Genomic DNA, 56,174 nt, shown 5'->3' with positions numbered 1-56,174 from the left:
GATCACAGTGGCGAGGGCCGCACCGGCATCACACCGATTTCCCGAGCACCAAGGCGTGGCGACAGTAGTGCGCGTACAGGGGTGGTGACAAGCGGCCCTCGGGGAGCGCGGGGTGGCACAGGAGATGCTGTGGGCGCGTCGATTCGGCACGGCACCCGTCGAACCAGGGGTGGAGGAGCCGTCCTTGAGTGCGACAGCGTCGAGGAAGCCGTCGAGGCGGCCGTCGGTGCCGTGGAGGTGCGCGCGTTCCGGGAGGACGAGGACGCCGAGGGGGAGATCCGCCGTCTCGACGCGGAGCTGACCTGGAACACCTCGACGTCCGGCGCGTAGCGGGCCATCGCGCGGTCGAAGTCCCGCTCGCCCCGCGGCGCGGATGCGTGCCACGCCGGTCAGCGGTGACGCGCTGGACACCACGGCGCGGGTGGGGTCACTGCTCCTTGTCGGCCGGAGTGGTCCTGGACGTCGTGTAGAAGACGGACGAGCCCTGCTTGGTGCGCTGGACCTGCCCCTTGGCGACGAGCCCTTCCACCGTGGTGCGTACGACCTTGGGCTTGATCTCGCGCTCCGGGTGGGCCTCGGCCAGCGCGGTGGCGACCTCGGCGGACGAGCGCGGCTCGGACTGCCGGCCGAGGTGTTCGCGGATGAGCTCGACCAGCGTGGGCTTGGCGGCGGCCGACTTGGCGGCATCGGGCTTGTCCGCGGTCGAGTCGGCGGCAGCCTTCGGGGCGCCGGAACCGGCGGCCTTCGTGGCCGCGGGCTTGGCCGCCGACTTCGTGGTGGCGGCCTTCTTCCGCTTGGCCGCCGTGGCCTGCCGCGGTACCGAAGGCGCGGGCGCGGAGCCGTCGCCACCCAGTGCCCGCTGCAGTTCCGCCAACAAGGTCTGGTCGTGGCGCAGCGCACGCAACTGCTCCTCAAGGGCGGCCACTTCGGCGCCGATACGTTCCTGCTCCTTGGTGTTGCGATCGAGGTCCGCGGACACCTGGGCGGCGTACTGGCTCTTGAGCTCGGTGGCGGCCGATTCGACTTCGGACATGGCGGTTACCTCTCCTCGTCATCGTGTGGTGCTGGGCCCGGATGCTACTCGCATCATCAGGCCATGATCCCGAAGTAGTCAGGACCGTTCCCACTGTTCGATGACCCGCAACGCGCCGCCGTGGACAGCAAAGGCGCAGGCAGGAGCGTACGCGGGAGACACCTGGCCACCCGCGCGAAGCCATGTCTCGAATTCAACCTTCAAGGTGACTGTACGAAGACATGGGGCGCGCCTGTCTCACGCGGCGAGGAGTCCCGTGCGCAGGCGGGTGAGGGTGCGGGTGAGCAGGCGGGAGATGTGCATCTGGGAGAGGTTCAGTTCGCGGCCGATCTCGGCCTGGGTCATCTCCTGGCCGAAGCGCATCTCGATGATGGTCCGTTCGCGTTCGTCGAGTTCCCGCAGGAGGGGGGCGAGTGTGTGCAGGTCCTCGAAGAGGTCCATCGCCGGGTCCTCCTCGCCCAGGGTGTCGGCGTACCTGGGTCCGCCGTCGGTCGAGTCGTCGTCGCCCCCGGGGGTGTCGATGGAGCCGGCGGCGTAACCGTTGGCGGCCACCAGTCCTTCGATGATCTCCTCCTCGGACAGGTCCAGGTGCGTGGCGAGTTCCCTGACCGTGGGCGGGCGGTTCAGCGCTGCGGCGAGGGTCTCCTTGCTCTTGGCGAGGGCCACGCGCAGTTCCTGGAGGCGCCGCGGGACGTGCACGGCCCAGGTGGTGTCCCGGAAGAAGCGCTTGATCTCGCCGACGATGTAGGGGATCGCGAAGGAGGTGAACTCGACCTCGCGCGTCAGGTCGAAGCGGTCGATGGCCTTGATCAGGCCGATGGTGCCGACCTGGATGACATCCTCCATGTCGCCGCCGCCCCGGCTGCGGAACCGGCGGGCCGCGAAGTGCACCAGGGACAGGTTCATCTCGATCAGCGTGTTGCGGGCGTACTGGTATTCATGGGTGCCCTCTTCCAGCTCCCGCAGCCGGTCCAGGAACAGCCGGGACAGTACCCGCGCGTCCTGGGGAGCGACCTTGCCCCCGTCCTCGATCCACGGCAGATCACCGACAACCTCGGTCACTCCCACGCCGGAAGCGACTGCCTCGGGAGCGTTCACGGAGAAAACCACAGGTGCCGCCTCAGATAGAAAGCAAGTTGGTCGTCTAGTGCCCGGCATACCCACAAGCATGTCCGCAAAGACCCGAGCGATCGCGAAGGCGCGCATTCGGCGCCGGCCGGAGAGACTCGGATCGGCCCGGTTCGGCCCGGCCTGGCCCGTCACCCTGTCGGCCACCACCGTGGCGGCGGCGCCGTGTTGACGACGGTCCGCTCGGTCAGGAGGGGTTCTCGCCGGTCCGGCAGACCTGGCGGGCGATCTCACGCAGTTTGACGTTGCGGTCCTGTGACGTCTTCTTGAGCACCTTGAAAGCGGCGTCCTCGGCCAGTCCGTAGCGCTCCATGAGGATGCCCATGGCCTCGCCGATCTCGTGCCGGGTCTCCAGGGCATGGCTGAGCTGCTGATGCGTACGGGCCGCGGAGAAGGCCACGGCCGCATGGGAGGCGAGGACCCAGCCGGCGCGCCGGGCGGTCTCGTCGAAGGTGCCCGGGGTGTGCGAGTACACGTTCAGGGCGCCGAGGTTGTCGTCCTCGGTGAAGAGGAGGAAACCCATCATGCTCCCCATGCCCAGCTTCCTCAGCTCGGGGGCGAAGAGGGGCCACTGCTTGCTCGGCTGCCGCAGATCCTCGATGGTGTAGATCTGCTGACGGTCCGTCACGGCGTCGAAGCAGGGGCCTTCTTGCAGGTCCTGCTGGATGCGGTCCGCGAGACGCACCCGGTCACCCGTCGCCGCAAGAGCATGCACTTCGCCCTGGCGTACGGTGAGGATGCCGGCTTCGTCGCACCCGTTGATCAGGACCGTCGCGTGCTCCACGATGCGGTCCAAGGTGCCCTGGGCGGAGTCCTGCGCCAGCAGATCCCGCGCCATTTCCGCCACGGCGATCGCGAACTGCTCCCAGACCTCGACCGGCTCCTGCGACATATGTCTCCTGTCCATTCCCCGAAGTGTTCCGTCCGTGAAGCCTTGTGTCCGTGAAGCGTCCCGTCGGTGAAGGTCCCGGACGCCGCTCCGGGGAGGCCCATCTTGTCACCCGTGCGCCTGTTTCACCGGTGCGGTCGGGGGTGACCCGAAGGGAACCGAGCCCCAGGAACCACACCCCTGCGACCGAAGGAGGCCCCATGGAGGGCTGGCGCGAGTACGCGGAATGCCGCACGGTCGATCCCGACCTCTTCTTCCCCATCGGCGGCACGGGCCCCTCGCTCGTGCAGATCGAGAACGCCAAGTCCGTCTGCCGACGCTGTCCCGTACGCGAGGACTGCCTGAACTGGGCGCTCGAAACGGGCCAGGGCATCGGCGTGTGGGGCGGCAGGACCGAGGGCGAACGGCGAGCCCTGAGGCGACGCCCCCGCAGCCGCACCTCCCGGGACAACAATGCGTAGTCTGGGCAGGTATGCAGGTTGATGCCCGCGGTGCGAAGCGCGGTGCTCACGCCGGCGGCAGACGAAGACGCTGAACGAAGCATGCTGAACGAAGCATGCAGCGCGGTACCGAACGAGGTGGAGCAGTGAGCGTGGAGCAGGACGGAGCGCCCGGCCGCATCGACGACACGAGCGACGAGGCGGCAAGATCGCCCGAGGACGCGGCGGAGCCGTCCGAGGGCGAGCGCGAAGCCTGGGCACGGGTACGGCGCTCGGCCACGGGAATGCGGCACCACGAGGCGAAGGACGCGCTGGACGAGGCCCGCAAGGCGGCCAGGACCAAGTCGCTCACCGCACACGAGGCGTTGATCGCGCAGGCGGAGGTCGAGGAGTGGGAGCGCATCGCCGACGCGCTCTTCGATCACGCGGGGGTGTACGACGCCGCCGACGACCCCTTCGTCCAAGGCGAAGCGGAAGGCCGCGCCCACCACACGCCGCCACCGCCCGACCGCCGTTGAGGGGCGGTACCGGGGAGCGGCCCGGTGCGGCTCCGGCCGCGTTGTCAGTGCCCTCCGCAAGAATGCTGAGCAGCGAGAATGCAGAACAGCGACAACGTCATCGCTCCTGGCGATACGCGATCGAACCCGTCCGTCGAAAGGCCGCCCGCACATGACGCCCACTCTCCACCGCCGTGCCGTGCCGCGAGCCACGAACGGAGAGCGCTGACCATGCTGCGAGCTCTCCCGGGTACGCCCGCGCCACTCGGCCCCGGCGGTGCCGAGGTGCTGCGTCTGATCACCGTGCAGCGCGTCCCCGTGTGCCTGACCGTGCACGCCAACGGCCGCCGCAGATACGGCTATTGGCAGGCCGCCACGGCCGGCTCCGGGTACGGGGGCTGCTACGTGGCCCTGCCCACCGACGAGTGCGACGCACTGCACGCGGCGGGCCGCATCGTGCTGGGGGACCCGGTGATCGACCCGGCGAAGACCACGTACCCGGTGCGCCCTGTGGTGCGTCCCGTGGCGCGCCCCACCGAGCGGGGCACGGACCGGGGCACCGAACGAGGGCCCGATCGAAACACGGAGCGAGGCCCGGATCGAGGCACGGACCGGGGCACGTCGTCGCCGGCGGGCACGCCCCGGCGGGCCCTCACGGCGTAGCGGGTCGTCCGCGGCCTTCCCTCGATCCTCCCTTGTCCGGAGTACTGACAGCGCGAACCTGGCTCTGTAGATTTCAGCCGTCACGAAAATGCACAACGTGCATCGAGCTGAAGCGCCGACCCGTCAAGTCGCCTTCCGCTCAGCCGTGTTGGTCTGTCCCCCCTGCTGCCAGGAGGAGCCCATGCGAAGGCGTATTCCGGGGCTTGTCGCAGTACTGTCCGTGATCGTCGCCGCGGCCGGATGCGGGTCGTCGGACTCGGGGGACGGCGGTTCGTCGTCCTCGGGCGGGGACGGGACGACACGGGTCAAGGTCGGCATCATCCCGATCGTCGACGTGGCCCCGCTCTATCTGGGGCAGAAGAAGGGCTTCTTCGGCAGCCGCGGCATCGAGCTCGAAATGGTGAGCGCCCAGGGTGGCGCGGCGATCATTCCCGGTGTGGTGAGCGGCCAGTTCCAGTTCGGCTTCAGCAACACGACGTCGCTGATGGTCGCCCAGGTCAAGGGAGTTCCGGTCAAGTCCGTGGTCAACGGCGCGGCGTCCAACGGCAAGGTCGGCGGTGACGTCACCGGCGTGGGCGTCAGGAAGGACAGCTCGATCAAGTCGGCCGAGGACCTCGCCGGGCACACGGTGGCGGTGAACACGCTGCGCAACATCGGGGACACCACCGTGCGCGAGTCGGTCCGGGTGGCCGGCGGCGACCCGTCCGAGGTCGAGTTCGTGGAGATACCGTTCGACCAGATGCCTGCCGCTGTGGACGACGGACGCGTGGACGCCGCGTGGATGGGTGAGCCCGCGATGACCGTCGCCAAGGCGCAGGGGGTACGCGTCGTGGCGTCGCCGTTCGCCGAGACGGACCCGAAACTCACCGTGGCGACGTACTTCACCTCGGCCGAGCTGGCGAAGAAGGACCCCGGCCTGGTGAAGAAGTTCACCGAGGCGATGACCGAGTCGCTGCGGTACGCCACCGACCATCCCGACGAGGCACGCCAGATCCTCACCACGTACACCAAGATCAGTGGCGATGTCCTGACGAAGCTCACACTGCCCAGCTGGCCCCCGGACATCGACACCGCCTCCCTGGAGAAGCTGGCGTCCCTCGGTGAACGGGACGGCCTCTTCGACGACAAGAAGCCCGACCTGGACGCCCTCTTCTCCTGACCTCTTCTCCTGACCACCGCCCGTGCGCACCCCGTGCCGCCGATCCGGTGCAGGCAGCCGGGTCGACGGGCCCGCCGGATCGCACCGATACGTCGTATCGTACGCTGACACGCATGCCCCGGAGCTCCCCGTCCCTGGACCGCGCGACCCCCGACCGCATCGCCGAGAGCGCCCTGTCGCTGGTCGACGAGGCCGGTCCCGAGGCGCTGACCTTCCGCGCGCTGGCCGCTCGACTGGGCATTTCCCTCGCGTCCCTCCAGCGTCGTTGCACCGACCTGGCGGGGCTGCTGGACCTGTGCACCGACCACCTGGCCGCCCGGCTGCCCGACGTCGAGCCGGGCACGGCCTGGGCCACGGCCACCGAGGCACGGTTCACCGCTCTGTACCGACTGCTGTCGGCGCATCCGGGCCTCGTCGCGCTCCGGGGCGCCCGCCCCTGGCTCGGCCCGCACCTGCTGGCCCGCCTCGTCGAGCCGCAGCTCGCCGACAGCCTGACGGCCGGGATGACCCCCGAGGAGGCGATCACCGCCTACCGGCGGATGTACCTGCTCACCCTCGGCAGCGCGAGTTTCGTCGACCACCGCGATCCCGAGGCCACCCGGACGGTGACCCGCACCGCCCTCGCCTCGCTCGACCCGGCGGGCTACCCGGCGCTGACCGGCAACGTGGCGGCGATCCTGCCCGCCCTGACCGACCACGAGGTCTACCACGGGGCACTGCGCCAGCTCATCCACGCCGCCGACCCGGCGCGGGAGGCCACCGGCAAGGACCCCTTGTGACCGCATCCGAGGCCGGGCCGCCGCCCCCCGCATCCACCGTCGTACCTCCCGCCGTCAACGGAAAGTCAGGACCCTCGGCATGAGCAACAGCACCACCACCGCCACCACGACCGCCACCCGGATGTTCAGCAGTGACAACGCCGCCGGCGCGTCCCCGGAGATAGTCGACGCGGTGGTCCGGGCCGCCGCGGGACAGGCGTCGCCGTACGGGTCCGACACCGTCACGGCCGAGGTCCGCCGCCGGCTGTGCGAGATCTTCGAACGTGACGTCGACGTCCTGATCGTCTCCACGGGCACCGCCGCGAACGCCCTGAGCCTGGCCGCACTGACCCCGCCCTGGGGCAGCGTCCTGTGCCACCGCGACAGCCACATCAACAACGACGAGTGCGGGGCCCCGGAGTTCTACACCGCCGGCGCGAAACTCGTCCCGCTCGGCGGCGACGACGCCAAGATCGACGCGGCCGAACTCCGGGCGGCCGTACGGAACAAGGCCGGGGACGTGCACAGCGTGGAGCCCTCCGTGGTGAGCGTCACCCAGGCCACCGAGACCGGCGCCGTCTACACCCTCGACGAGCTCCGCACGCTGGGCTCCGTCGTCAAGGAGCCGGGCCTGCGGTTCCACATGGACGGCGCCCGCTTCGCCGGAGCCGTCGCGGCCCTCGGCGCCACCCCCGCCGAACTGACCTGGCGGGCCGGTGTCGACCTGTTGTCGTTCGGAGCCACGAAGAACGGCACCATGACCGCCGAAGCGATCGTCGTCTTCGACCGTTCCCTCACCACGGAACTCTCCTTCCGGGCCAAGAGGTCCGGCCAGCTCGCCTCCAAGGCGCGCTTCCACGCCGCCCAGCTCGACGCCTACCTGACCGACGACCTGTGGCTGCGCAACGCGACCCACGCCAACGCCATGGCCGCCCGTCTCCAGGACGGCCTCAAGGCGATACCGGAGGTCGACCTCCTCGGTGCCGCGGAGGCGAACATCCTCTTCTGCCGACTGCCCCAACAGGTCATCGACAGCCTGCTGTCCGAGGGCTACGTCTTCTACCACGACCGCTGGGAGCCCGGGGTCGTCCGCCTCGTCGCCTCCTTCGCGACGAGCCCGCAGGACATCGACGACCTGCTTGACGCCGTCCGCCGCCACACCGCCTGACCGACCCCGGACCGACGTGAGGCAGGCGGAGCCGTTGGAAAAGAACACCGCAGAACCCTAGGGACCGACTGGACGGTATGTCATTCTACGGGGCAGGACGAGACGGGTGCCGACGATCACAGGGAGCCCGCGGCCGACAGCAGGCCGCGGACCGACCGCTGTGAGCGCGCCGCCACCGAGCCGACGCCCCGGGAGAACGCGATGCATCACGCCGTACGGTCCCGAGTCGAGCTGGGCCACGGACCGCCGACCGCCGCACGGTCGCATGCCCCCAAGGCCCGTTCGCTGATCGACGCCGACGCGCTTCGCGTGCTGCACCGGTCGGCCCGGGTGCTGCAGAACAACCTCCCGGAGCTGACCGACCGGCTCGTGGCGGCGCTGCGGGAACGGGAACCCGCCTACCGGAGCACCCTGGAGAGCGACGCCGCGGGCACGTGGCAGGAGGTGCACCGATCGCTCCTGCACAGTGTCAATTCCCTGCTGGACCCGCGCAGCGCCCGGGACGCCGCGCTGCGCTGCTCGTGGCGGATCGGCGCCGCTCGCGCCGAACAGGGACTGCCGCTCGACGCGCTCCTGCACGCCTTCCGGCTCGGCGGCTCCCTGATCTGGCAGGTACTGGTCGAGGAGACCTCCCGGACCGCTCCCGAGGACGTCCGCCTCCTCGTCCATGTGGCGGCCGACGTATGGAACTTCGTCGACGAGCACTGCACCCTCGTCGCGGACGTCTACCGCAAGGTGGAACGGCAGCACGCCTGGCGTCAGGAGCACCGGGTACGTCTGCTGACCGCGGCCCTGCTCGACGGCACGAGCCGTATCGCCGACGTCGCCGAGACGGCCGAGATCCTGGACCTGCCGGAACAGGGCAGGTACGCCGTGGTCGCCGTCGCGGGCGGCCGCCCGGCCGGTCGTGCCTCCGTGCCCGGCGACCGCGGCGTACCGGCCGGTGCGCGCGTGCACTGGCACACGGGCGTGGACGTCGACCACGGCATCGTCCTGGTCGGCGACGGCGACGGCAACGGCGACGGTGATGGTGAAGGCGGAGGCGACCTGTCCGTGCCGACGGTGGGGCCCACCGCCCCCACAGGTACGAGAGTCGGTGTCGGTCCTGTCGTGTCGGGGCTGGCCGCCGTGGGCGACGCCCGCAGGCTGGCGGACTTGGCCCTGAGCATGTGCGCGGACGACGGCGGCACCGTACGGCTGACCGAGCAGTTGCCCGCGGCCCTCGTGATGTCGTGCCCCGAACTCGGCGGCGCGCTGGCCGAAGAGGTCCTCGGGCCGCTGCTGCGCCTGGAGCAGTCCGACCGGGACATCCTGCTGGACACGCTGGCGGCGTGGCTCGCGTGCGACGGCTCGGCGCAGCGGGCGAGCGCCCGGCTGTACTGCCATCGCAACACCGTCCTCAACCGGCTGAAGCGGTGCGAACAGCTGACCGGGCGCTCGCTCGCCCGCCCGGCCGACATGGTGGAGTTCAGCCTCGCGCTGACCGCCCGACGGCTCCTGCGCGACTGAGAGGACCTCGCGGTGTACGCGATGCCCAGTATGTGATCGTTGGAAAGTTACCTCAGGGTATGGCGTGACTTCTCACGGGGGTGCCAGTAGAACCCGTTTCACTCTATGGAGAGTGAGGAGCCGCGCATGAACGACGATTCCCCACATGGGACGCGCATGAGGGGCGTGTCCCGTCGAAGGTTCATCGCTGGAACAGGTTCTCTTCTCGGGTCGGCCGCACTCGCCGGGCAGGTGGTCCCGGCCCACGCCGCCACCGCCACGGCGGCGGCGGTGATCGAACCCGGGGCACACGTACCCGCCCTCGTGATCGGCACCGGATACGGCGGCTCCGTGGCCGCTCTGCGCCTGGCCCAGGCGGGTGTCGACGTACACATGGTCGAGATGGGCATGGCCTGGGACACCCCCGGGCCGGACGGCAAGATCTTCGCCAACACGACGAGCCCCGACCACCGGTCCTACTGGCTGCGCACCAGGACGAAGCAGCCGCTCAGCAACTTCCTCGGCTTCCCCCTGGACAAGGACGTCCCGCGCCACACCGGGATCCTGGACGCCGAGGAGATGGGCGGCATCATCGTCTACCAGGGCCGCGGCGTCGGCGGCGGTTCGCTGGTCAACGGAGGCATGGCGGTCACTCCCAAGCGCGAGAACTTCGGCGCCGTCCTGCCGTCGGTCGACGCCGACGAGATGTACTCCGTCCACTACCCGCGCGCCAACGCGGGTCTCGGGGTCGGCACGGTCGACCCGACGTGGTTCGAGACCGCCGACTGCTACCAGTACGCCAGGGTCGGCCGTAAGCACGCCCAGCGTTCGGGCTTCCCGTTCGTCTTCGTGCCCGACGTGTACGACTGGGACTACATGGAGCAGGAGGCCGCCGGGACCGTACCGAAGTCCGCGCTCGCGGGCGAGATCCTCTATGGCAACAACTACGGCAAGAAGTCCCTGCAGAAGACCTATCTCGCCAAGGCGAGGGCGACCGGACGGGTCTCCATCTCACCGTTGCACAAGGTCACTTCGGTCGCCCCGGCCACCGGAGGCGGCTTCACGGTCGCCATCAGTCAGCTCGACACCACCGGCACCACCACGGCCACCAAGACCGTCACCGCGGACCGGGTGTTCTTCGCGGCCGGCAGCGTCGGCACCAGCAAGCTCCTGGTCGGGCTCAAGGCCACCGGCGCGCTGCCGGGCCTCAACAGCGAGGTCGGCAAGGGCTGGGGCGACAACGGCAACGTGATGTGCGGCCGCGCCAACCACCTGTGGGACCCCACCGGCGCCCTGCAGTCGGCCATCCCGTGCTCCGGCATCGACAACTGGGCCGCGGGCGGCGCGTTCGCCGAGGTGGCCCCCCTGCCCACCGGCATCGAGACCTACGCCTCCTTCTATCTGTCGATCACCAAGAACCCCCACCGCGCCCGGTTCACCTGGAACGCCGCGGCGGGCAGGGCCGAGCTCGACTGGCAGACCGCCTGGAAGCAACCGTCCATCGACATGGCCAAGACGATCTTCGACAAGATCAACGCCAAGGAGGGGACCATCTACCGGACCGATCTCTTCGGCGTCTACAAGATCTGGGGCGACCATCTCACGTACCACCCCCTCGGTGGCGCGGTGCTCAACAAGGCGACCGACAACTACGGCCGCCTGCACGGACATCCGGGGCTCTACGTCATCGACGGCGCGCTCATTCCGGGCAACACCAGCGTCAACCCGTTCGTCACCATCACGGCGCTCGCCGAACGGAACATCGAAGCGATCATCGCCGCGGATCTGTAGCGGCGTGCGGGCGAGTGGCGCCCGCGAGGAGACCGAGACGGAGACCGAGGCCGGGGCCGGGGTCGCCCGGATTCGCCGGGTGGCCCCGGGCCGGTTCAGTGCCCCGGCAGCACACACATGGCGTCGAGTCCCAGCACGCGGTTGAGCCGTCCGAAGGCCAGCCACGAGCCGAGGCTCATGGTCAGCTCCACGATCTCGGCCTGGCTGTAGTGCGCGGTCATCCGGTCCCAGAACTCCTCGTCGAGGCCGTGGTGGTCGAGCGTGTACCGCTCCGCGTACTCGGCGGCCAGGCGGGTGCGTTCGTCGAAGGCGTCGGTCGTGCGCCACTTCGCCACCGCGTCGGCGAACTCCTCCTCGACCTTCAGCCCGTCCCGCTCGGTCCGCCAGTCGAGGCAGAAGAGGCACCCGTTGAGCTGGGCGATCCGCAGCCGCGCGGCCTCGAACTCGCGGAGCCCCAGGGTCGTACGGGCGTAGACGGCCAGCGAGAAGTCGGCGGCTGCGGGCCCGATGCCGGGGACCATCTCACCCCACACGTACTCGATGGGGTTCCTGCCTTCGGGGATGTCGACCTTCATCCGGGGCTCCTTCGGGTACGCGGTGTCACTTCCTGCCGAGCCTTCCGACCGCCGGTCGCAGCGGGACGTCCAGCGCGTCGTACAGACCGGGCTCCGCGTCCACGAGCCATTCGATGGCGCCGACCAGCCGGCCGACCGCCGTGGCGTTCCCGCCCGCGGACCGGTTCTCGCCCTCGTCGGTCGCCTCGACGGTGATCTCGATGCGCGGGCGGCCCTCGATGATCACGCGATGCGCCCCGTCGCCGCCCGGCGGCGCCGGCCAGTCCGGTGCGCAGGACGGATGGATCCGGGTGACGTGCTCGATGACGATGCGGGGTTCGCCCTCGACGACACCCTGCACCTCGAAGCGCACCGCACCCTGCGTGCCGGCCTCGAACTCGCCCATCGTCCGGGTGCTCACCGTGGCGTCCAGCGCGCGGCGCTGCAAGGTCTCGCGGATCTCGTCGAGTTCGACGCCGAGGGCCCTGGCCATCAGCCGTATCTGCCCGCCCCACACCATCGTCGGGATCGACGGGGCGAGCATCAGCGGCTCGTACTCCATCGGCTGGCCCATCCCGACCAGATACCGCACCGACTCCTCCTGCTCGTACGTGGAGTAGTCGAAGATCTCCTGGCAGCGGATCGCGTCGACGACCGTGCCGAGACCGCTCATCAGCAGCGGCAGTACGTCGTTGCCCCAGCCGGGGTCGACACCGGAGACGAACAGCGACCCCCCGCCGTCCGCGACGGCGGCCAGTACGGGCTCGCGGAACTCGGGCGGGGCGTTGCGCTGGTCGTAGAGCGGGTACAGGGCCGGAGTGACGACCACGGCACCGCTCCGGACCGCCCTGGCGATGTCGGCCAGCGCCTCGTCGGGACGGAGGTCGCCCGACGCCGCGTACACGACCGCGCGGGGTCCTTCGGCCAGTACGGCGTCGATGTCGTCGGTCGCCGCGACGCCCAGGCCCCGGCCGAGGCCACCGAGTTCGCCCGCGTCGCGCCCGACCTTGGCGGGGTCGTGGACGAGCACGGCCGTGAGATCGAGCGCCGGGTGTGCCTCGACGGCACGGATCGCCGCGCGGCCGACGTTGCCGGTACCCCAGACCACCGTGGGAAGCATGCGCGGAGCGTAACCTGACGAGGCGTCAGATTCCATAGTCCTGCGTAGGTGGTCCTGCATCGGTGGACCTGCATCGACAGTCCTGCGGCGACGGATGGGCGATGGGCGCTGGGCGGGTGCGGGGGCCGGGCCGGCGGTCCGTAGGTAACGGTTCTCCGGCTGTGCGGCCGTGCCGTTGCCTCACGGGCCCTGCGTGATAGTCTTGATCCAGTTGCAGTTGTAGTTCCCGCACACTTCAAGTGCCGCAGGCGAATTCGTATTCGTCGGGCACTTTTGTATTTCCGGCATTTCATTCCGGACGGGGTCAATTGCGGCGTCACAGGGGTCCACACAGTGCGGGCCCCCGGGTACTGCCCCGAAAGGGATATGACATGGCTACTGGAACCGTGAAGTGGTTCAACTCGGAAAAGGGCTTCGGCTTTATCGAGCAGGACGGCGGCGGCCCCGACGTCTTCGCCCACTACTCGAACATCGCCACCCAGGGCTTCCGTGAGCTTCAGGAGGGCCAGAAGGTGACCTTCGACGTCACGCAGGGTCAGAAGGGCCCGCAGGCGGAGAACATCACTCCTGCCTGATGCTGTAGCGCACAAGGCAGCTGGGGTCCCACCTCACGGTGGGGCCCCAGCTTGTTGCGTTTTCAAGGGCTTCGGAGGGATCGTGGCGGGATTCCCGCCGTCCGGCGCCGCTCTTCCGCACTGCGCCGCGTCGGCGCAGCGGGCTTCACAGTGGGCTTCATTTCGTTTTACATTCGGCTCGTTCTTGCAATTCATTCGGCTTGTGCATGCCGAGGATTCCTCGATACGTGCCATATCGAGGAAGGTTCTTCATGAACCGATCAGCACGTACGAACGATCGTTTCTCCAGTAATCGCAGGGACGGTTTCGGGGGTGCCGGCCGCGGTGGCCGGTCCGGCTCGCAGGGCCAGGGGCGCCCCGCCACCCGTTCGGGCGGCAACGGACGTCGCCCCTCCGCCGTGCAGGGCGAGTTCGCGCCGCCGGCCACCCTCACTCCCGCCCTCCCCGCCGTGGCGGCCTTCGGGGAACTGGACCTGCCCGCCGAACTGCTGGAGACGCTCACCGGCCTCGGCATGGTGGAGCCCTTCCCGATCCAGGCCGCCACGCTGCCGAACTCCCTCGCGGGCCGCGACGTGCTGGGCCGTGGGCGCACCGGGTCGGGCAAGACGCTCGCGTTCGGCCTGGCGCTCCTCGCCCGCACCGCCGGACGGCGGGCCGAGCCGCGGAAGCCGCTGGCCCTGGTCCTCGTCCCCACGCGTGAGCTGGCCCAGCAGGTCACCGACGCGCTCACGCCGTACGCCCGGTCGCTGAAGCTGCGGCTGGCCACCGTGGTCGGCGGGATGTCGATCGGTCGGCAGGCCGGCGCGCTGCGGTCCGGAGCCGAGGTCGTCGTCGCGACCCCGGGCCGGCTCATGGACCTCGTCGAGCGCAAGGACTGCCGTCTTGACCGGGTCGACATCACGGTTCTGGACGAGGCGGACCAGATGGCCGACATGGGATTCATGCCCCAGGTCACCGCGCTCCTCGACCTGGTGCGGCCCGACGGCCAGCGCATGCTGTTCTCGGCCACGCTGGACCGCAACATCGACCTCCTGGTCCGCCGCTACCTCCACGACCCGGTCGTCCACTCGGTCGACCCGTCGGCCGGCGCCGTCACCACGATGGAGCACCACGTGCTGTACGTGCACGGCACCGACAAGTACGCCACCGCCACGGAGATCGCCGCCCGCGACGGACGTGTGCTCATGTTCCTCGACACCAAGCACTCCGTCGACCAGTTCACCAAGCACCTGCTCGGCAGCGGTGTGCCGGCCGGGGCCCTGCACGGCGGCAAGTCACAGCCCCAGCGCAACCGCACCCTGGCACAGTTCAAGAGCGGCCAGGTCACCGTCCTGGTGGCGACCAACGTGGCGGCCCGTGGCATCCACGTCGACGATCTCGACCTCGTCGTCAACGTCGACCCGCCCGCCGACCACAAGGACTACCTGCACCGCGGGGGCCGTACGGCACGGGCCGGCGAGTCCGGCAGCGTCGTCACGCTGGTCCTGCCCAACCAGCGCCGCGACATGACCCGTCTGATGTCCGACGCGCGCATCAGGCCGCAGGTCACCCAGGTCCGCTCCGGCGAGGCCGAGCTGAGCCGCATCACCGGCGCCCGGACGCCCTCCGGTGTCCCCGTCGCCGGAAGCGCTCCGGTCGCGGAGCGCCCCCAGCGCGGCGGTGCTCCCTTCCGGGGCATGGGCACCCGCCCGGGCCGGGCCGGGGGCGAGTCCCGGCGGTCGGCCGAGGCCCGTCAGACGGCCGAGGCCCGGAAGGCCGCCCGGATCCGGCGCGGCGCGTAGGCCGGGAGCACACGGGAGGCGCTACGGGAGCGCATACGGGAGGCGGGGACGGGAAAGCCTTCCGACGGCCGGTGAACGGTGTCGAGCGGCGGTGCAGGCCGGGATCCACCATTCTGGAGTCAGATGCGATCACATTGCCCACATTGGGGAAGTCGAGTCCCATGACTGAATCAGAGTTTCCGTCGCAAGGCCGGCCCGTGGACCTCTACCTCGATCTGTTGCGTGTCCGCATGACCCCGTCGGACTACGCGCTGCTGCTTCGCATGGTCGAACCCGTACTCGAAGCGATGCAGGAGCAACGTGCTGGACCGATCGAGCTGAGCCTGGAGGGCGAGGAAGGCGCCAGCGTCTCCCAGGAGGTCCGTGACGAGGCATCCCTCGTGGTGGCGGTCGCCGTCACGGGGCGCATGGACAACCAGATCGTCGAGATCGAGACCGAGGAGGGCGGATCCGTCAGGGTCGTGACGGACTCGGGCACCGCGGCCGATCCCGCCCGGTGCCAGGAGATCGCCGACTTCATCGGTGAGCGCCACCGCCAGGACGAGGAGCTGCGAGGTATCGCCGAGGTGAGCGGCCTGCCCACCGACGTCTGACCGCCGTGTCCGCCAGGTCCGGCGTGTGCCAGACGCGTCACACGGCACGGGTTCTCGTCCGGCCCGGGGCGCGGCCCTGCGATGCTGGCGCCCGTGTCGATCACCTCGTCCGTGCCGGAACCGATCACGCCCGACGCCCCCGTCGTGCTGCACAGCCCGCTGCTCACGCAGGAGTGGCTGGACCTCACCTTCGTGCACTGGGCCGTGGATCCGGCGGTCGTGGCGGGGCTGCTGCCGGCCGGCACCGTCCCCGACACCCTGGACGGCGTCACCTTCGTCGGTCTGGTCGCCTTCCGCATGCACCGGGTGGGCTGGATGCGGCTGCCGGGTGTGCCCTACTTCGGCTCGTTCCCGGAGACCAATGTGCGGCTGTACTCGGTGGACGAGTACGGGCGGCGCGGCGTGGTCTTCCGTTCCATGGACGCGTCCCGGCTCGTACCGGTGGTCATGGGGCGCCTCGGTTTCCGGCTGCCGTACGTGTGGTCCCGTATGTCGGTGCGGACCGGCGGGCAGGGAGGGGACGGCGGGAACAGGGTCGCCTACACCAGCGCGCGGCGCCTGCCGGGCCCGCGGGGTGCGTACAGCCGCCTCGTCGTCAGGCCCGGGGAGCGGATAGCGGAGCCGACCGCCCTCGAACACTTTCTGACCGCCCGATGGGGCATGCACAAGCCGTTCCTCGGTGGCGCCGGTGACGCCGCCGGCTTCCTGCCCAACGACCATCCACGCTGGCCGCTGCACCGCGCGACGCTGGTCACGTGCGAGGAGAACCTCGTCCGGTCGGCCGGTCTGCCGGCACCGGCGGGGGACCCGGTGAGCGTGCTGTACTCGCCGGGAGTCCGCGTACGCCTGGGCCGTGCGACGGCCGGGCCTCCGCGCGGGTGAGGCCCGGAGCGGTGCCGTCGCCTCAGTGGTGGGGGCCGGGCGGGCCGGGCTCCGGGCGACGTGTGGCGAGCAGGAGCGCTATGTCGTCGGGGCGGTCGGCCACATGCCTGGCCTTCGCGGTGAGCCGGTCGGCGACCCCCGCGAGCGACCGGCTCCCGGGGCGGCCGGCGGGGGAACCGGCCCGGGCCAGGGCGACGCGCAGTGCGGTGATGCCCACGTCGATGTCGATGCCCGGCCGCTCGACCAGGCCGTCCGTGTAGAGGGCGAGGATCGCGCCGGGGTCCAGCTGCAGCTCCGTCACCGGGTAGTGGGCCCCCGGATCCACCCCGAGTACGACACCGCCCGGGATGTCCAGGACGTGCGTACGGCCGTCCGGGCGGCGCAGGATCGGCGGCGGATGACCGGCCCGCGCCACCCGGGCCAGACCGGTCAGCGGATCCAGCCGGATGTAGCAGCAACTGGCGAACAGACCGGGGTCGAGGTCGATCAGGAGATGGTTGGTGCCGCTCATGACCTCGTCGGGCGGCCGGTCACCGAGTGCGAAGGCCCGTACCGCACTGCGCAGTTGCCCCATCGTCGCGGCTGCCTGGACACCGTGCCCCTGGACGTCCCCGATGACCAGCGCGAGACCGTCCCCCGCCTCGACGACGTCGTACCAGTCGCCTCCCACGTCCATGCCCTGGGTGCCCGGCAGATAGCGTCCGACGGTCTCCATCCGCGGATGGGCGGACAGGCGCCGGGGAAGCAGTGCCTGCTGCAGGCCTCGGGCGAGCGCGGCCTCGGTGTCGTAGCGGCGTGCCTTCTCCATGGCGTGGGCGATCAGCCCGGCGAGGGCGGTGAGCACCGTACGTTCCTCGGTGCTGAAGTCGCGGGGACGGTCGAAGCCCAGGATGCAGGAGCCGACCGGACGCCCGGAGGCGATCAGCGGCAGGAAGACCCGGGAGCCCTCCGTGGCGTCGAGGGGGATGCCCGGATAGGTGGCCGCGAGCTGCTGCATCGACTCGAAGAAGATCGGGTGGCCGTTGGTGAGGGTCTCGACGCCGGGCAGCCGCGCGTCGAGGCCGACCCCTTCGAACGGCGCGAGGAACCCCTGGGGAAAGCCCGTCTCCCAGGCCAGGTAGAGGTGCCGGTCCTGCAGCAGGTAGATGGCGAGCCGGCCCCCGCCGAAGGCCGGCAGCAGCTCCTGCATCACCACCGCGGACACCTGGCGCGCGGTGACCGCCTCGGTCAGCGCGATCGCGAGGACGATCGGCCGGTACAGCGGAGCCATGGAGGTGACTTCGGCAGCCGATCCGGCCGATCCGGCCGATCCGTCGGGCAGGGGCATACCGGCCACCGGCGCCCCCTCGGGCGGGGGCGCGAGGTCGGCGGCCGGGCCGGCCATCCGGTTCGCGGGCACGACGGTGCAGGTCAGGATGTCGGGTCCGGGATAGACGGAGAGGGCCAGCCAGTCACCGCTCCCGCACGGCTCGGGGGGAGGCTCCGCACCGTGGCGAAGAGGCCGTACGACGTGGAAGTGCACCGGTTCCGCGGACAGCAGGGCCTCGCGCAGATGGTCCTCGTAGGCGGATCGTTCCAGCCAGGGCACCTCCTCGCCCAGGGGGCGGCCCAGCAGCCGTGTCCGCGGTCGTCCCAGGAGCCTGGCGGCCTGTTCGTTCGCGTAGACGATCAGGCCCAGCCGGTCGAGGCAGAACACGCCCTCGGGAAGCAGGTCGGCCGCTCCGTCGGCCGCCGAACCGATGCCCGGATCGAGCACGATGCCCCGGACGGCACGCGGTCCCGTCGCGGGGGCCGTGTCGTCCTGCGGGTTCCAGAGCTCCAGCAGCCGCAGGCCGCCGTCGGCCGTGTGCACCGGCAGGGGAAGGGACGGCGGCCGTCCCGCGGCCGTCTCCCGTAGGGCGGCCAGGATCTGCTGGGCGTCGGCGGCGGCCACGGTGTCCGCGAGCGCCTGCGGGGTGTCCGCGGTGCTGCCCGGCGCCACGCCGAGCAGGGCACGCAGATGGTTGTCCGCGGTCACGACGTCGGACGCCGGGTCCCAGGTGAAGCGGCCGATGAGACCGGCGGGAGGCTGGGCCGCCGGTGGCCGTACGCAGAGCGGTTCGCCGTCCCAGGCGATGTCCGGACCGCCGTCCTCCGCCAGGTCCCACAGGGACTGTCCCAGGTCCTCGGCCAGCTGCGCCATGCGGTCACGGTCGGGCAGGACCTCGGCGGTGTCGGACGCCGCGGGACGCAGAATGGTCAGTACGCCGTACGTCGTCGACCTGCCCACGACGGGCACGTACAGGGAGCCGAACTGGAAGGGCAGGCCCGCCGCGAACTGGGGATAGCGGCGCATCGTCTCCGTGGCGTCCGGGAGGACCACCTGGACGCCCAGCCGGTAGGCGTCGGCCACCGGGAACCTGCGGTCCACGTGCAGGCGCCACCAGGGGCGGAACAAGGGTCCGGGCAGTCCCGAGAGCACGGCGAGCCGTAACAGCCCCGGCGTGCCGGAGCGCAGGTACACGCCTGCCGCGAAGCCGCCGGCCGCGCTGATCGCCTCCGTCGTGGTCTCGGTGAGCAGCGCGTCCAGGCGTCCGGGGGCCCGGGTCTCGTGCTCGGCTCTGCCAGTCATCGGCCCTACCTCGTCCGTGCGCCGCCCGGGTGGCTGACACAGCAAGAATGCGCCACGAGGCCCTCTGCCTGCACCCGGGAGAAGCATTGCGCGCATGAATTCGACGAGGCTACCGGGGGCTGGGCAAAGTGTGCTCGTCCGGTGACGACCTCTGTTTTCCCGGTACGTCCGCCCAAGGCGGCGTGGTCCCCGTGTCGCGGTGGAAGAGACGGTGGAAGAGGCGGCGGAAGAAGCTGGTCAAGGGGCCCGACCGGCTGCCGCACCGGTCGATCCGCATGTCCCGCCGCAGGAGGGGAACGTGGAACTGGGTCGCCCGTGAGCCGGGAAGCGGAGCACGGCCGGGAGGAGCCGAACACGGAGCGGATCACTGAATGGACCACTGAGCGGGTCACCGAACGGGGCGCTGCCGAGGGAAGCGGACCACATGGGATCAGGACACCGTTCCGACTTCGCCACGACCGGCTCGTACGGCCCTCGGCGCCTCGGCACGTTCTCGTAGGGAGTCCACATGACCACGTACGTCATCACCGTCCCCGGCACCTTCGTCAACGGCGTCCCGGACGCCGCGCGCTCCGACATCGAGCGCAGGCTCCGCTCCCGGGACCCGAAGAACACGGACCTGGGCGAGAGCGAGGAGCTGAGCCTGCTGTCGGTCGAGGAGGGCGGCATGTTCTCCGCCAGGGTCGAGGTCGAGGCGGCGGACCGGGCCGGCGCCGAGAACGAGGCGGTCCAACTGGTCTCCCGCGCCCTGCGCGACAGCGGCTTCCCCGAGAGGGACGCCCCACTGGGCCCGCCCTTCGTGACCGGCATCGACCGCGAGTTCTGAGCGGGATTTCTTTCAGAGCTGGGCGCCGTTCTTCTCCGCCTGCTCGACCATCCGGGACAGCTCGACGCGCGAGCGCACCCCGAGCACGGCGAAGACCTTCCGCAGGTGGTAGTCGACCGTGCGGGGGCTGACGGACAGGTGCAGGGCCACCTCCCGGTTCGTGGCGCCCTCGGCCACACACCGCGCGATCCGCAGCTGCTGCGGGGTGAGGCCGGCCAGCGCCGCGGAGCTCGCCACGGCCGGAGCCGCGCCGTTCGCCCGCAGTTCGGCCCGCGCCTGGTCCGCCCAGATGCGGGCGCCGCAGCGCTCGAAGGCGACCAGCGCGTCCCGCAGACAGCCGCGCGCCTCGCGGAGTCTGCGGCGCCTGCGCAGCCACTTGCCGTACAGCAGCCGGGTACGCGCCTGCTCGAAGTCACCGCCCACGCGCGCGTGCAGAAGAAGAGCGTCCTCGTACAACGTGTCGGCGTGGTCCGCGTCGGCCACCAGCGCCCGGCACCGGGCGAGCTGGGCGGGTGCCTGCACGTCGGCGCCGAAGCGTGCCCACAGGGCGAACTCCTCGACGACGGCGCGCGCGTCGTCCCGCTGCCCGGCGAGCACCGCGGCCTCCACATAGCAGGGCACGGCCAGCATGCGTACGGCGAAGTGGCCGCCGTCCGGGCCCGGACGGACCAGCGGGCCGAGCCGCGCGGCTGCCTCGAAGGGGCGTCCTCGCCCCAGTTCGGCGCGACCGGCAGCCCATTCGGCGAGCGCCGCGGCCTGCCGGAGTCCGTGGCGCCGCGCGGTCGTCAGCGCGGCGTCCGCATGGTGTGCGACCAGGGTCGGCTCGTCCGCGATCGACGCCGCCAGGGCCAGCACCGCGTGGTGGCGGGCCGCCACGTTGCTCTGCCCGTACCGGTGCGCGGCGCGCAGCCCCTCTTCGGCGTGCGCCCGGGCCCGCGCGTGCTGCCCCGTCCGCAACTCCGCGTAGGCCAGCAGCTCCAGGGCCCGCGGCACGGCTGCCTCCGGTCCCCGGGACCGGGCCGCCGCCAGCGTCCGTGCGCCGATCCGGCAGGCGGCGTGCACGTCTCCCAGGAGGAGGGCCGCCGCGCCGGACCACAGCAGCCGCTCCGGCCCGTCCTCCTGCCAGGCGTGCTCGACCACGCGGCGCAGCGACGGGATCGCCCGGCCGAAGTCCCGCTCCAGCATCGCCCGCATGCCCCGCAAGTAGTCCCGCGGCAGCTCCGGCGCCGGGGCCGCAAGGGCGGGCGCCCGCTCCGTGACCGCGCGGACGGGCACGACCGTACGGTCCGCCGCGTTCAGGGCCCGCAGACAGGCGACGGCATCGCCGGTGGCCCAGGCGGCCTCCGCGGCGGCGAGGCCCGCGAGCAGGGCGCGGTCCGGATCGTGGGCCGCGAGCAGGGACCGGGCCAGCAGCAGGGCCTCGCAGGCGTCGGCGGCGGGTCCGTCGCGCAGGGCCAGGACGCCCCGCACCCAAGCGGAACGGCCTTCCACCGCGGCGGGCAGGGCGCTGTCGTGGGCCCCGCCGATCAGCCGGCGGGCCGTCCGTGCGTGGCCCGCGAGCAGCGCCTGCTCGGCCGCCGCGGTCCGGTGCTCCGCCCGCTCGCGGGCGTCCGCCGTCAGCTCCGCGGCCCGCGCGTACGCCGCCGACCGCTGCCCGTGGGAGGCGGTGACGCACGGGTCGGCCGCCGCGGCGGCCAGCTGATCCGCCGTCGGCGGGGCGTACCCGGCGATCGACCAGGCCCGGTGGAGCAGCGCGACGAGCCCGTGACCCTCGTCCGCCAGTACGGAGGCGAGCGCCCGGTGGGCGGCGCGTCTTCGGCCGGGGCCGGCGCATTCGTGCACGGCTCTGCGGAGCACGGGGCTGGTGAAGCGGTACCGGCCGTCGGACAGCACGAGGGCGTCCGGGACGCGGTCCAGGGCGAGTACGGCCCGCGCGCCTTCGAGCCGTGCGACCGCTGCGTGGACCAGTTCGGCGTCGGCTCCCGGACCCTCGGGGTCGGGTACGTGTGCGGCCGCCACCAGTAGGAGGAGTTCGCCCGCGCCGGCGGACAGCCCCGCCACGTGCGCGCCGGCCACACTCCGCAGGGTCTCGGCATCGGCCAACGGCCAGGGCAGCGGCTGCTCACCGGCCAGCTCGGCGGGCGACAGCCGGGCCACCAGGGCGCGCAAGAGGGCCGGGTTGCCCTCGGCCTCCTCCAGCAGGTCTCTGCGGACGGCCGGGGCGACGGGCCCGCGCACAGTGTCGTCGAGGAGCACGTCAGCGGCGTACGGGGGCAGTGGCGCGAGCGTGCGGACGGGCAGCGCGGCGAAGTCCGGGTCGGCCGTGTGCCGCCCGGCGACCGTGAGGAGCAGTCGCACCGGCCCGGCCGGGTGCAGGCGCCGGGCGGCGAAGCCCAGGGCGGCCCGCGAGGGAGCGTCCCACAGGTGCGCGTCGTCGACACACACCAGCAGGGGCGAGCCCGCGGCGGTCGCGGTCAGCAGCCGGAGCAGCCACTCGGGTGTCGTCCCGGAGTCCGGGACACCGACGGCTCCTCCGCCAGGCAGAGCGTCCGCGGCGCACCGCAACGCGTGCATCCCGCCGCCGGGGAGCCGGGACTCCGCGCGGTCGGCCCGCACGTGCAGCACGGGTCCGGCATCGAACGAGCGGACCGCCCATTCGGTCAGCGCGGTACGGCCGAGGCCCGGATCGCCCGCGAGCACGAGCACCGGGGCGTTCGCACCGGGCCGGTCCGACAGGGCCGTCAGCGCCGCGAGTTCCACGAGTTCCGCGCTTCGGCCGTGCAGCGGGGGAGTGCTGTCGCCGTGCGGTGGGGGAGAGGCTTGTGCCGTGTGGTGGGGCAAGCCTCGGGCGTGCAGTGGGGGAGACTGGGGAGCGTTCGTCCGTCCGGTCATCCCGGGGACGTTACCTGCGGGCGACGAGAAGCGGAAGCAGTTCGTCCGGCGCCTCCCGCCGCGCGGTCTCCCACTTTCACCTGCGCCGATACGGCTTCGCCCGGGCACTCCCTTGCCTGTAGCCGTGTACCCCTGCCCAGCGACGTCGCCGCGGTTCTGTGCGTCCGCACAGCGCCGGTGGGCGGCCGCGTTCCCCACGCGCCCGCCCACCGGCTGCTCCTGGGGTGCCGGCCTCACGAAGACCTCACACAGACCTCACGAGGTGTGGGGGCAGTTGCCCCGGTACTCCTCGATGGTCAGGCTCGGCCGCGGCAGCGGGCAGAGGAACTGCTCGTAGCGGGTGTCGTTGTCCACGAACCGCTTGAGCCACGAAATGCTGTACTTCGCGATCGTCGTGTCGGACGAGTTCGGCGTGAAGTGCGTCGCGTTGTTGAGTTCCAGGTAGGCCTTGTCGGTGGACGACGGCAGGCTTCCGTAGAACGGCTCGGCGTGCGAGGCGACGGGCGCGATCGTGTCGCCGTCCGCTCCGACGATCAGGGTGGGTGTGCTGACCTCGGGCCAGGACTTGTCGGTGTTCCAGGGAGTCAGCGGAATCGCCGCCTGGAGGGACGGGCGGCTCTTCGCGGCCTCCAGACTGCCGCCGCCGCCCATCGAGTGCCCCATCACCGCGAGCCGGCTGCCGTCGACCCGGGTGCGTACGCTGCTGCGCTCGGTGAGGTAGTCCAGCGCCGCCAGCAGTTGCCGGCCGCGCGAGTCGGGCTGGTCCAGGGTCGTCAGGGTGTCGATGGTGAAGACGGCGAATCCCTGGGACGCCAGCCGTGCGCCCAGCCACGAGATGGAGGACTGGGTGCCGGTGTACCCGGGCGAGATCACCACGGCGCCGAACGTCCCGTCGGCGGTGCTCGTCGGGTAGTAGACGGTGCCGCCGCCGAAACCGGTGACCGCCAGCGACGAGACGGTCGTCTGGGACACGCTGTAGGAACCGCGGGCCGCCTCGATGCTGGACGTGGTGGGGGCGGGGCCGCGCTCGTAGGGGTTGTCCGCGGCATGTGCCCCGGGACTCGCCAGCGAGCTGAGGCCCACGACGGTGGTGAGCGCCGCGAGGGCGCCGGTGATCCGCTTCGCGGCCCACCCACCGCGCCCATCGCGGCGGCGCGGGCGATGGCCGGCGGACTCGGGTGGGACCGTCCCGGCGATGAGCGAGCTGTTCTGCGAGTGCTGCTGCACGACGAAGTCGTCCTCTCGGTCATGACGTACCGCCGGACCGGACGCGGCATACGGAGGATCCGAGTGCCACGTCCGGAAGCTCTGCCGACGGCGCCGACCGGTGGCCGGCCATGCCACTGTCGGCCCATGGACGGGGTGCGGCCATCGGCGATATCACCGGTCGTCCGCGAGCACCGCCGGGCGTTCGTCAACCGCATGGAGCGGATGCCCTGAAGAGGTGAACGCGGGACACCTGCGCGCGCATCACCTCTACGCTCGGAGCCGCAAACCCGCCAAGGGCGTTGGCCCCGGAGGGAATCGAGGCGCCGGGTGTGCGGGGCGGGTCGACGCGACGGGATGCCCGGTCGGGCAGGCCGGCGGTTCGCCCCCGCCGGCCATACACGTGCAGGAGCGGCGAATGGACCACGCGGACTACTACGACCTCGGCACGCACGGTCGCACCGTGACGACGTCGTCCCCCCGGGCCCAGCTCTGGTTCGACCGCGGCCTGGTCTGGTCGTACGCCTTCCATCACGAGGAGGCCGTCGCCTGCTTCGAGGCCGCCGCGGCGGCGGACCCCGACTGCGCCATGGCCCACTGGGGTATCGCCTACGCCCTCGGCCCGAACTACAACAAACCCTGGGAGTTCTTCGACGGCGAGGACCTGGCCCGTACCGTCGACCGCACGCACGCCGCCGTGGAGCTCGCGCAGCGGAAGGCGGCCGGCGCCACCCCCGTCGAGCAGGCCCTGATCGGTGCGCTGCGTGCCCGCTATCCGCAGGCGAAGGCCGTCGAGGACTGCTCGGTGTGGAACGAGGCGTACGCCGACAGCATGCGCGCCGTGTACGAACTCGCCCCGGACGACCTGGACGTGGCCACGCTCTACGCCGACGCGCTGATGAACCTCACCCCCTGGGCGCTGTGGGACCTGCGCACGGGTGAGCCGGCCGACGGCGCGCGTACCGCGGTGGCCAGGGCGGTCCTGGAGCGGGCGATCGCCGGCGAGGCCGGGGCACGGCACCCGGGGCTGCTGCATATGTACATCCACCTGATGGAGATGTCCCCGGTCCCCGAGACCGCGCTGCCCGCCGCGGACCGGCTGCGCGGCTTGGTCCCCGACGCCGGCCATCTCCAGCACATGCCCACGCACCTGGACGTGCTCTGCGGCGACTACCGGCGCGTCGTGGCCGACAACGGCGCGGCGATCGCCGCCGACGAGAAGTACCTCGCGCGGTCCGGGGCGATGAACTTCTACACGCTGTACCGGACGCACAACTACCACTTCAGGATCTACGGCGCGATGTTCCTCGGACAGTCGAGGACCGCCCTGGAGACCGCCGCCCGGCTTGAGGCGTCCGTCCCGGAGGAACTGCTGCGGGTCGAGAGCCCGCCCATGGCGGACTGGCTCGAAGGCTTCCTCGCCATGCGGGTCCACGTCCTGATCCGGTTCGGCCGCTGGGCCGACATCCTGCGGCTGGCCCCGCCCGCCGATCCGCGGCTGTACCGCGTGACGACCGCGATGCTCCACTACGCCCGCGGCGTCGCGTACTCGGCCACCGGCAGGATCGCCGAGGCCGAGAGCGAGCGCGCGCTGTTCAGGGAGGCGGTCACCCGGGTCCCGGAGACCCGGATGCTGTTCAACAACACCTGCGCCGACATCCTCGCGGTCGCGTCGGCGATGCTCGACGGCGAACTGGAGTACCGCAAGGGCGATCACGAGGCCGCCTTCGCCGCCCTGGAACGGTCGGTCGAACTGGACGACAGCCTTCCCTACGACGAGCCCTGGGGATGGATGCAGCCCACCCGGCACGCGTACGGCGCCCTGCTTCTCGAACAGGGTCGCGTCGCCGAGGCGGAAGCGGTCTACCGCGCCGATCTGGGGCTCGACGACTCGCTTCCCCGCGCCTCGCACCATCCCGGCAACGTCTGGGCCCTGCACGGGTTCCACGAGTGCCTCGTCCGGCTGGGCAGGACGGGGGAGGCGGAGATCGTGGCCCAGCAGCTGAAGATCGCCGCCGCCGTGGCGGACGTACCGATCGAGGCGTCGTGCTTCTGCCGGCTGCGCCCTGATGCGGTTTCCGGCGCCGTTCCCGGCACGGCCGGGGCCGCTGACGGCAACTGTTGCTGACCGGACCGGTGTTGGCAGTGGTCGGTGCCGAGGCCCGCCGGCAACCGAGAGAATGGCGTATCCCCTTGCCGCCCCCGAACGGCTGACCGTACGCTGACAAGTCATAGAACTTCGGGCGTGATTGACTGGGGGAGCCGTCATGTCCTGGGACCACAATGACTTCCGTGACGGGTTCGTCATACCGCCGATGCCGGCCGCGCCGCCGCCCGCACCCGCGGACGGCGGGAGAGCGGCCGGGGTCGCGCTGCTGAACCTCAGCGGGCTCGGCCTCGGCTACGCGCTGACGCGCCGCTGGTGGCTGATGGCGGCGTGCTGGGTCGCGACGGCGGTGCTGCTCCTGGTGGCCCTGCCCGCCGACCCGGACGGAGTCTCCACCGGGGCCCTCGTCGCCTACCTCGTCCTCCTCGGCCTCGCGGCCGTCCACGGCGCGCTCGTGGGGCTGCGGACCCGGCTGACATGGCCGCCGACGGCCTGGCTCGCCGTCGTCCTCGGAATCGTGCTCCTGGCCGTGCCCGCCGGAGGCGTCGCCCTGTACGACGGCGCGCGCGACGAAGCCACCGAGCAGATGCTCCTGGACCGCCTTGAGCGCGCGGACACATTGGTCCGGACGGCCGGCAAGCAGTCGTTCCCGACGGCGGAGCCCGACTACCGCCGGGCCCTGACCGCCTACCGCGATCTCCGCAGCGATCACCCCGGCTCGCGGGCGGCCGACCGGGTCCCCGACCGGCTCACGTCGTACTACACCACCGTAGGTTCCGCCTACGAGCAGCAGAACTACTGCGACGCCGTGGAGCCCCTGAAGTACCTCCGCACGGTCCCGCGCACCATGGGCGAGGAGGAACTCGGCACGCTGGCGACCTGGCCCGACGACCGGCTGGCCACCTCGCTCTACGAGTGCGGCGCGCAGTCGCTGTCCGGCGGAGCCGGAGAGTGGACCACGCACTACGGCGAGCTCCTGTCGACCTTCCCGCGGTCCGACCAGAGCGCGAAGGTGGAACCGTCGGTCAGGACGGCGGTCGACAAGGCCGTGAAGGCCGTGGGCGGAGACGACCCCTGCGCGGCCGTCGAGCGACTGGAGACCCTCAACACCCAGGTCGCCGGGCTGCCGGGAGAGCGCGCCGGTCTGGGCGAGGCCCTCGGCAAGGACGCCGACCGGGCGGACAGGAGCGCGGCCTCGGGTACGTACGCCTGCGGGGTGGACCAGTACAAGGACAAGAGCTTCGCCGAAGCCGTCACCACCATGAACGACTTCGTCAAGAACAACGAGCGGCACAAGAACCGGGCCCGCGCCAAGAAGATCGCCATTGCCGCCGAGGTCGCCCAGACCGTGCCCGCCGCGGGCAAGCGTCTGCCGACCACGGCATCCGGCGGCGGCATCTCCGTCACCGTCAAGAACGACAGCCCCGACGACATCACGGTGCTGTACACGGGACCGGTGACGGGCAGCTTCACTCTCAAGGGCTGCGGCAGCTGCACCTCCTACTCGCTCGCCAGCACGGTGGGGCTGAACTTCGAACCGTGCAGCGACAGCGGCAAGAACTACCCGCAGCGGACCATCCGGCTGCCCGCCGGGACGACGTACTTCGTGCACAAATCCAAGAGCGGGCTCGGAAAGACCCCGGCATCGGACACCGCCAAACTGTCGTCCGGCTACATCTACACCGAGTGCGCCTACACGACGAGCTTCGGTTACTGACGGCGCTGCCACGCAGTGCCGTGCCGTCACGACTTCACCGCATTTCCGTGATCGGCGCAATTCTGGCGCCCAGCGCATATTGCCCCTTTCTGTGCGTGGAATTCATGTCGTTTTGAGGCGTTCGGTGCCGGTGGCTCAGGCCAGGCACTCAGTGCCTTCTGGGGGCTCGGTAACGGGTGTGTGGATTCTGTGGCCCATTGGCCGGGTGGGGGTCGTCGGCCAGTTGCCGGGTATGAATCCGGTAAACTCGTGGATCTTGGTTCGGCTTTGCGGAAACATCTATTGCGTAATAGCTAGGTGAGTCATGAATCTTTTTAATCGAGGTGCTTCTCCCCGCCGCTCGACCACACTCGTCGAACCGGAACGGCCCGCCGGCCCGCCCGATGTCCCCCACGGCGGCCGGTCCGAACCCGACCTGAGAACGCTGACCGGGAACTGGGTCATCGATCCCGCGCACAGCAGGATCGGCTTCTCCGTCCGGCATGCCATGGTCACGACGGTGCGGGGCGCGTTCACGGACTACCGCAGCCGCCTCTACTTCGACGGCCGCGACCCGTCCCGCTCGGGGGCCGAGATCCTGCTGTCCACCGCCAGCGTCGAGACGGGCGTGGACCAGCGCGACAGCCACGTGGCGGGCCGTGACTTCCTGGACTCCGCCGCGTACCCGCACATGCGATTCCTCAGTACCGCCGTGCGGCTCGCGGACAGGGATCTCTACCGGATGACCGGCGACCTCACCATCAAGAACCGGACGCGTCCCGTCGTCCTCGATCTGACGTACATCGGCTATGTCACCGACCCGTTCGGCTACGAGCGCGTCGGCTTCGACGGCACCACCACCATCAACCGCTCCGAGTGGGGCCTGACGTACAACACCAGGCTGGCCGAGGGCGGCGCCATGGTGAGTGACAAGGTCCGCCTCCAGTTCGACATCGCCGCCATCCGCGCCACCCCGTCGGACGGCTGAACGCCGAAGTACGGCGAAATGCCTGTGTACGTGCCCGACGGGTACCCGGTTCGTGACACGGGGGTACGGCGGGAGTACGAACGTACGGACGACAGGGACGGGAGCAGGTCGGTGGGGGTCAGGGCGATGGGCTGGGCGCATTCGTTCCCGGTGGCGGGCGGTGTGCGCGCGGGGCGGGAGTGGACACGCGAGCACCTGGAGTCCCTGCCATGGACCGCGGCCGAGCCGGACACGGTGGACGCCGTCGTCCTGACCGTGTCGGAGCTGCTGACCAACGCCCACGTCCATGCGCGCAGTGACGCGCACCTGGTACTGACCTGGGACGGCGACTGCCTCCATGTGTGCGTCCACGACGAGGACCCCACGCTGCCGCGGCAACGGGACCCGGGGGCCGGCGAGATGTCCGGCCGAGGGGTGGGGATCGTACGGATGCTCGCCGACGAGTGGGGGATGCGCTGTCAGCGCCACGGCAAGATGGTGACGGCCTGCTTCCGCCCGACCGGAGCCGATCAGCGGGGCGGCGGCTGAGTGACGCTCCGCGGCGCGAAGGCTCCGCCGGCGGCGAAGACCTGTGCGGCGAAACGTTCGCCGATGCGGCGGTGGGTGGCCGTGTCTGGGTGGAGCGCGTCGGGCAGCGGCAGCTCGGCGAAGTCGGCCTCGCCGTACAGGCCGAGGCCGTCGAGGTGGTGCAGGTTCGGGTCCTCTTTCGACCGCTGCGCCACGATCCGGGACAGCTCGTCGCGGATGACGCGCAGAGTCAGCTTCCCGGCCGCCTTCTCCGCCGGATCGCCCATGGCCACGAACCGCAGTTGCCCGTCGGTGAGGTTGGTGAGGTCCGGGGCGCTCGGGCCGGGTGTGTCCTCGTGGATGGGGCACAGGATCGGTGAGACGACCAGGAGCGGTGTGTCGGGACGGCCATCCCTGATGGTGTCGAGGAAGCCGTGGACGGCGGGGGTGAACGCGCGCAGGCGCATCACATCGGCGTTGACCAGGTTGATGCCGATCTTGACGCTGATCAGGTCGGCCGGGGTGTCCCGGAGGGCGCGGGCGGTGAACGGGTCGAGCAGAGCGCTGCCGCCCAGGCCCAGGTTGATCAGCTCCACGCCGCCGAGGGAGGCGGCGAGGGCGGGCCAGATGGCGGTCGGCCCAGCGGCGTCCGAGCCCTGGCTGATGGAACTGCCGTGGTGCAGCCACACCCTGCGCCCCTGGTCGGGGGCGGGCTCGACCGGGGCGTCGGTGCGCAGGGCGACGAGTTCGGTGGTCTCGTTGTGCGGCAGCCAGATCTCGACGTCCTTGCCGTCCTCGCCGCCGTCGGGCAGCCCGGTGAAGCGGACGGTGCCGGCGGGACCGGTCCGCAGCTCGGCGCTCCCGGCGGTCATGTCGATGGTCAGCGTCCTGCCGCCCCGCACACTGCCCCGGCCGGCAGGAACCCCGTCGACGAGCAGTTCGTACAGGCCGTCCGGGCGGGGCGGGGCCCCGACGTAGATCCGCTTGGTGGGCAGCGTGTCCAGTTCCACGGTGGTGGCCCGGGTGCGGAAGACCAGCCGTACGCCCGACGGCTGGGACTCGGCCATGGCCAGTTGCCCGTCGGCGTACTGGGCGCGGACCCAGGCGGGCAGCCGGTGCGGCAGTACGCCGTGCTCGGTGCGCTCCAGGTCGAGGGCGCCGCGCAGGAGGTCCGCGGTGATGGGGGTGGTGATCCAGTCGTCCTCGGTGTGCGGGGTTTCGGTGTGCATGGCTTCGGCCTTGTCGTTCGGTGTGTTCGGGGGACCGCCTGGCCGGCGCCTTATGGGGCGGGCCAGTTCCGCAGGAGGGCGTCGAGGCCGTCCAGGATCCGGGTCCAGGTCTCCTGGGAGTCGGGGGCGCTGTGGCTGAACCCGCCGGCCAGCTCCAGGCTGACGTAGCCGTGGAAGACGCTGCCGAGCAGCCGGACCGCGTGTGTCTGGTCCGGTTCCGTCAGGTCGTAGCCCCGCAGGATGGCCCGCGTCATCTGCGAGTGCCTGCTCCCGGCGCTGGCGGCCGCCGCCTCCGGGGTGAGTCTGAGCTGGGCGGCGGCATAGCGGCCGGGATGTTCGGCGGCGTAGTCGCGGTAGACGTTCGCCAGGGCGATGAGGGCGTCCTTGCCGGCTCGTCCGGCCAGGGCGGCGGCTCCCCGGTCGGCGAGCTCCTCCAGGGCGAGCAGCGCGATCCCGGTCTTGAGGTCCTGGGAGTTCTTCAGGTGCGAGTACAGACTCGCGACCTTGACGTCGAACCGCCTGGCGAGCGCGGACACGGTCACCTGATCGAAGCCGACCTCGTCGGCCAGCTCCGCGCCGGCCTGGACCAGGCGCTCCGTCGTCAGTCCCACGCGGACCATGAGGTTCCTCCCGTTCGGTCGGAACCATTATGCATTTGCCTAAAGTTTTTAGGCAAATGATCGCATCTTGAAGGAGGAGGGTCGCCTTCGGCGGGCCGGGCCGGTCAGTGGGTGATGGCGTCGATCAGGTCGCGGGCGCCCTGGCGCAGCAGGGCGACGGCCACGGAGGTGCCGAGGGTGGCCGGGTCGAGGCGGCCGGCCCACTCGTGAGCGTTGAGCCGGGTCTTGCCGTCCGGGGTGAACACGCAGGCGCGCAGGGACAGTTCGCCACCGCGGTCGGCTGTGGCGTAACCGGCGATCGGTGAGTTGCAGTGGCCTTGGAGGACGTGCAGGAACATGCGTTCCGCGGTGGCCTCGCGGTGGGTGTCCGGGTCGCCGAGCGCGCTGACGGCGTCGATGACCGTGGTGTCGCCCTCGCGGCACTGGAGGGCGAGGATGCCCGCGCCGATCGGCGGCATCATCGTCTCGGGGGAGAGGATCTCGGTGATCACGTCGGTGCGGTCGATGCGCTCCAGACCGGAGACCGCGAGCAGCAGCGCGTCCGCCTCGCCTGCCGCGAGCTTCTCCAGGCGCCGGTTCGCGTTGCCGCGGAACGGCACGCACCTCAGGTGCGGACGGGAGGCGGCCAGCTGTGCGACGCGGCGCACGGAGGAGGTGCCGATCCGGGTACCGGCCGGCAGCTCGTCGAGGGACAGCCCGTCCGGGTGGATGAGGGCGTCACGGATGTCGTCCCGCTTGAGGAACGCGGCGAACATGGTGCCCGCCGGGAGCGGCCGGTCGGCGGGCACGTCCTTGACGCAGTGCACCGCCAGGTCGGCCTCGCCGGCCAGCAGTGCGGCGTCGACCTCCTTGGTGAACGCTCCCTTGCCCTCGACCTGGGAGAGGTCGCCCAGCCACTTGTCGCCGGTCGTCTTCACGGGGACGACCTCGGTGCGCGTCCTGGGATGGAGCGCGGCCAGTTCGGCGCGTACGCGTGCCACCTGGGCCAGGGCCATGGGCGAGTCGCGGGAGACGATACGGATCAGCTCGGGAGCGTGCATGTGATCCACGATAGACCGTGGGTCTCACGCGCATCGGGAGTCGGCCGGTGGACCCCTCTCCCGCGCTCCCGCTCATTAGTTCGGGGCTTCAGTGGCCGGGGTGATCCGGGTCGTCCTCGGCCGACGGCAGCGTGTTGGAGCCTTCCGCCCAGTGGTTGACCCACCCGCAGTACGAGCAGGCGTACCGGTTGTTGAGCCCGCTCACCTGGGCACCGCACTGGCGGCAGTCCGTCGTGGTGATCTCCGCACTCGTCGAAGCCACGACGGCGTCACTGGACCCCGTTTCCAGAGGCCGCTCCTGCGTCATGGAGGCAGGGTACCCGCGGATACCCGGTCCGCCGGAGATCTCATCACACCGGGGCCGTACGGCCGGCTTCGGGCGGGCTCCGTCTCGCTCGCCGGCCGACCGGATCGACGGATTGGCGTTCGTCCTTGCTGGGCAGGGAGTGAGGGTGTGTCATGTCATGTGCACGACTGCCTTTCCCCCACAAGGAGGTCGACCATGCACGTCCGTAAGCTGACCAGTGGATTCGCCGCCGTCCTGGCAGTGACCTTTTCCCTGATGGCCGGTCAGGCGGTGGCCGCCCCGGGCGCGGACCACGTCGCCGCCGCACGGATCGTCACCTATGACGCGAGCGGTTCCGCGGAGTTCAGGACCGCGGTGGACCGAGGCGCCGCGATCTGGAACGAAAGCGTCGACGCCGTCGCACTGCGGCCCGCCGCGTCCGGGCAACGCGCCAACATCCGGGTTCTGGCGGACAACGGCTGGCCCCGCGCCCAGACCACCTCGCTGGGCAACGGAACCGTCTACATCGGACGGCAGGCGGTCGATCAGGGCTACGACACGATCCGTATCTCCGCCCACGAGCTGGGGCACATCCTCGGCCTGCCGGACCGTAAGCCCGGCCCGTGTTCGAGCCTCATGTCCGGTTCCAGTGCGGGGACCTCGTGCACGAACCCCTACCCGGACGCGGCGGAGAAGGCCGAGGTCGAGGGCAACTTCGGCGGTGCGCTCGCGGGGACGGCCGGAGCGCTGCCGCTCGGTGCCGTGATCGTGGACTGACGCGCCGAACGGGACACGATCTGCCGAACGCCGACCTGTCGAACTGTGAACCGGGACCCGAACCGGGACCGTCTGTCAGCGGGTATCGAGGCCCGGATCGTCGAGCAGGGCGATCCGGGCCGTGACGTGTTTGCCGACCGGCTCTCTTCGGACTTCGAAGGTCTCGCATATGGCCATGACGATCTCCAGGCCGTGCTGGCCCACTCGTCCCGGGTCCGCGGACCTGGCCACCGGCAGTACCGGATCGCTGTCCCAGACGGCCACTTCCAGCGCCCCGTCGGCGATCCGCAGATCGATCAGGACCGGACCCGGCGCGTACTTCAGGGCGTTGGTGACCAGTTCGCTCACCACCAGCTGGGTCAGCCCCGTCATCCGGTCCGTCACCGGCAGGCCGTGTTCGGCCTGGGCCCGCGAGAGGAAGTCGGCCGCGAGATGGCGGGCCTCGGCGATGCAGAGCGAATCGCCTTCCAGAGCAACTGTGGTCTCTATGCGTCCACTCTGCGGCGCCATACGGCCTCCGCCCTTGATCAATGATTCCATGCCGTCCGCCCTCACCCTGTGCTCGCCCGCATGTACCCCCTCTTCCGCCGCATACGCATCTGCCGCTCAGGGATTTCGGCCGGCGGTCCGGCATGAGATCCGGCATGAGGTCTGGAAGGTTCCTCGCGGGGCTTCCTCATGGGGCCGAGTGGCGGAATAAGGGCGGAGAGTCCGGGTAGTGGGCTCCTGTCGTGAAAGCGGGACGTGGAGCCTGGGGAGGTCGCACGTCCCGCTTTCACGTCCCGTCCCGTTCCGGACTCGGACCCGACCTCTACCCCGAACGTGTAGCCGACAGCCACATCGGACATCAGCGGTCGCGGATCCGTTGAACACAGGCCATGGCTCACTGCGTATTCCTGGTGACTGGGAGCAAGGCTGCAAGGCTTCAGCGAGGGATGGGCATGGGCAACGCGGGTGCCGCTGCGAATGAGTTGGTCGCCGGAAGATATCGGCTGCAGGAGGTCGTCCACAGCGAAGTGAGCTGCGTCTGCTGGTACGGCGAGGACATCGCGTACGCGCGTCCCCGGCTGCTGACGCAGACGCACCTGCCGCCCGATCCGCTGCAGGGCCCGGCCGGGCCGACCGCCGCGCGGATCATGCACGCCGCCGAGGTCATGGGCCTGCGGTGGCCGGGGAGCGTGGCGAGCGTCATCGACGTCGTCGAGGAACCCGGCAGTCTGTGGACGGTCGTCGAATGGATCGACGGCATGCCTCTGGGAGAGTTCCTCGACCAGTACGGCGCACTCGACCACGTACGGGCCGCCCGCATCGGGCTCGACCTCCTCGACGTAATGGAGTCCGCACACGCCGAGGGCCTCGTCCATGGCGAACTGAGCCTCGGTCAGGTGTTCGTGCGGGACCACGGAGGCGTGACCGTGGCCGGTTACGGCCTGGCGGGCGCGGGTCCGTCGGCACGGATCGGCGCACCGGCGTACGCGTCGCCGGAACAGGCCCGGGACGAGTCCTACGGTGCACCGGCCGACCTCTGGGCGCTGGGCGCGCTGCTCCACACGATGACCGAGGGACGCCCGCCCTTCCGTGACCGTGGCCGGCCCGAGGCGACCCTCAAGTCGATCGTGCGGCAGACGCCGCGCAGCCCGCGGCGCGCCGGTCCACTCGCCCGGATCATCCAGGGACTGCTCCGCAAGGACTCCCGTGAACGGCTCACCGGGCCCGTGGTCCGCGATGCCCTCGCCCACATCGTCAGTAGTGAGGACTCCGCGACGGTACGGACGACGGTTCCACCGCCGCGGTCCTCGGTCCACCGCCTCGTGCACATGGTCCGGGGCAGACAGCACCTCGGCCGTGTGACGCTCATCGCAACCGCGGTGGCCGCGGCCGTAGCCCTGACCGTCACCGCCCTCGCCGCGACCGGCGACAGTTCCGGCGCCGATTCCTCCGTATCCGGCGCGGCAGCTTCTCGTACAGGTCCCCTCTTTCCTGACGGAGGCGGCGACGAGGCGAGTACGTCCGCGCCCGGCGCCGCGGCCCCCACGGCGTCCCCTTCTTCTTCCCCTTCGCCCACTTCTTCTCCCTCCTCTCCCTCTTCCTCTCGTTCGCCTTCGCCTTCGGCCTCCGCCAGTGGGGCTCTTCCGGCCGGATTCCGCGTCTACACGGCGCCGGAGGGTTTCGCCGTCGCCCTCCCCGAGACCTGGGAGCGAGTCGGTACCGATCGCGCCGACGACCGTTCCTACCGTGTCGTCTTCGGTGCCGACGGCGACCCGCGGAGCCTGGCCGTCACCTACAGCACGCGTGTCGGCTCCGACCCGGTCGCCGTGTGGCGGGACGTCGTCGAACCCTCGTTGCAGGAAGGGGCCGGTTACGACAGGTTGGGTGCGATCCGCGCGACGACCTACCAGGGGCGCGAGGCCGCCGACATGGAGTGGGTCGAAGAGTCCGGGGGCACGCGCGTACGCACCTTCGGGCGTGGGTTCCTCATCGGGGGCGGCGAGGGCTTCTCACTCCGCTGGACGACCCCGGACGCCGACTGGGACACCCCTGGCAACCAGCAGGCGTTGAAGACCTTCCTGGCGACCTTCCGCGGCCTGTCGGGCTGACGGGCATCATTGGCCGACCGTACGGGTCACCGCGCGTCCGCCCGATGGAAGAATTCGAGTGCGGCCCGGACCCGGCGAGTGGGGGTCCTCCCTGCTCGATGAGCCGGGAGGAGCGTGCCCTGTCCCGCGCCGCGCAGAAGTGGGGTACGAGGAGGGAGCAAGCATGATCGAGTGGGTGCGGCTGAGCAGAGGTGTCCGGGCTGTTCCCCGGCCCGTCGCCACCCCGTTCGTCTGGTTCGCGGCCTTCACCGGCGCCTTGCTGCTGGTGGCGGTCATCAACCAGCTCGGCGACCCCGGGCAGCCCACCACGGCCCTGATCGCGCTGTCCCTCCTCGCCGCCGTGCTCGGACTGTGCGCCCGCTTCACCGCCGCACCCGGCACCGCCGCCCTGTGCTGGCTGTTCCTCAACGGCTTCGCCATCCCGCCCGCAGGACAACTCACCTGGGCCGGACACCGCGACACCACCTGGCTCGCCTGCCTGCTCGCCGCGACGGTCGCCGGGACCGCCGTCGCCCGCATCGTCAACGCCCGCGCCGCGTACCGACGCCTCACCTAACGGAGTCCTATTAGGCGCGTTACTTGGATTCGATCCGTCCGAGCGCGTCGGGGCCGGTCGTCAGCGCGTCGAGTGCGGTCTGCCAGGCCGGGTCTCCGGGGTGGAGCTCGGTGCGGAGGTAGGCCCAGGTGAGGCGCTGGACCGCGGACACCCGCTCGGGGTTCTCGTCCGTGGTTTCGGCGACGTCGTAGCCGGAGACTCCGCCGAGCCCGTGTTCCGCGTCGAACAGGGTGAGCAGGGATTTGGGGCCCGGGGCGAGGAAGTACGGATCGGCGTGCCAGGCGGGGCCCGCAACCGTCAGATGAGCGGAGGTGTCCTTGTCGCCCGCGACCACGAGCGCGGGCGTCGACATCCGGGAGAAGTCCGTGGTCGAGAAGAAGGACATGTTCTTGGCGACGGACTCGGTGAGGGCGTCGCCCCCGCGGCCGGGCGCGGCAAGCAGTACGCCTGCCGTGATCCGGCCATCGGCCAGGTCCACCTCCGTGCCGTCGTCCGGATCGGTCAGTCGCGCGCCCAGCAGCAGGCTCGCGGTGTGCCCGCCCATCGAGTGCCCTGCCACCGCGACCCTGCTGTGGTCCAGGCGCCCTCGGAGCTGCGGGACGGCCGCCTCGATCGCGTCGAACCGGTCGAGGACGAGCCGCATGTCCTCCGCCCGCGATCGCCAGTGCAGAGGCGCCCCGGGGGTGTTGGGATCCAGGTTCAGGGTCCGCGAGCTCAGATGGGTGGGCTGGATCACGGCAAAGCCGTGCGCCGCCCAGAAGTTGACGAGGGGTGCGTAGCCGTTCAGGGAGGAGAGGTGGTTCGAGTACCCCTGGCCGTGTGACAGGAGAATGACCGGCAGGTCCTCCCCGGTCACGGGCGCGGAGACGCGCAGCTCCAGGTCCACGGCCCGGCCGGGGGCCGGCAGTACCACCGGGCTCACGGAGAGGACGGGAACGGGCGAGTTGAAGGTGCCGGCTGTGTCGGTCGAATCGCTCACGAGGCGTCTTTCCATTCGATTTTCCATGTGATGGGCCCTTGCCGCCGGACCCTTCGGGCGTCGGCGGACGAGGCGGTCAGGAGTGCCGACATCGGCCGCTCCTGAAGTGGAACGTTGTTCCGTTTAATGTACGGAGCACGGTTCCGTTTTGTCAACGGCCGTCGTAGGGGCGCGGCGCGGATGCCCGACCCCTCCCGCGCCTGCCGTATATGTGAGCTTTATCTGTTTAGCATGCGTCTGATCCACTTCCTGTGGCCCCGCCGCACGTAGTCCGTGGGTCCGTTGTGCCGTCAACCGTGAGAGGAGCCTTCTATGGCCCCGGCAGGCCGTCGCAGAGCGCTGACGCAGGACACCTCGTCACGACACGACCCCGAATCGCGCGCCGCGGCGCGGCACTTCGGGCGCCGCCGCTTCCTCACGATCACCGCCGCCGCTGCCGCCCTCGCCTTCACCACCGACCTGCCGGCCCGCGGAGCGGCAGGCGCCTCCGGGCTCGACGCGGCGAGGATCCCCAGTGATCCGTTCACGCTCGGCATCGCCTCCGGAGACCCGCAGCCCGGCTCGGTGCTGCTGTGGACCCGGCTCGCGCCGTCCCCGTACGAGCCGGGCGGCGGGCTGCCCGGCCAGTACGTGGCCGTCGACTGGGAGGTGGCCGCCGACGAGCGCTTCGCCCAGCCCGTCCGCAGGGGCACCGCCATCGCGCACCCCGAGTACAACCACAGCCTGCACATCGAGGTCGAGGGCCTGGAGCCCGGCCGTGTCTACCACTACCGGTTCAAGGCCGGGACCTGGATCAGCCCGACGGGCCGTACCCGCACGGCACCGGCCACCACGGCCGCCGCCACGAAGCTCACCTACGCGGCCGTGGCCTGCCAGGCCTACCACGACGGGTACTTCACGGTGCACCGCCATCTCGCGCAGGACGACGTCGACGTGGTGTTCCACCTCGGCGACTACCTCTACGAGTACGCGGTGAACTCCGCGGGCGGCGCGCGCGACTACACCGACCGGAAGCTGCCCGCCTTCTTCAACCGCGAGACCAAGACCCTGGACGACTACCGGCTGCGCTACGCCCTCTACAAGAGCGACCCCGACCTGCGGGCGGCCCACGCGGCGCATCCCTTCGTCGTCACCTGGGACGACCACGAGACCGAGAACAACTACGCGGGCTCCGTCAGCGAGAACGGCGAGCCGCCGCAGGAGTTCCTGCTGCGCCGCGCCGCCGCCTACCGGGCGCACTGGGAGAACCAGCCCCTGCGCAACGCGCAACTGCCCAGCGGACCGGACATGCGGCTCTACCGCCGGCTCCAGTGGGGCACGCTCGCGCAGTTCGACGTCCTCGACACCCGCCAGTACCGCTCCGACCAGGCGTACGGGGACACCCCGCACGCACCCGGTCCCGAGTCGGACGATCCGGCCCGCACCCTCACGGGCGCCGCGCAGGAGAAGTGGCTCATCGACGGCTGGCGGGCCTCGGAGGCCCTGTGGAACGTCATGCCCCAACAGGTGTGCTTCTCGCAGCGCAAGTTCGACCTCGACGCCCAGGCGAAGATGTCCATGGACGCCTGGGACGGCTACCGGGCCTCGCGCCGGCGGGTCCTCGACGGCGCGCGGGCGGCCGGGGTCGAGAACCTGGTGGTCATGACGGGTGACGTGCACGTCGGGTACGCCTTCGACATCAAGGACGACTTCGACGATCCGGACTCGAAGACGCTGGGCACGGAGATCGTCGCCACCTCGGTCGCGAGCGGCAAGGACGGCGCGGAGAAGCCCGCCAACTGGGCCACGTACCTCAAGGCCAACCCGCACCTGAAGTTCTACAACGGGCGGCGCGGCTATGTGCGGGTGTCGCTGGACCGCCAGAAGGCGCGGGCCGACTTCCGGACGGTCTCCGCCGTGACGACGCCGGGCGCACCGGTCACGACCGCCGCGTCCTTCGTGACCGAGGCGGGCGACCCGGGCCTCAAGCCCGCCTGACCCCAGGGCCGCGGTACCTGGTGAGCCGGTCCCTCGGCACCCGGTACTCCGCCGGGCGGGTCCTTCGTGTCGTCCGATGCGCCGAACCGGGGCGAAGTGGACATTTTCTGAGTCCATGTCGGCAAGGTCTAGGTTCCCGACACCTTTCTCCACCTTTCCCCGAACGAGGAGTCATCCGATGGTCCACAGACATGCCGGCGGAGCAGCCCGGACCGCCCTGACCGTGCTCGGCGCACTCGTGCTCACGGGGCCGCCGGCCGCCGCCGCCGCGGCCGTCGAGCCCCCCGTACCCTCCTCCGCGCAGACACTCGGTTCCGTCAGACCGTCGTCGGCCGTCCTGCACGCGCTGCGGCGGGACCTGGGCCTGACGAGCGCGCAGGCCCAGGCGCGACTGGTGAACGAGGCGGAGGCGGGCACGCGCGCCGGCCGGCTCCAGAACGCGCTGGGCAAGCACTTCGCCGGTGCCTGGGTGCACGGCACGACCTCGGCGGCCCTGACCGTCGCGACCACCCACGCCGCGGACGCCCCCGCCATCAAGGCGGCCGGGGCGCAGGCGAAGGTCGTCAGTCACACGCTGCAGGACTTGCAGGCCGCCAGGACGAAGCTGGACGCCGCCGCGGTGGGCAAGTCCCTCGACACGCCCGTCCGGTACGTCGACGTGCGGACCAACCAGGTGACGGTGCAGGCGACGAGCGCCGCGGCGGCCGACAGGCTCGTCGCCGCCGCGGGCATCGACCGGCGCCTCGTGAACGTCAAGGTGTCGGCGGACCGCCCGCGCACCCTGTTCGACGTCCGGGGCGGTGACGCGTACTACATCGACGACAAGGCCCGCTGTTCGGTGGGGTTCTCCGTGACCAAGGGCGAGCAGCAGGGGTTCGCCAGCGCCGGGCACTGCGGCAAGGCGGATGCCAAGACCTCCGGCTTCAACAAGGTCGCCCAGGGCACCTTCGAGGCCTCGGTCTTCCCGCGGCAGGACATGTCCTGGGTCGCCGTCAACAGCCAGTGGACCGCCACGCCCGCCGTCAAGGGCGAGGGTGACGCGAACGTGCAGGTCACCGGCTCGGTGCAGGCGCTGGTGGGCGCGGCGATCTGCCGGTCGGGCTCCACCACCGGCTGGCACTGCGGGACGATCGAGCAGCACGGCACCAGCGTGAGCTACGCCGAGGGCGAGGTCGACGGAGTGACCCGTACGACGGTGTGCGCGGAGCCCGGCGACTCCGGCGGCTCCTTCGTCTCCGGCACCCAGGCCCAGGGCGTCACGTCCGGGGGCACCGGCGACTGCAAGAAGGGCGGAATCACCTTCCACCAGCCCATCAACCCGGTGCTCAGCACGTACGGCCTGACGCTGAAGACCGCCACGGGGCAGAGCGGCACGCCCGCCCCGGAGGACGACCGGGCGACCGGCTGGACCGCGGGCCAGGTCTACGAGACCGGGACGCGGGTCACCTACGACGGTGTCTCGTACCAGTGCCTGCAGACGCACCAGGCGCAGGGAGTGTGGCAGCCCCGCCTCACGCCGGCCCTGTGGCAGCGCCTCTGACGATCACGCGGTCGCCGCGGCGGCGCGGGATGCCGGTCTCGGAACCTGGCCCCTCGCGCCGCTTGCCCGCCCGCCGTGCCCACTCCGCCAGTGATCGTGGCTTCACGCCTCGGCCAGCAGCGCGTACGCCGTCGCCACGAAGGTGTCGCGGGCCCGGAAGCGGCGGGTGCACACGGCGGCCAGCGCCGTGCCGGTGTCGGGCCTGAACCCCAGGAACGCCTGCTGGCCGAGTGTCGCCCCGCAGTGGAAGTACATCGGGCCGTGCCCGGTGGGGTGCTGGAACCAGCCCACCGTGTGCACATGCCGGTGCCCCCAGCCGCGCCGGAGGACCGGACGGCGTACCGCCCGCAGCGCACCGGCCAGGGGGCGGCCCGACGGATCCAGATGGGCTTCGAGGAACGTCAGCAGGTCGTGCGGGGTCGCCCGGACCGCGCCGGCCGCCTGGAATCCGCCGACGTTCAACGGGGACGTGCGCGTCGAGCCGTCCTTGCGGTGTCCGATCGCGTCGATGCCGGGGCCGCCGGGCCGAAGAGCGGTGCCGTCCAGCCCCAGTGGCCGCAGCACCTGCCCGGTGAGCAGGTCGTCCCAGGGCGTCGCGGTGGCCGCCGCCAGGGCGTGACCGAGCACGGCGACACCGAAGTTGGAGTAGTGCCAGCGGGTGCCGGGGCGCCGGCGTGGCCGACGGCGCAGAAAGGCGTCGACGACTCGCCGGTCCGGGTATCCGGCGTACGGGTCGGTGCGCCAGGTGGGCAGGGCCCGGAGGAAGAAGTCGGCGGGCAGGGCAGGCAGTCCGGACGTGTGGGTGATCAAGTGCGCGAGGGTGACGGGGAGTTGCCCGGCCGGCCGGGCGGGGTCCAGGCAGGCAGCGGCCGGTGCGCCCGCGGACAGGACGCCCGACTGCGTCAGCTGGGCCAGGAGCAGCGCGGTGAACGTCTTGGAGGCCGAGCCGATCTCGTAGCGCAGCCGGTCGCGGGGAACGGGCGGGGGCGGCCCGGTGCCACCGCAGCGCACCGCGCGGTGGCCGTCCCGGGAGAGGGCGAGGACGACGTCGGGCGCGTCCACGGCACCGACGGCGTCGTCGAGCAGCTCCCGCACCGCCTCGCCGTCCGGGTGCGCCTCCGCCGGCCGGCGCCCCGACGAGTGCTCCGGTGGGCGCCGCGGCGGGAGTTCGCCGGTGACGCCGAAGGGATCGCCCGGCCAGGGTGCGGGTCGTGGCGTCTGTGACATCCGTGGCGTCCGTGACGTCATGCCGGTGCGTGCACCAGCTGCGTGAGGGCGCGGGAAGTGGCCAGTACGGAGGCGAAGGCCGCGACCAGCGTCGGGTGGTAGACGAGGTCGAACAGTTCCTCGGCGTCGCCCTGCGGCATTGTGCGCACGGCCGGCATCGCCCCGTCCGGCTGCTGGGCGGCGGCGAAACCCTCCCAGGCCCGCTCGTCCAGCGTGGGGCGCGGCAGGCAGGCATCGACGACGAGCAGTTCGCCGAGCAGGTCCCAGCGCGCCAGGTCGAGCCAGTCGTCCAGCCAGACCGGCAGCCAGGTGGCGAGATAGCCGGCGAGCCGGTCCGGTATGCCGTCGGGGCGCTCTCCCCAGTCGGTGAGGTGGAAGACGGTGTGCGTGACGTCGTAGGCGATGTGCCCTTCGACGGTCCAGGGCTCGGGGGTGCGCCCGAGCCAGGTCGTGCCGACGAGCTCGGACTCCGGCGGCCGGGGCGCCAGCCCGAAACGGCGCTGGAACGCGGAGAGTCCGAGGCGGCGCGCCGGGGGCACCTCGTAGGCCGCGAAGCTCTCCAGCCGATGGTTGAGCAGCAGGGCCTGCTCGATCTCGGGCCGGCTGTAGCCCAGTTCCCTGAACGGCAGATAGACCTCGAAGGGGATGGGGGAGAGGGGCTCGATGCGGTGGCCGCGGACCAGCATCCGGCCGCCGTCCAGCGTGTCGCGCCAGGCGTGGTCGAGCAACTGCCGTGCCAGCTGGGCCTGTCGTGAGCCCGCCACCCCTTCGCGGAACAACACCTTGCAGATGATGGCCAGTTCACCGACCGGCTTGAAGCGTTCCAGGAAGCCGACCTCCGGGTCGACGTCCTGCTCCAGGCGGAACCCGTCGCGGTGGGCGTGCAGCCACTCCAGGGCGCCGGTTCCGACGGTGTGGATGAGCCGGGTGCTGGTCATCTCGACCCTCCTCGTCCACCACCCTGCCCCGGATACGCCGCGTGCTCGAAGGCGCGTACCTTCTCGGCGCTTACCTTCTCTGTCGGCACGCCGCGGCCGGCGTTCACGCCGTCGACGGCGTTCACGCCGTCCTCGGGGCGCACGCTCCCGTCGGCGCTCTCGCGCAGGCGGTCGGTGGTCAGCGCGGCGGCGAAGGCCGTCATCAGGGTCGAGTGGTAGCAGCCGATGAAATCGTGTGCGGGTGAGTGTGCGGGCGGGTGGCCCTCTCGTCCGGTGCCGACCTCCGGGACGGCGCCGGACGCGTCCTGGGCGCGTGCGAGCTTCGCCCAGGCCTCCCGCAGCATCGCCCGGTCCGGCGGGCCGGGCAGGCTGCAGGACACGGCCAGCAGTTCACAGCTCAGGTCCCACTGCTCGTCCTCCAGACAGGTGTCCAGCCAGGGCGGAAGCCACTGCCGGAGGTAGCCGGAGACCGGTGGCGGAACGCTCTGCGGAGTCAGGCCCCAGTCGGTGAGGTGGAAGATCACGTGCGTGAGCGTGTATCCGGCGGCCCGTTCGAACGTCCAGGGCTCCGGCAGGCCGCCCAGCCAGGTACGGCGCAGCGCCCGCGGCATGTCGTCGTGGGGCGCGATGCCGCCCCGGCGCTCGGAGTTGAGGACGCTGAGGCGCCGGTTCGGTTCCTGCTCCGTCACCTGCCAGCCGCGCGTCCGGGCCACCGTCGCGGTGGCGCGCTCGTAGCCGGTGTGCCGCAGCCCGGCCGCCGCGAACGCCGCGTAGATCTCCAGGGGGTACGTCGCGAAGGGTTCGAGACGCTGCAGTTCGACGAACAGGGCGCCGTGGCCGGTCTGTTGCCAGGCGAAGTCCAGCAGGTCGGAAGCGGTCGCGTGCAGCGGGTCAGTTGGTTCGGTGTGCCGGCGGACACTGACGCACACCTGCGCCAGTTCGCCGAGGGGCTTCCAGGTGAAGTTCACGTTGCCGTGCTCGGCGAGTGCGTCGTCGCCGAGCGCGAACTCGCCGCGGTGGGCGGACACCCAGGCCAACGCGGCCTCGCCGACTCCCTGGACATCGCGGAGCCTCTTGACATCGTGGAGCCTCTGGACGTCGCGGGGCGTCACACCCGTACTCCGGCCCGCATCAGATGCGCCGCCTCGATCTGCAGAGCCACGCGTGGATCGTCGCAGCCCATCTGCGCCACGAAGTCGAGTCCGGCCTCCAGACCGAGCGTCGGGGGTACGTCGTCGAGGAGGACCAGCCAGCGTCCCGCCCCGGCCGCCTGGAGCCAGTCGCGGCGGCGGACCGCCCGTACGAATCCACGGGCGACGTCGACAGGGCGGCCGCGGGCCACACGGGCCACCGCGGAGTCCCCGGCGGGCACCGCGAGCGGGGCCAGCACGGCGAGTTGGTGGGTCAGCGACTGCCACGAGGCGTCGTCGAGCCAGGCCGCCTGCGGTTCCGGGTCGTGCCCTGCCGCGCCGTCGAGGGACGCGTCCAGCCGCAGGAGTGTTCGCTTCATGGCCCAGTGGCTCCACACCGAGGTGGGAGAGGCGTCGGAGGGGGGCGGGTAGGCGTGCACGGCCCTGCTGAACACGGCGAGGTCGTCGGGTTCGGGAGGTGTGCGGTGCAGGACGCTCGGCAGGGCGGCGTCGGCGCCCACCACGCGTACGGCGGCGAGGGCGAGCCCGTCGGCCGCTTCCGGTCCGTCGGCTCCCCTGACGCTGCCGGCCAGCCGGAACGGGCCTCCGCTCCGAAGAGCGGAGACCAGTTCCGAGGTCAGGCCCTGCACTGCGCCCGCGAGGCGGGTCGAAGTGCCTGACTGCTCCATGTGGCTGCCTCCGTCAACCCTTCTTCGGCCGCGGGGTGGGCGGCGACAGCAGCAGTGACGTCGACCCCGACGTCAGGGCCAGCGCCGCGCACTCACGGCTGTCGCGGTAGGTGCCGTCGGCCTCGATCGGGTCGAGAGCCGCTTCTACGTCCACACCCTGGACCTCGGTGAGCTCGTCGGCCAGAAACTCGGTGGAAGACATACCACCATCCCCTTTACGAGAGACGTGTACTTCTCCCAGCATGAGTGACCGCTTCGAGCGGACTTATTCGTAAAAGAGGGATATGTCTTTTCTGTACCGTCTTCAACTTCCCCTGGGAGCCGAAACCCGGCAGGCGGATGCGGATGCGGGAATGTGTGGCGGGCCGCAGCCTGGATACGTGAGCTGCGAAGTCCGGAGCGCCGAAGTCCGGAGTGCCGTCGGGAGGTCATGAACAGCATGGGCAGCCGAGAACACAGCATGGGCGCGGACGACGCCACCGGGTCACCCGACCGCCACCATTCCGAAGTGACGCTGCGGGTGAACGGCAAGCCGCACACCCTCATCGTCGACCACCGCTCCGTCCTGCTGGACGTACTGCGTGAACGGCTCGACCTCGTCGGCGCCAAGAAGGGCTGCGACCACGGTCAGTGCGGTGCCTGCACGGTCCTGGTGGACGGCCGTCGCGTCAACGGCTGTCTGCTGCCCGCGGTGGCCCTCGACGGCTGCGACATCACGACGGTGGAGGGACTCGCCGCCGGTGCCGCCGGTGCCACCGGTGAGGAACTGCACCCGCTGCAGCGGGCCTTCGTGGAGCGCGACGCCTTCCAGTGCGGCTACTGCACCCCGGGACAGATCTGCAGCGCCGTCGGTGCGATCGCCGAGGCCGAGGCCGGTCACCCCTCTCACGTGACGGATCCCGAGGCGCCGTCCGGGCAGCCCGTCCCGCTCGGCCCCGACGAGATCCGCGAGCGGCTCAGCGGCAACCTCTGCCGCTGCGGCGCCTATCCGAACATCGTGCGGGCCGTCGAGGACGTGATCCGGTGAAACCCTACGCATACGCCCGTGCCGGCAGCGTCGAGGAGGCGGCCGAGCTGTACGCGGCCCACCCCGGCGCCCGCTACCTCGGCGGCGGCACCAACCTGGTCGACCTGATGAAGCTGGGTGTGGAGGAGCCGGCCGCCCTCGTCGACGTCAGCCGGCTGCCCCTCGACACGGTGGACGAACTGCCCGACGGATCGCTACGGATCGGCGCCACGGTCCGCAACAGCGACCTCGCGGCCCACCCCACGGTGCGCGACCGCTACCCGGCGCTGTCGCAGGCCGTCCTGGCCGGTGCCTCCGGACAGCTGCGCAACGCGGCCACCACCGGCGGAAACCTCCTCCAGCGCACCCGCTGTCCGTACTTCCAGGACACGGACGAACCCTGCAACAAGCGTGCGCCCGGCTCCGGTTGCGGCGCCCGGGACGGCGTCCACCGCGACCACGCGGTGCTCGGACACTCGCCGCAGTGCATCGCCACCCATCCCTCCGACATGGCCGTCGCGCTGGCGGCCCTGGACGCGGACGTCGAGCTGTACGGGGCGGACGGGCCGCGGATCGTGCCCGTCGCCGAGTTCCACCGGCTGCCGGGGGACCACCCCGAACAGGACACGGTGATCCGCCCCGGCGAGCTCATCACCGGCGTGCTCCTGCCGGCGGCCGGGGCCGGGCTGCCCTCGCTGTACCGCAAGGCCCGCGACCGGGCCTCGTACGCCTTCGCCCTCGCCTCCGTCGCCGCGGTGATCGGTGTGGAGGGCGGCGTCGTCCGGCACGCCGGCATCGCCTTCGGCGGACTGGCCCACCGCCCCTGGCGGGCCCGGCAGGCGGAACAGGCGCTGCTGGGCGCAGCCCCCACGACGGCGGCGTTCGAGCGGGCCGCGGACCTCGAACTCGCCGCCGCCGAACCGCTGCGGGACAACGCGTACAAAATCAGGCTGGCCCGCAATCTCGCGGTCGACGTCCTGGAACGGCTCGTGCCGCCCGCCGCGACGTGAACGCGCGACCTGAACACGCGACCTGAACAACAGCCTGCACAGCAACCGTCAGGAGGAAGCAGCATGGCCGACACCGGCACCACGCTGGGCGCGCCCGCCGAGCGCAGGGAGGGCCGGGACAAGGTCACCGGCAGTGCTCGCTACGCCGCCGAACAGACCGACGCCGGCCGGGTCCACGCGTGGCCGGTGGTCGCCGGGATCGCCCACGGGACGGTCCGTGCCGTCCACACCGGCGCCGCCCTGGCCCTGCCCGGAGTCCTCACGGTGCTCAGCCACGACAACGCTCCCCGGCTGGCCCCCGCGGACGACGCCACGCTCGCGGTCCTGCAGAGCCCGCGCGTGCCGCACCGCGGCTGGATCGTCGCCCTGGTCGTCGCCGAGACGCTGGAGGAGGCCCGCGCCGGCGCCGCCGCGGTCCGCGTCGACTACGACGCCGTACCGCACGACGTGACGCTGACCGACGACCATCCCGACGCCTACACGCCCGAGCAGGCCAACGGCGGTTCCCCCGCGCACCGTGAACAGGGCGACCCCGAGGCGGCGTTCGCGGACGCGGAGGTACGCGTCGACACCCACTACCGCGTCCCGCCGCTGCACAACCACCCCATGGAGCCGCACGCGGCCACCGCACGCTGGGACGGCGGCCGGCTCGTGGCGCACGACTCCAGCCAGGGCGCCACGACCGTACGCACCGTCCTGGCGTCACTGTTCCGGCTCGCCGAGGACGACGTCACCGTCATCAGCGAACACGTCGGCGGCGGGTTCGGGTCCAAAGGCACCCCGCGCCCCCCTGTGGTGCTGGCCGCGATGGCGGCGCGGGAGACCGGCCGTCCCGTCACCGTCGCACTGCCGCGGCGGTTCATGGCCGCGCTCGTCGGCCACCGGGCGCCCACCCTGCACCGGTTCCGGCTCGGCGCCACCGCGGACGGCACCCTCACGTCGTCCCTCCACGAGGTCACCACCCACACGTCCCGCATCAAGGAGTTCGTGGAGCAGGCCGCCGTGCCCAGCCGGGTCATGTATGCGGCACCGCACCGGCTCAGCTCGCACCAGGTGGTCCCGCTGGACGTGCCCAGCCCGTCCTGGATGCGTGCCCCCGGCGAGGCGCCGGGCATGTACGCCGTGGAGTCGGCCATGGACGAACTCGCCGTCGAGGCGGGCCTGGACCCCGTGGAACTGCGCGTCACCAACGAGCCGGACACCGAACCCGACAGCGGCAAGCCGTTCAGCAGCCGTCATCTGGTCGAGTGCCTGCGAGAGGGCGCCCGGCGCTTCGACTGGGCACGGCGCGACCCCCGCCCCCGTTCCCGCGCGGAGGGGCCGCTCCTTGTCGGCACGGGGGTGGCCGCCGCCACCTACCCGGTGATGATCAACCCGGCGCAGGCGACGGCCCACGGGACCCCCGACGGCCGTTTCGTCGTCCGGATCAACGCCACGGACATCGGCACCGGCGCCCGCACCGTCCTCGCCCAGATCGCCGCCCACACCCTCGGCGTCCCCCTGGACCGCGTACACGTCGACATGGGCGACAGCGACCTGCCGCCGGCCCCGCTGGCCGGCGGCTCCTCGGGCACGGCGTCCTGGGGCTGGGCCGTCCACGACGCGTGTACGCGGCTGGCGGCGAGGCTTGCCGGGCACACCGGGCCACTGCCGGACGACGGGCTCCGCACGCACGCCGACACGACGGGCAGCGCCGACGCCGACAGCCCGTACGCCCGGCACGCCTTCGGCGCCCACTTCGCCGAGGTCACGGTCGACACGGTGAGCGGAGAGGTACGGGTACGGCGCCTCCTGGGCGTGTACGCCGCCGGACGCATCCTCAACGCCCGCACCGCCCGCTCCCAGTTCATCGGGGGCATGACCATGGGCCTGGGCATGGCACTGACCGAGGGCAGCACCATGGACGGCGCGTCCGGCGCCTTCGTGGAGTCCGACCTGGCCGCCTATCACGTCCCGGCGCACGCCGACGTCCCGGACATCGAGGCGCACTGGATCGACGAGGAGGACCCCCATCTCAACCCGATGGGCAGCAAGGGCATCGGCGAGATCGGCATCGTCGGCACGGCGGCGGCCATCGGCAACGCCGTCCACCACGCCACGGGCGTCCGCTATCGGGAACTGCCCCTGAGTCCGGACAAGGTGCTGACGGGGCTGACGGGGCTTACCCCGCCGATCCCTACCCCGACAGGGTGAGGCGCCGCCCGACGGCGGTGCGCATACTCGGTGTCATGAACAAGCACGGGCCACTCGCCGAGTTCCTCCAGGCACGCCGCAGCCAACTGCGGCCCGAGGACGTGGGTTTGCGGACCTACGGCGAGCGGCGCCGCGTACCGGGGCTGCGGCGCGAGGAACTCGCGATGCTCGCGGGCATCAGCGCCCCCTACTACACCCGCCTGGAGCAGGGCCAGTCACGCAACGCCTCGCCCGAGGTGCTCGACGCCGTGGCGAGCGCCCTGCGACTGGACGACTCCGAGCGCGCCCATCTGCACACCCTGGCCACGGCGCCGAGACGCGGCAGAGCCGGCACCCGGCCGCGTACCGAGCGCGTCACCGCGGCGACGAGCGCCCTGCTGGCAGCCGTCGAGGGCACCCCCGCCCTCGCCCTCGGCCGCCGCAGCGACGTCCTGGCCTGGAACCGGCCGGGGCACAGCCTGTTCGCCGGTCATCTCGACCCGGACAGCCCCGACGACCCGGCCCGGCGGCCGAACATGGCCAAGCTGGTGTTCCTGGACGCGCACACCCGCGACCTCTACACCGACTGGCCCGCCAAGGCCAGGGCCGTCGTGGGCAATCTGCGGCTGACGGCCGGCCGGTACCCGGACGATCCGTCGCTGGCCGCACTGATCGGCGAACTGACCATGAACAGCCGGGAGTTCAGCGCGATGTGGGCCGACCACCGGGTGCTGGCCTGCGATGTCGCCGACTACGAGATGCGCCATCCCCTGGTGGGGACGCTGACCGTCACGCAGCAGACACTGCAGAGCCCGCAGGGTGGCGGACCGTCCCTGGTGGTGGCCACCGCAGAGGCCGGTTCCCCCTCCGCGGCGGCCCTGGCCCTGCTTGACCACGCCACCACGCCGCGCGAGACGGCCCGGCCGCACCCCGGCGCCGAGACCCGCACCATCTGAGCCAAGATCCGCACCGCCTGACCCAAGACCCGTAAACGTCTGACCCGAGCGCCTCCGTGGACCGAGGGCACCCGGCGCGTACGTATGCGCCGCGCCCTCGCGCCCTCTCACCGAGGCGCCCCCTCGACCACGACAGCCGCGCCGCGGCTGCCGTATGCCCGAAAGCAGAGAAGGAACCATGTCAAAGCGACGCATCAGCACCACCATGGCGGCCGTCGCGGTGGCCGCGGCCGCCGCCCTCGCCTCGGCCGTACCGGCCGGCGCGACGTCCGTCAGGGAGCCACTGACCGATGTGCGGATCGCCGCCCACTTCGACCTGTCCTCGAAACAACTTCCTGAGAACATCGCCCTGTTGCCCGACGGCACCGCGGCCGTCACCCTCGCCGGGAGCCGTCAGGTGGCCCAGGTGAGCCCTAGGGGCACGACCCGCGTCCTGGCCACGCTGCCCGCCCCCGCCGACGGCGGAGTGAACACACCGGCCCTGGGCTTCCCCCTGACCACCGGCCTCGTCCGCGCCCCGGACGGCACCCTGTACGTGCTGTACGCGACCGGCACCGCCGACCTGACCGGGCTGTGGCGGCTGCGCCCCGGGCAGGCACCGCAGCGCATCGCCGCACTGCCCGCGGACGGTCTGCCCAACGGGCTGGCGCTGGACGGCAGCGGCAAGCGGCTCTACATCACCGACTCGGCGCTCGGCACGGTGTGGACCGTCCCCGTCACCGGCGGCACACCCACTGCATGGTCCACCGCCCCCGAACTAGCCCCGACCAGCGGCTTCATCGGAGCCAACGGAGCCAAGGTGCACGACGGCGCGCTCTGGGTGACCAACCTCGACCAGGGCACCCTCGTACGCATTCCGATCCGCTCCGGAAACCGCGCGGGCACACCCCAGGTCAAGGCGTCGGGCCTGCCCGGCATCGACGACTTCACCTTCACCGGCCGCGGTGACGGCGTCCTCGCCGCGCTCAACGGCCCCAACACGGTCGTCCACATCCGCCCCGACGGCACTCGGACCACCGTCCTGGACGCCGCCGACGGACTGCAGAACCCCACGTCCGTCGCGCTGCGCGGCAAGGAGGTGTACGTGCCGAGCGCCGCCTACACCACGGCCACCGACCCCAACCTGCTGCGCGCCCGCGTCCGCGGCCACCTGTAGAGCAGAGTCGAAGCTAACTAATCGAAAGCGCTATATGTAGCATTGCGCTTTCGTTTAGTTAGTGCAAGGCTGGCGGGGTTCTCACGAAAGGGGTGCATCGTGGACCGTCGTTCACTACTCACCAAGGGCGGCACCGCCGCGTTCGGAGCACTTGCGCTGGCCGCCGTCGCCGACGGCACCGCGCTCGCCGGAACGGCCGAGGCGCACACCGGGGGTCACCCATGGGCCGGGCCACTGCCCGATCCGGCCACCACGCCGGTGCCGGACCCGCCGTTCCCGAAGAACCTCACCGGCGAGGAGCGCCGCAACCTCAAAGCCTTCGACGAGCTGGACTTCGAGGTGTTCTCCCATGCCGACTGGTCGAGGCTCGGGGAGAGCCATGCCCGCAACATCCGCGTGCACTGGCCCGACGGCCACTACACCGACGGCATCGACCAGCACATCGCCGACCTGGCGGCGATGTTCGTCTGGGCGCCCGACACCCGCATCGAGTCGCACCATCTGCGGGTCGCGACGGGCGGGCTCACGGCCGTCGCCGGCGTGATGCGGGGCACCTTCAGCCGGCCGATGCCCGACGGCAAGGGGGGATTCGTCGCACCCACGGGGAAGGCGTACGCCATCAGCATGGCGACCATCGGCCTGTGGAACTCCCGCGGTGTGATGGACGAGGAGTTCCTGTTCTGGGACAACCAGACCTTCTACCAGCAGATCGGCCTGGTCTGAGCGCCCCGACGGCGTAGAGCATCGAACCGAGCCCTCGGCGCCGGCCCCGCCGGTGCCGGGGGCTCCCGACAGTCACGGAGACACGTCCATGTTCGCGTCCTGGTACGAACGACAGGGCCCGGCCGCCGGCGTCCTGCGCGTCGGCGAAGTGCCCGACCCGGAACCCGGACCGGGCGAGGTCCGCGTCCGGGTGACCGTCTCCGGCGTCAATCCCGGCGACACCAAGAAGCGGCGCGGCTGGCTCGGTTCGTCCATGCCCTATCCGCGGGTGATCCCCCACAGTGACGCCGCCGGGGTCGTCGACGCCGTCGGCAGCGGCGTCGACGACCGCAGGGTGGGGCAGCGGGTGTGGGTCCACGGCGCCCAGTCCTACCGGCCCTTCGGCACCGCCGCCCAGTTCACGGTCGTCCCGGACCAGCAGGCCGTCCCGCTTCCCGACCACCTCGACGACGAACTCGGGGCGAGCCTCGGGATTCCCGGCATCACGGCCCACCGCGCGGTGTTCGCGGACGGCCCGGTCGCCGGCCGGTTCCTCCTGGTGCACGGTGTGCTCGGCGGTGTCGGTTCACTGGCCGCCCAGCTCGCCCGCTGGGGCGGGGCCACGGTCATCGGCACCGTGCGCCGCTCCGCGGACCTGGGGCGCGTCGATCCCGCGGCCGTCTCCCACACGGTCGCCCTGGACACGCCGGACCCGGCGTCGGAGATCCGCGCACACGCGCCGGACGGTGTGCACCGCGTCATCGAGGTGTCCCTGTCGGCCAACGCCGACCTCGACAACGCCGTCACCGCGCTCGACGCCGTCATCGCCGCCTACGGAACGGCCGCCGAACGCACCGAACTCCCCTTCTGGCCCCTGCTGTTCAACAACGTCACGCTGCGCCTGCTCGGCAGCGACGACTTCCCGGCCGACGCCAAGCGGCAGGCGGCCCAGGACCTCACCGCCGCGGCTGCCGTCGGCGCCCTCACCGTCGCCGTCGGCCACCGCTACCCGCTCCAGGACATCGCCGAGGCCCATGAACGGGTCGACGCGGGCGGGCGCGGCCGGGTGCTGGTGACCGTCCCCGACTGACCCCGCGCCCACCGGTGAGCCCCCGGGCGAGGGTCCCGAGGCGTGGTCAGGTCGCCCCGCCGCCGTCTCGCATGACGTCGACCGCCATGAGTGCCACGTGCAGTTCGGTGCGTCGTTCGCCGGATTCGAGGTCGCAGTCGAGCAGCCGCTCGATGGTGCGCAGCCGCTGGTAGACGGTCTCCCGGGACAACCCGCCGAGCCGGGCGGCGGTCGTCTTGTTGCCTGCCGCGTCCAGGTAGTGGCGCAGGACCGTCAGGAGATCGGTGCCGTGCCGGGTGTCGTGGCCGATGAGACGGCCGAGCTGCCGTTCGGTGTAGTCCTGGACACGCGTGTCCTCGTGCACCGCGTACAGGAGGCGGCGCAGGCCGATGTCGGACAGCTCGTGGTACGACCGGCCCGCGGGGAGGGGCTGGCCGGGGCGGGTGGCTTCGGCGACGCGGGCCGCCTCGCGGAAGGAGCGGGCGGCATGGGCGAGGGCCGTGACCCCGGACCCGGTGCACACGACAGCGTGCGGGTCCGCTTCCAGCGCCGTGCGGCTCAGTCGCTCGACCGCGGGCCGCCAGGGCCGGCCGGGGCGCAGGGCGAGCAGGACGCCGAGCCGGGCGGGCGCCAGCGTGCCGACCAGCGCGGGAACACCGGCCGTCCTGAACTCCTGGGACAGGCGGGTCTCCAGGCCGGTCTCGCCGTCGACCGCCCCGGTGTCCACCAGGACCGCGAGAAACACATGGTCCTCGGTGGGCAGGCCCAGCGCGGCGAGGCGCGCGCGGGCGTCCGCGGGGGAGGGGTGGCGCTGCTCGGCGAGGTCGCGCAGGGCGCTTCGGTGCGCCGTGCGCTCCCAGGGCGTGGCGTGGATGAGGCGGGCGATCGTGAGGGCCATCGCCGTTCGCTCCAGGACGGTGACGTCCTCCGGCACGAACGCCGCCGGGACGTGGCCCGCCGGGACGACGGGGGCAGATGCGGTGGTGGAGACCGGCATCCCGGCCGGTGGCGGGAGCATGGCCACGCGCCCCCAGCGTTCGCCCTGGTACTCCACGGGCGCCACGAGCCAGCCCTCCGGGCCGCCCACCTCCGTGTGGTCGCCGACGGGCGTCGCCCTGGAGCGCCGTTCCCAGCCGGTCAGCGCCTCGTCCACCGTGCTGCCGGACGGTTCGCAGATCAGCGCCTGGTGCACCAGGTTCTCCAGGACGACCGTGTGCCCGCTCATCTCCGCCGCCGCGCGTACGACGTCCTCGGGCCCCGCGCCGCGCAGCGTCAGGGCGGTGAACGCCTCGTGGACGCGCTGGGTCCGGCGCACGGCAGCCGCCTGGTTGCCGAGGATGAGGGTGTGGACGACCTGGGTGACCTCCAGGAAGTTGACGTCCTCGGCCAGGGTGACGAGAGGCAGGCCCCGGGTCCGGCACGCCTGGACGAGCGGTCCTGGTGGGCGGTGATAGCGCCGTACGAGTTCGATGACCAGGGCCGCCGCTCCGACCTCGGCGAGTTCGTCGACGTAACGGCGCACGCCCGCGGGGTCCTCGGGCAGGGGCACGCCGGTGGTCAGGACGAGTTCGCCGCCCTTGAGGAAGGAGGCGGGGTCCGTCAGTTCGGTGACGTGGACCCAGCGGACCGGCCGGTCGAGACGGGCCGCCCCGGCGACCACCTCCGGCCGCCCCGCGACCAGGACGGGCAGGGCCAGGACGTCGGCGACGGTGAGCGCGCGGCCCGCGGGTGCGGTCCCCGGCTCCGCGTCCTCGGGCGTCCGGGGCGTTGCGGCGTACTCGTTCATGGTGCGTCCCTGCCCGCCCGGACACGGTGACACGCCGGTTGGCACATTGTCCGAACCCCGCCGCCCCGTCGGACAGATCACGCGTTGTCGGCCGCGGTCCTGGTCGGGATGCTCGGAATGCCGGATTATCGGAGGACCGGGACGCCCGCGGAGACCGGGGTGTCGGGACGCCGGAGCCGACGACAACGTATGAACGTGTGTCGGAGCAGACGACAACGCACGGCCGGGAGACGAACATGACCGCACTGTCGCCGCATCTTCGCCAGGCCACCCCCGTGGTGGCGGTCCGGGGCGAGGGCGTCCACCTCTTCGGTGAGGACGGCCGCCGCTACCTGGACTTCACCGCCGGCATCGGCGTCACCAGCACCGGACACTGCCACCCGAGGGTGGTCGAAGCCGCCCAGGAGCAGGTGGGCACGCTGATCCACGGCCAGTACACGACGGTCATGCACCAGCCGCTGCAAAAACTCGTCGGCAAACTCGGCGAGGTGCTGCCCGCCGGCCTCGACAGCCTGTTCTTCACCAACTCCGGCAGCGAGGCGGTGGAGGCCGCGCTGCGGCTGGCCCGGCAGGCCACCGGCCGCCCGAACGTACTGGTCTGCCACGGCGGATTCCACGGCAGGACCGTGGCCGCCGCCGCCATGACGACGTCCGGCACCCGCTTCCGTTCCGGCTTCTCACCGCTGATGAGCGGCGTCGTCGTCACCCCGTTCCCGACGGCGTACCGGTACGGCTGGGACGAGGAGACCGCCACCCGCTTCGCCCTCCAGGAGCTCGACTACACGCTCCAGACGATCTCCTCGCCCGCCGACACGGCCGCGGTCATCGTCGAGCCGGTGCTCGGCGAGGGCGGCTACGTACCCGCGACCCGCACCTTCCTGGAGGGGCTGCGGGAACGGGCCGACCGCCACGGATTCCTGCTGATCCTGGACGAGGTGCAGACGGGCGTGGGCCGTACCGGCCGGTTCTGGGGACACGACCACTTCGGCGTCACACCCGACGTCCTCGTCACCGCCAAGGGGCTGGCCAGCGGGTTCCCGCTGTCCGGCATCGCCGCCTCCGAGGAGCTGATGACCAAGGCGTGGCCCGGCTCGCAAGGAGGCACCTACGGCGCCAACGCGGTGGCCTGCGCCGCGGCCTGCGCCACCCTCGACGTCGTACGCGACGAGAAGCTCGTCGAGAACGCCGAGGCGATGGGGGCACGGCTGCGCCGGGGCCTGGCAGCGGTGGCCGACCGGACGCCGGCCATCGGGGACGTACGCGGCCTCGGGCTGATGCTGGCCAGCGAGTTCGTCGACGCGGACGGCGGCCCCGACCCGGAGACCGCCGCCCGCGTCCAGCGGGCCGCCGTCGACGAGGGTCTGCTCCTGCTGCTGTGCG

Annotated in this window: 51 protein-coding genes and 1 riboswitch (2 of these 52 only partly in view); of the genes, 31 read left to right on the top strand and 20 right to left on the bottom strand. The window is 71.6% G+C overall.

The window, feature by feature from the left end; translation table 11 throughout:
- Window positions 1–68, bottom strand: a riboswitch (cobalamin riboswitch) (it extends 114 nt beyond the left edge of the window).
- 61 nt (window positions 69–129) lie between these two features.
- Window positions 130–330: a hypothetical protein gene (locus AOK01_RS44895; protein WP_055510741.1), complete on the top strand. Its 201-nt coding sequence runs from the start codon at window positions 130–132 to the stop codon at window positions 328–330.
- A gap of 97 nt (window positions 331–427) precedes the next feature.
- Here AOK01_RS44895 and AOK01_RS10900 read toward each other — a convergent pair whose 3' ends face one another.
- From AOK01_RS10900 to AOK01_RS10890, 3 genes are all read right to left on the bottom strand, one after another.
- Window positions 428–1,033 (bottom strand): hypothetical protein, encoded by a 606-nt coding sequence (locus AOK01_RS10900; protein ID WP_055510740.1) that lies wholly within the window; start codon window positions 1,031–1,033, stop codon window positions 428–430.
- Window positions 1,034–1,270: 237 nt separating this feature from the next.
- Window positions 1,271–2,131 (bottom strand): SigB/SigF/SigG family RNA polymerase sigma factor, encoded by an 861-nt coding sequence (locus AOK01_RS10895; protein WP_055510786.1) that lies wholly within the window; start codon window positions 2,129–2,131, stop codon window positions 1,271–1,273.
- A 217-nt stretch (window positions 2,132–2,348) separates the two neighbouring features.
- Window positions 2,349–3,068 (bottom strand): GAF and ANTAR domain-containing protein, encoded by a 720-nt coding sequence (locus AOK01_RS10890; protein WP_213862077.1) that lies wholly within the window; start codon window positions 3,066–3,068, stop codon window positions 2,349–2,351.
- Between the two features lie 182 nt (window positions 3,069–3,250).
- On the opposite strand from AOK01_RS10890, the gene AOK01_RS10885 reads away from it, so the two are divergent.
- The 8 genes from AOK01_RS10885 to AOK01_RS10850 all read left to right on the top strand — a co-directional run bounded on the left by AOK01_RS10885 (window position 3,251) and on the right by AOK01_RS10850 (window position 11,014).
- Window positions 3,251–3,511 carry a WhiB family transcriptional regulator gene (locus tag AOK01_RS10885; RefSeq protein ID WP_055510738.1) on the top strand — a complete coding sequence of 87 codons (261 nt, stop codon included), beginning with the start codon at window positions 3,251–3,253 and terminating at the stop codon, window positions 3,509–3,511.
- 125 nt (window positions 3,512–3,636) lie between these two features.
- A complete protein-coding gene (locus tag AOK01_RS40950) occupies window positions 3,637–4,008 on the top strand; it encodes a hypothetical protein (protein ID WP_157871255.1) in 372 nt (123 codons plus the stop codon).
- A gap of 210 nt (window positions 4,009–4,218) precedes the next feature.
- Window positions 4,219–4,650 carry a hypothetical protein gene (locus AOK01_RS10875; protein WP_055510736.1) on the top strand — a complete coding sequence of 144 codons (432 nt, stop codon included), beginning with the start codon at window positions 4,219–4,221 and terminating at the stop codon, window positions 4,648–4,650.
- Window positions 4,651–4,831: 181 nt separating this feature from the next.
- Window positions 4,832–5,809 (top strand): ABC transporter substrate-binding protein, encoded by a 978-nt coding sequence (locus tag AOK01_RS10870; RefSeq protein WP_055510735.1) that lies wholly within the window; start codon window positions 4,832–4,834, stop codon window positions 5,807–5,809.
- Between the two features lie 113 nt (window positions 5,810–5,922).
- Window positions 5,923–6,588, top strand: coding sequence for a TetR/AcrR family transcriptional regulator (locus AOK01_RS10865; RefSeq protein ID WP_055510734.1), 666 nt, complete (start codon window positions 5,923–5,925; stop codon window positions 6,586–6,588).
- 79 nt (window positions 6,589–6,667) lie between these two features.
- Complete coding sequence (locus AOK01_RS10860; protein ID WP_055510733.1) at window positions 6,668–7,735, top strand: threonine aldolase family protein; 1,068 nt, start codon at window positions 6,668–6,670, stop codon at window positions 7,733–7,735.
- A 201-nt stretch (window positions 7,736–7,936) separates the two neighbouring features.
- Window positions 7,937–9,244 (top strand): PucR family transcriptional regulator, encoded by a 1,308-nt coding sequence (locus AOK01_RS10855; RefSeq protein WP_055510732.1) that lies wholly within the window; start codon window positions 7,937–7,939, stop codon window positions 9,242–9,244.
- Window positions 9,245–9,370: 126 nt separating this feature from the next.
- Window positions 9,371–11,014: a GMC oxidoreductase gene (locus tag AOK01_RS10850; protein ID WP_079103318.1), complete on the top strand. Its 1,644-nt coding sequence runs from the start codon at window positions 9,371–9,373 to the stop codon at window positions 11,012–11,014.
- Window positions 11,015–11,109: 95 nt separating this feature from the next.
- Here AOK01_RS10850 and AOK01_RS10845 read toward each other — a convergent pair whose 3' ends face one another.
- Together AOK01_RS10845 and AOK01_RS10840 are read right to left on the bottom strand one after the other, a co-directional pair.
- Window positions 11,110–11,589, bottom strand: coding sequence for a carboxymuconolactone decarboxylase family protein (locus AOK01_RS10845; RefSeq protein ID WP_055510730.1), 480 nt, complete (start codon window positions 11,587–11,589; stop codon window positions 11,110–11,112).
- Between the two features lie 25 nt (window positions 11,590–11,614).
- Entirely contained in the window at window positions 11,615–12,688 is a 1,074-nt protein-coding gene (locus AOK01_RS10840; RefSeq protein WP_055510729.1) for an NAD(P)H-dependent amine dehydrogenase family protein, read from the bottom strand.
- Window positions 12,689–13,059: 371 nt separating this feature from the next.
- Here AOK01_RS10840 and AOK01_RS10835 point away from each other — a divergent pair, with 371 nt between their 5' ends.
- The 4 genes from AOK01_RS10835 (at window position 13,060) to AOK01_RS10820 (ending at window position 16,519) form a co-directional block, all read left to right on the top strand.
- On the top strand, window positions 13,060–13,263 hold the full coding sequence (locus tag AOK01_RS10835; protein ID WP_055510728.1) for a cold-shock protein: 204 nt from the start codon (window positions 13,060–13,062) through the stop codon (window positions 13,261–13,263).
- Window positions 13,264–13,514: 251 nt separating this feature from the next.
- Window positions 13,515–15,044, top strand: coding sequence for a DEAD/DEAH box helicase (locus AOK01_RS10830; protein WP_055510727.1), 1,530 nt, complete (start codon window positions 13,515–13,517; stop codon window positions 15,042–15,044).
- A gap of 161 nt (window positions 15,045–15,205) precedes the next feature.
- Window positions 15,206–15,637 carry a hypothetical protein gene (locus AOK01_RS10825; protein WP_055510726.1) on the top strand — a complete coding sequence of 144 codons (432 nt, stop codon included), beginning with the start codon at window positions 15,206–15,208 and terminating at the stop codon, window positions 15,635–15,637.
- Window positions 15,638–15,718: 81 nt separating this feature from the next.
- Entirely contained in the window at window positions 15,719–16,519 is an 801-nt protein-coding gene (locus tag AOK01_RS10820; protein ID WP_055510725.1) for a YqjF family protein, read from the top strand.
- A 22-nt stretch (window positions 16,520–16,541) separates the two neighbouring features.
- On the opposite strand, the gene AOK01_RS10815 is transcribed toward AOK01_RS10820, so the two are convergent.
- Window positions 16,542–19,130, bottom strand: coding sequence for a SpoIIE family protein phosphatase (locus AOK01_RS10815; protein ID WP_055510724.1), 2,589 nt, complete (start codon window positions 19,128–19,130; stop codon window positions 16,542–16,544).
- A gap of 508 nt (window positions 19,131–19,638) precedes the next feature.
- Here AOK01_RS10815 and AOK01_RS10810 point away from each other — a divergent pair.
- Window positions 19,639–19,956 (top strand): hypothetical protein, encoded by a 318-nt coding sequence (locus AOK01_RS10810; protein WP_055510723.1) that lies wholly within the window; start codon window positions 19,639–19,641, stop codon window positions 19,954–19,956.
- 12 nt (window positions 19,957–19,968) lie between these two features.
- Here the strand turns inward: AOK01_RS10810 and AOK01_RS10805 are convergent, their stop codons facing one another.
- Complete coding sequence (locus AOK01_RS10805; RefSeq protein WP_245702201.1) at window positions 19,969–22,797, bottom strand: helix-turn-helix transcriptional regulator; 2,829 nt, start codon at window positions 22,795–22,797, stop codon at window positions 19,969–19,971.
- A 306-nt stretch (window positions 22,798–23,103) separates the two neighbouring features.
- Window positions 23,104–23,964: a bis(hydroxyethyl) terephthalate hydrolase gene (gene bdeA, locus AOK01_RS10800; protein WP_055510784.1), complete on the bottom strand. Its 861-nt coding sequence runs from the start codon at window positions 23,962–23,964 to the stop codon at window positions 23,104–23,106.
- Between the two features lie 508 nt (window positions 23,965–24,472).
- Here bdeA and AOK01_RS10795 point away from each other — a divergent pair.
- From AOK01_RS10795 to AOK01_RS10780, 4 genes are all read left to right on the top strand, one after another.
- Entirely contained in the window at window positions 24,473–26,182 is a 1,710-nt protein-coding gene (locus AOK01_RS10795) for a hypothetical protein (RefSeq protein WP_055510722.1), read from the top strand.
- Window positions 26,183–26,321: 139 nt separating this feature from the next.
- On the top strand, window positions 26,322–27,878 hold the full coding sequence (locus AOK01_RS10790) for a hypothetical protein (RefSeq protein ID WP_055510721.1): 1,557 nt from the start codon (window positions 26,322–26,324) through the stop codon (window positions 27,876–27,878).
- Window positions 27,879–28,182: 304 nt separating this feature from the next.
- Window positions 28,183–28,845, top strand: coding sequence for a YceI family protein (locus AOK01_RS10785; protein ID WP_055510720.1), 663 nt, complete (start codon window positions 28,183–28,185; stop codon window positions 28,843–28,845).
- Between the two features lie 111 nt (window positions 28,846–28,956).
- Window positions 28,957–29,373, top strand: coding sequence for an ATP-binding protein (locus AOK01_RS10780; RefSeq protein ID WP_079103326.1), 417 nt, complete (start codon window positions 28,957–28,959; stop codon window positions 29,371–29,373).
- Here the strand turns inward: AOK01_RS10780 and AOK01_RS10775 are convergent.
- The 4 genes from AOK01_RS10775 to AOK01_RS43500 form a co-directional block, all read right to left on the bottom strand.
- Entirely contained in the window at window positions 29,355–30,581 is a 1,227-nt protein-coding gene (locus AOK01_RS10775) for a GDSL-type esterase/lipase family protein (protein WP_055510719.1), read from the bottom strand. The two genes, AOK01_RS10780 and AOK01_RS10775, sit on opposite strands and share 19 nt — an antisense overlap.
- 50 nt (window positions 30,582–30,631) lie before the next feature.
- Window positions 30,632–31,201: a TetR/AcrR family transcriptional regulator gene (locus AOK01_RS10770; RefSeq protein WP_055510718.1), complete on the bottom strand. Its 570-nt coding sequence runs from the start codon at window positions 31,199–31,201 to the stop codon at window positions 30,632–30,634.
- A 104-nt stretch (window positions 31,202–31,305) separates the two neighbouring features.
- Window positions 31,306–32,241 (bottom strand): hydroxymethylbilane synthase, encoded by a 936-nt coding sequence (gene hemC, locus AOK01_RS10765; protein ID WP_055510717.1) that lies wholly within the window; start codon window positions 32,239–32,241, stop codon window positions 31,306–31,308.
- 88 nt (window positions 32,242–32,329) lie between these two features.
- Window positions 32,330–32,548 carry a hypothetical protein gene (locus AOK01_RS43500; protein ID WP_055510716.1) on the bottom strand — a complete coding sequence of 73 codons (219 nt, stop codon included), beginning with the start codon at window positions 32,546–32,548 and terminating at the stop codon, window positions 32,330–32,332.
- A 195-nt stretch (window positions 32,549–32,743) separates the two neighbouring features.
- Here AOK01_RS43500 and AOK01_RS10755 point away from each other — a divergent pair, with 195 nt between their 5' ends.
- Window positions 32,744–33,304, top strand: a complete 561-nt coding sequence (locus AOK01_RS10755) for a snapalysin family zinc-dependent metalloprotease (protein ID WP_055510715.1) — start codon at window positions 32,744–32,746, stop codon at window positions 33,302–33,304.
- Window positions 33,305–33,379: 75 nt separating this feature from the next.
- On the opposite strand, the gene AOK01_RS10750 is transcribed toward AOK01_RS10755, so the two are convergent.
- Window positions 33,380–33,844 (bottom strand): ATP-binding protein, encoded by a 465-nt coding sequence (locus AOK01_RS10750; protein ID WP_055510714.1) that lies wholly within the window; start codon window positions 33,842–33,844, stop codon window positions 33,380–33,382.
- A 401-nt stretch (window positions 33,845–34,245) separates the two neighbouring features.
- Here AOK01_RS10750 and AOK01_RS10745 point away from each other — a divergent pair, with 401 nt between their 5' ends.
- Together AOK01_RS10745 and AOK01_RS10740 are read left to right on the top strand one after the other, a co-directional pair.
- Window positions 34,246–35,901: a serine/threonine-protein kinase gene (locus tag AOK01_RS10745; protein ID WP_055510782.1), complete on the top strand. Its 1,656-nt coding sequence runs from the start codon at window positions 34,246–34,248 to the stop codon at window positions 35,899–35,901.
- A gap of 163 nt (window positions 35,902–36,064) precedes the next feature.
- Window positions 36,065–36,457, top strand: a complete 393-nt coding sequence (locus AOK01_RS10740) for a hypothetical protein (protein WP_055510713.1) — start codon at window positions 36,065–36,067, stop codon at window positions 36,455–36,457.
- Between the two features lie 19 nt (window positions 36,458–36,476).
- Here the strand turns inward: AOK01_RS10740 and AOK01_RS10735 are convergent, their stop codons facing one another.
- A complete protein-coding gene (locus AOK01_RS10735; RefSeq protein ID WP_107099786.1) occupies window positions 36,477–37,451 on the bottom strand; it encodes an alpha/beta hydrolase family protein in 975 nt (324 codons plus the stop codon).
- Window positions 37,452–37,748: 297 nt separating this feature from the next.
- Between AOK01_RS10735 and AOK01_RS10730 the strand changes: the two genes are divergently transcribed.
- Both AOK01_RS10730 and AOK01_RS10725 read left to right on the top strand, forming a co-directional pair.
- Window positions 37,749–39,413 carry an alkaline phosphatase D family protein gene (locus AOK01_RS10730; RefSeq protein WP_055510712.1) on the top strand — a complete coding sequence of 555 codons (1,665 nt, stop codon included), beginning with the start codon at window positions 37,749–37,751 and terminating at the stop codon, window positions 39,411–39,413.
- Between the two features lie 178 nt (window positions 39,414–39,591).
- A complete protein-coding gene (locus tag AOK01_RS10725; RefSeq protein WP_055510711.1) occupies window positions 39,592–40,953 on the top strand; it encodes an alpha-lytic protease prodomain-containing protein in 1,362 nt (453 codons plus the stop codon).
- 102 nt (window positions 40,954–41,055) lie between these two features.
- On the opposite strand, the gene AOK01_RS10720 is transcribed toward AOK01_RS10725, so the two are convergent.
- Genes AOK01_RS10720 through AOK01_RS10700 form a run of 5 tightly spaced genes read right to left on the bottom strand, consistent with a single transcriptional unit; the run spans window position 41,056 to window position 45,139 of the window.
- A complete protein-coding gene (locus AOK01_RS10720; RefSeq protein ID WP_107099785.1) occupies window positions 41,056–42,180 on the bottom strand; it encodes a serine hydrolase domain-containing protein in 1,125 nt (374 codons plus the stop codon).
- A 17-nt stretch (window positions 42,181–42,197) separates the two neighbouring features.
- A complete protein-coding gene (locus tag AOK01_RS10715; RefSeq protein ID WP_055510709.1) occupies window positions 42,198–43,118 on the bottom strand; it encodes a DUF6895 family protein in 921 nt (306 codons plus the stop codon).
- Window positions 43,115–44,230 carry a DUF6895 family protein gene (locus tag AOK01_RS10710; RefSeq protein WP_245702200.1) on the bottom strand — a complete coding sequence of 372 codons (1,116 nt, stop codon included), beginning with the start codon at window positions 44,228–44,230 and terminating at the stop codon, window positions 43,115–43,117. The genes AOK01_RS10715 and AOK01_RS10710 overlap by 4 nt, the downstream gene beginning before the upstream one ends.
- Entirely contained in the window at window positions 44,227–44,937 is a 711-nt protein-coding gene (locus AOK01_RS10705; RefSeq protein WP_055510708.1) for a hypothetical protein, read from the bottom strand. Before AOK01_RS10705 ends, AOK01_RS10710 begins: the two co-directional genes overlap by 4 nt.
- A gap of 13 nt (window positions 44,938–44,950) precedes the next feature.
- Entirely contained in the window at window positions 44,951–45,139 is a 189-nt protein-coding gene (locus AOK01_RS10700) for a hypothetical protein (protein WP_055510707.1), read from the bottom strand.
- A 258-nt stretch (window positions 45,140–45,397) separates the two neighbouring features.
- Here AOK01_RS10700 and AOK01_RS10695 point away from each other — a divergent pair, with 258 nt between their 5' ends.
- From AOK01_RS10695 to AOK01_RS10665, 7 genes are all read left to right on the top strand, one after another.
- Window positions 45,398–45,964 (top strand): 2Fe-2S iron-sulfur cluster-binding protein, encoded by a 567-nt coding sequence (locus tag AOK01_RS10695; RefSeq protein ID WP_169800118.1) that lies wholly within the window; start codon window positions 45,398–45,400, stop codon window positions 45,962–45,964.
- Complete coding sequence (locus AOK01_RS10690; RefSeq protein WP_055510705.1) at window positions 45,961–46,953, top strand: FAD binding domain-containing protein; 993 nt, start codon at window positions 45,961–45,963, stop codon at window positions 46,951–46,953. The genes AOK01_RS10695 and AOK01_RS10690 overlap by 4 nt, the downstream gene beginning before the upstream one ends.
- A gap of 63 nt (window positions 46,954–47,016) precedes the next feature.
- Window positions 47,017–49,146, top strand: coding sequence for a xanthine dehydrogenase family protein molybdopterin-binding subunit (locus AOK01_RS10685; RefSeq protein WP_055510704.1), 2,130 nt, complete (start codon window positions 47,017–47,019; stop codon window positions 49,144–49,146).
- A gap of 35 nt (window positions 49,147–49,181) precedes the next feature.
- Window positions 49,182–50,081 (top strand): helix-turn-helix domain-containing protein, encoded by a 900-nt coding sequence (locus AOK01_RS10680; protein WP_055510780.1) that lies wholly within the window; start codon window positions 49,182–49,184, stop codon window positions 50,079–50,081.
- A gap of 178 nt (window positions 50,082–50,259) precedes the next feature.
- The gene (locus AOK01_RS10675) at window positions 50,260–51,237 is read left to right on the top strand and encodes an SMP-30/gluconolactonase/LRE family protein (protein WP_055510703.1); all 978 of its coding nucleotides are present in this window, start codon (window positions 50,260–50,262) and stop codon (window positions 51,235–51,237) included.
- 99 nt (window positions 51,238–51,336) lie between these two features.
- Window positions 51,337–51,960 (top strand): ester cyclase, encoded by a 624-nt coding sequence (locus AOK01_RS10670; protein ID WP_245702199.1) that lies wholly within the window; start codon window positions 51,337–51,339, stop codon window positions 51,958–51,960.
- An 88-nt stretch (window positions 51,961–52,048) separates the two neighbouring features.
- Entirely contained in the window at window positions 52,049–53,029 is a 981-nt protein-coding gene (locus AOK01_RS10665) for an NADPH:quinone reductase (RefSeq protein ID WP_055510702.1), read from the top strand.
- Window positions 53,030–53,075: 46 nt separating this feature from the next.
- On the opposite strand, the gene AOK01_RS10660 is transcribed toward AOK01_RS10665, so the two are convergent.
- The gene (locus AOK01_RS10660; RefSeq protein ID WP_055510701.1) at window positions 53,076–54,794 is read right to left on the bottom strand and encodes a PucR family transcriptional regulator; all 1,719 of its coding nucleotides are present in this window, start codon (window positions 54,792–54,794) and stop codon (window positions 53,076–53,078) included.
- Between the two features lie 236 nt (window positions 54,795–55,030).
- Here AOK01_RS10660 and AOK01_RS10655 point away from each other — a divergent pair, with 236 nt between their 5' ends.
- On the top strand, window positions 55,031–56,174 hold the 5' portion of the coding sequence (locus tag AOK01_RS10655; RefSeq protein WP_055510700.1) for an aspartate aminotransferase family protein. The gene runs 128 nt beyond the window's last position; 1,144 of the gene's 1,272 nt are visible here — the first part of the coding sequence; it begins with the start codon at window positions 55,031–55,033; its stop codon lies off the right edge, out of view.

This window comes from Streptomyces aurantiacus (genome assembly GCF_001418335.1).
In the GTDB taxonomy this organism is placed as follows: Bacteria; Actinomycetota; Actinomycetes; order Streptomycetales; family Streptomycetaceae; genus Streptomyces; species Streptomyces aurantiacus.
Note: the sequence above shows the minus strand (reverse complement) of the source record. Positions and strands in the feature narration are given on the sequence as shown.

What these genes read in the sequence shown, in the direction of transcription:
- AOK01_RS10900 (WP_055510740.1), bottom strand. Translation starts at nt 1,033, where the DNA reads ATGTCCGAAGTCGAATCGGCCGCCACCGAGCTCAAGAGCCAGTACGCC.
- AOK01_RS10890 (WP_213862077.1), bottom strand. Translation starts at nt 3,068, where the DNA reads ATGGACAGGAGACATATGTCGCAGGAGCCGGTCGAGGTCTGGGAGCAG.
- AOK01_RS10885 (WP_055510738.1), top strand. Translation starts at nt 3,251, where the DNA reads ATGGAGGGCTGGCGCGAGTACGCGGAATGCCGCACGGTCGATCCCGAC.
- AOK01_RS10875 (WP_055510736.1), top strand. Translation starts at nt 4,219, where the DNA reads ATGCTGCGAGCTCTCCCGGGTACGCCCGCGCCACTCGGCCCCGGCGGT.
- AOK01_RS10870 (WP_055510735.1), top strand. Translation starts at nt 4,832, where the DNA reads ATGCGAAGGCGTATTCCGGGGCTTGTCGCAGTACTGTCCGTGATCGTC.
- AOK01_RS10865 (WP_055510734.1), top strand. Translation starts at nt 5,923, where the DNA reads ATGCCCCGGAGCTCCCCGTCCCTGGACCGCGCGACCCCCGACCGCATC.
- AOK01_RS10860 (WP_055510733.1), top strand. Translation starts at nt 6,668, where the DNA reads ATGAGCAACAGCACCACCACCGCCACCACGACCGCCACCCGGATGTTC.
- AOK01_RS10855 (WP_055510732.1), top strand. Translation starts at nt 7,937, where the DNA reads ATGCATCACGCCGTACGGTCCCGAGTCGAGCTGGGCCACGGACCGCCG.
- AOK01_RS10850 (WP_079103318.1), top strand. Translation starts at nt 9,371, where the DNA reads ATGAACGACGATTCCCCACATGGGACGCGCATGAGGGGCGTGTCCCGT.
- AOK01_RS10845 (WP_055510730.1), bottom strand. Translation starts at nt 11,589, where the DNA reads ATGAAGGTCGACATCCCCGAAGGCAGGAACCCCATCGAGTACGTGTGG.
- AOK01_RS10840 (WP_055510729.1), bottom strand. Translation starts at nt 12,688, where the DNA reads ATGCTTCCCACGGTGGTCTGGGGTACCGGCAACGTCGGCCGCGCGGCG.
- AOK01_RS10835 (WP_055510728.1), top strand. Translation starts at nt 13,060, where the DNA reads ATGGCTACTGGAACCGTGAAGTGGTTCAACTCGGAAAAGGGCTTCGGC.
- AOK01_RS10830 (WP_055510727.1), top strand. Translation starts at nt 13,515, where the DNA reads ATGAACCGATCAGCACGTACGAACGATCGTTTCTCCAGTAATCGCAGG.
- AOK01_RS10825 (WP_055510726.1), top strand. Translation starts at nt 15,206, where the DNA reads ATGACTGAATCAGAGTTTCCGTCGCAAGGCCGGCCCGTGGACCTCTAC.
- AOK01_RS10820 (WP_055510725.1), top strand. Translation starts at nt 15,719, where the DNA reads ATGCTGGCGCCCGTGTCGATCACCTCGTCCGTGCCGGAACCGATCACG.
- AOK01_RS10815 (WP_055510724.1), bottom strand. Translation starts at nt 19,130, where the DNA reads ATGACTGGCAGAGCCGAGCACGAGACCCGGGCCCCCGGACGCCTGGAC.
- AOK01_RS10810 (WP_055510723.1), top strand. Translation starts at nt 19,639, where the DNA reads ATGACCACGTACGTCATCACCGTCCCCGGCACCTTCGTCAACGGCGTC.
- AOK01_RS10795 (WP_055510722.1), top strand. Translation starts at nt 24,473, where the DNA reads ATGGACCACGCGGACTACTACGACCTCGGCACGCACGGTCGCACCGTG.
- AOK01_RS10790 (WP_055510721.1), top strand. Translation starts at nt 26,322, where the DNA reads ATGTCCTGGGACCACAATGACTTCCGTGACGGGTTCGTCATACCGCCG.
- AOK01_RS10785 (WP_055510720.1), top strand. Translation starts at nt 28,183, where the DNA reads ATGAATCTTTTTAATCGAGGTGCTTCTCCCCGCCGCTCGACCACACTC.
- AOK01_RS10775 (WP_055510719.1), bottom strand. Translation starts at nt 30,581, where the DNA reads ATGCACACCGAAACCCCGCACACCGAGGACGACTGGATCACCACCCCC.
- AOK01_RS10770 (WP_055510718.1), bottom strand. Translation starts at nt 31,201, where the DNA reads ATGGTCCGCGTGGGACTGACGACGGAGCGCCTGGTCCAGGCCGGCGCG.
- hemC (WP_055510717.1), bottom strand. Translation starts at nt 32,241, where the DNA reads ATGCACGCTCCCGAGCTGATCCGTATCGTCTCCCGCGACTCGCCCATG.
- AOK01_RS43500 (WP_055510716.1), bottom strand. Translation starts at nt 32,548, where the DNA reads ATGACGCAGGAGCGGCCTCTGGAAACGGGGTCCAGTGACGCCGTCGTG.
- AOK01_RS10755 (WP_055510715.1), top strand. Translation starts at nt 32,744, where the DNA reads ATGCACGTCCGTAAGCTGACCAGTGGATTCGCCGCCGTCCTGGCAGTG.
- AOK01_RS10750 (WP_055510714.1), bottom strand. Translation starts at nt 33,844, where the DNA reads ATGGAATCATTGATCAAGGGCGGAGGCCGTATGGCGCCGCAGAGTGGA.
- AOK01_RS10745 (WP_055510782.1), top strand. Translation starts at nt 34,246, where the DNA reads ATGGGCAACGCGGGTGCCGCTGCGAATGAGTTGGTCGCCGGAAGATAT.
- AOK01_RS10740 (WP_055510713.1), top strand. Translation starts at nt 36,065, where the DNA reads ATGATCGAGTGGGTGCGGCTGAGCAGAGGTGTCCGGGCTGTTCCCCGG.
- AOK01_RS10735 (WP_107099786.1), bottom strand. Translation starts at nt 37,451, where the DNA reads ATGGAAAGACGCCTCGTGAGCGATTCGACCGACACAGCCGGCACCTTC.
- AOK01_RS10730 (WP_055510712.1), top strand. Translation starts at nt 37,749, where the DNA reads ATGGCCCCGGCAGGCCGTCGCAGAGCGCTGACGCAGGACACCTCGTCA.
- AOK01_RS10725 (WP_055510711.1), top strand. Translation starts at nt 39,592, where the DNA reads ATGGTCCACAGACATGCCGGCGGAGCAGCCCGGACCGCCCTGACCGTG.
- AOK01_RS10720 (WP_107099785.1), bottom strand. Translation starts at nt 42,180, where the DNA reads ATGTCACAGACGCCACGACCCGCACCCTGGCCGGGCGATCCCTTCGGC.
- AOK01_RS10715 (WP_055510709.1), bottom strand. Translation starts at nt 43,118, where the DNA reads ATGACCAGCACCCGGCTCATCCACACCGTCGGAACCGGCGCCCTGGAG.
- AOK01_RS10705 (WP_055510708.1), bottom strand. Translation starts at nt 44,937, where the DNA reads ATGGAGCAGTCAGGCACTTCGACCCGCCTCGCGGGCGCAGTGCAGGGC.
- AOK01_RS10700 (WP_055510707.1), bottom strand. Translation starts at nt 45,139, where the DNA reads ATGTCTTCCACCGAGTTTCTGGCCGACGAGCTCACCGAGGTCCAGGGT.
- AOK01_RS10695 (WP_169800118.1), top strand. Translation starts at nt 45,398, where the DNA reads ATGGGCGCGGACGACGCCACCGGGTCACCCGACCGCCACCATTCCGAA.
- AOK01_RS10685 (WP_055510704.1), top strand. Translation starts at nt 47,017, where the DNA reads ATGGCCGACACCGGCACCACGCTGGGCGCGCCCGCCGAGCGCAGGGAG.
- AOK01_RS10680 (WP_055510780.1), top strand. Translation starts at nt 49,182, where the DNA reads ATGAACAAGCACGGGCCACTCGCCGAGTTCCTCCAGGCACGCCGCAGC.
- AOK01_RS10675 (WP_055510703.1), top strand. Translation starts at nt 50,260, where the DNA reads ATGTCAAAGCGACGCATCAGCACCACCATGGCGGCCGTCGCGGTGGCC.
- AOK01_RS10665 (WP_055510702.1), top strand. Translation starts at nt 52,049, where the DNA reads ATGTTCGCGTCCTGGTACGAACGACAGGGCCCGGCCGCCGGCGTCCTG.
- AOK01_RS10660 (WP_055510701.1), bottom strand. Translation starts at nt 54,794, where the DNA reads ATGAACGAGTACGCCGCAACGCCCCGGACGCCCGAGGACGCGGAGCCG.